52 protein-coding genes, 2 tRNA genes and 2 pseudogenes (1 of these 56 only partly in view) are annotated in these 55,020 nt (G+C 25.7%); 33 read left to right on the top strand and 23 right to left on the bottom strand.

The window, feature by feature from the left end; translation table 11 throughout:
- The 3 genes and pseudogenes from G9C01_RS03120 to G9C01_RS02320 form a co-directional block, all read left to right on the top strand.
- Positions 1–548 (top strand): annotated as a pseudogene (locus tag G9C01_RS03120) (c-type cytochrome); the annotation flags it as partial.
- Between the two features lie 60 nt (positions 549–608).
- A complete protein-coding gene (locus G9C01_RS02325; protein WP_166265929.1) occupies positions 609–1,064 on the top strand; it encodes a FixH family protein in 456 nt (151 codons plus the stop codon).
- Between the two features lie 35 nt (positions 1,065–1,099).
- Entirely contained in the window at positions 1,100–3,373 is a 2,274-nt protein-coding gene (locus tag G9C01_RS02320) for an NADP-dependent malic enzyme (protein WP_166265926.1), read from the top strand.
- On the opposite strand, the gene murI is transcribed toward G9C01_RS02320, so the two are convergent.
- The 3 genes from murI to G9C01_RS02305 form a co-directional block, all read right to left on the bottom strand.
- Positions 3,360–4,172, bottom strand: a complete 813-nt coding sequence (gene murI, locus G9C01_RS02315) for a glutamate racemase (protein ID WP_166265923.1) — start codon at positions 4,170–4,172, stop codon at positions 3,360–3,362. The two genes, G9C01_RS02320 and murI, sit on opposite strands and share 14 nt — an antisense overlap.
- 436 nt (positions 4,173–4,608) lie before the next feature.
- The gene (gene rpsT / locus G9C01_RS02310) at positions 4,609–4,851 is read right to left on the bottom strand and encodes a 30S ribosomal protein S20 (RefSeq protein ID WP_166265920.1); all 243 of its coding nucleotides are present in this window, start codon (positions 4,849–4,851) and stop codon (positions 4,609–4,611) included.
- A gap of 11 nt (positions 4,852–4,862) precedes the next feature.
- Positions 4,863–4,934 (bottom strand) — tRNA-Glu (locus G9C01_RS02305).
- 56 nt (positions 4,935–4,990) lie between these two features.
- Here G9C01_RS02305 and G9C01_RS02300 point away from each other — a divergent pair.
- A complete protein-coding gene (locus tag G9C01_RS02300; protein ID WP_242673928.1) occupies positions 4,991–5,632 on the top strand; it encodes a C40 family peptidase in 642 nt (213 codons plus the stop codon).
- On the opposite strand, the gene G9C01_RS02295 is transcribed toward G9C01_RS02300, so the two are convergent.
- Genes G9C01_RS02295 through G9C01_RS02280 form a run of 4 tightly spaced genes read right to left on the bottom strand, consistent with a single transcriptional unit; the run spans position 5,623 to position 9,053 of the window.
- Positions 5,623–6,879, bottom strand: a complete 1,257-nt coding sequence (locus tag G9C01_RS02295) for a 3-phosphoshikimate 1-carboxyvinyltransferase (protein WP_166265917.1) — start codon at positions 6,877–6,879, stop codon at positions 5,623–5,625. The genes G9C01_RS02300 and G9C01_RS02295 overlap by 10 nt on opposite strands.
- A 3-nt stretch (positions 6,880–6,882) precedes the next feature.
- The gene (locus G9C01_RS02290; RefSeq protein WP_166265914.1) at positions 6,883–7,212 is read right to left on the bottom strand and encodes a nucleotide pyrophosphohydrolase; all 330 of its coding nucleotides are present in this window, start codon (positions 7,210–7,212) and stop codon (positions 6,883–6,885) included.
- A 3-nt stretch (positions 7,213–7,215) separates the two neighbouring features.
- Positions 7,216–8,184: a transketolase family protein gene (locus G9C01_RS02285; RefSeq protein WP_166265911.1), complete on the bottom strand. Its 969-nt coding sequence runs from the start codon at positions 8,182–8,184 to the stop codon at positions 7,216–7,218.
- Positions 8,185–8,195: 11 nt separating this feature from the next.
- Positions 8,196–9,053: a transketolase gene (locus G9C01_RS02280; RefSeq protein WP_166265908.1), complete on the bottom strand. Its 858-nt coding sequence runs from the start codon at positions 9,051–9,053 to the stop codon at positions 8,196–8,198.
- A 69-nt stretch (positions 9,054–9,122) separates the two neighbouring features.
- Here G9C01_RS02280 and smpB point away from each other — a divergent pair, with 69 nt between their 5' ends.
- Together smpB and G9C01_RS02270 are read left to right on the top strand one after the other, a co-directional pair.
- Positions 9,123–9,572, top strand: coding sequence for an SsrA-binding protein SmpB (gene smpB, locus G9C01_RS02275; RefSeq protein ID WP_166265906.1), 450 nt, complete (start codon positions 9,123–9,125; stop codon positions 9,570–9,572).
- Between the two features lie 48 nt (positions 9,573–9,620).
- Entirely contained in the window at positions 9,621–10,814 is a 1,194-nt protein-coding gene (locus tag G9C01_RS02270) for an OmpA family protein (RefSeq protein ID WP_166265903.1), read from the top strand.
- Between the two features lie 33 nt (positions 10,815–10,847).
- On the opposite strand, the gene tatC is transcribed toward G9C01_RS02270, so the two are convergent.
- On the bottom strand, positions 10,848–11,639 hold the full coding sequence (tatC, locus tag G9C01_RS02265; protein ID WP_166265900.1) for a twin-arginine translocase subunit TatC: 792 nt from the start codon (positions 11,637–11,639) through the stop codon (positions 10,848–10,850).
- Between the two features lie 76 nt (positions 11,640–11,715).
- On the opposite strand from tatC, the gene G9C01_RS02260 reads away from it, so the two are divergent.
- Positions 11,716–12,720 carry a redox-regulated ATPase YchF gene (locus G9C01_RS02260; protein ID WP_166265897.1) on the top strand — a complete coding sequence of 335 codons (1,005 nt, stop codon included), beginning with the start codon at positions 11,716–11,718 and terminating at the stop codon, positions 12,718–12,720.
- Here G9C01_RS02260 and G9C01_RS02255 read toward each other — a convergent pair.
- The gene (locus G9C01_RS02255) at positions 12,710–13,792 is read right to left on the bottom strand and encodes a M42 family metallopeptidase (protein WP_166265893.1); all 1,083 of its coding nucleotides are present in this window, start codon (positions 13,790–13,792) and stop codon (positions 12,710–12,712) included. The genes G9C01_RS02260 and G9C01_RS02255 overlap by 11 nt on opposite strands.
- Before the next feature lie 21 nt (positions 13,793–13,813).
- Complete coding sequence (gene dapF, locus G9C01_RS02250) at positions 13,814–14,611, bottom strand: diaminopimelate epimerase (RefSeq protein ID WP_166265890.1); 798 nt, start codon at positions 14,609–14,611, stop codon at positions 13,814–13,816.
- Between the two features lie 85 nt (positions 14,612–14,696).
- Between dapF and G9C01_RS02245 the strand changes: the two genes are divergently transcribed.
- Entirely contained in the window at positions 14,697–16,205 is a 1,509-nt protein-coding gene (locus G9C01_RS02245; protein ID WP_166265887.1) for a Do family serine endopeptidase, read from the top strand.
- Here the strand turns inward: G9C01_RS02245 and G9C01_RS02240 are convergent.
- Positions 16,202–17,287 (bottom strand): LptF/LptG family permease, encoded by a 1,086-nt coding sequence (locus G9C01_RS02240; protein WP_166265884.1) that lies wholly within the window; start codon positions 17,285–17,287, stop codon positions 16,202–16,204. The genes G9C01_RS02245 and G9C01_RS02240 overlap by 4 nt on opposite strands.
- A gap of 7 nt (positions 17,288–17,294) precedes the next feature.
- Positions 17,295–18,419 (bottom strand): tRNA guanosine(34) transglycosylase Tgt, encoded by a 1,125-nt coding sequence (tgt, locus tag G9C01_RS02235; protein WP_166265881.1) that lies wholly within the window; start codon positions 18,417–18,419, stop codon positions 17,295–17,297.
- 71 nt (positions 18,420–18,490) lie between these two features.
- Here tgt and rsmH point away from each other — a divergent pair, with 71 nt between their 5' ends.
- From rsmH to hisS, 13 genes and pseudogenes are all read left to right on the top strand, one after another.
- On the top strand, positions 18,491–19,387 hold the full coding sequence (rsmH, locus tag G9C01_RS02230; protein WP_166265878.1) for a 16S rRNA (cytosine(1402)-N(4))-methyltransferase RsmH: 897 nt from the start codon (positions 18,491–18,493) through the stop codon (positions 19,385–19,387).
- Between the two features lie 15 nt (positions 19,388–19,402).
- A complete protein-coding gene (locus G9C01_RS02225) occupies positions 19,403–19,798 on the top strand; it encodes an FtsL-like putative cell division protein (RefSeq protein ID WP_242673927.1) in 396 nt (131 codons plus the stop codon).
- A complete protein-coding gene (locus G9C01_RS02220) occupies positions 19,798–21,774 on the top strand; it encodes a penicillin-binding protein (protein ID WP_207573357.1) in 1,977 nt (658 codons plus the stop codon). Before G9C01_RS02225 ends, G9C01_RS02220 begins: the two co-directional genes overlap by 1 nt.
- Positions 21,771–23,240, top strand: coding sequence for a UDP-N-acetylmuramoyl-L-alanyl-D-glutamate--2,6-diaminopimelate ligase (locus tag G9C01_RS02215; protein WP_166265875.1), 1,470 nt, complete (start codon positions 21,771–21,773; stop codon positions 23,238–23,240). The genes G9C01_RS02220 and G9C01_RS02215 overlap by 4 nt, the downstream gene beginning before the upstream one ends.
- A gap of 6 nt (positions 23,241–23,246) precedes the next feature.
- Complete coding sequence (mraY, locus tag G9C01_RS02210; RefSeq protein WP_166265872.1) at positions 23,247–24,440, top strand: phospho-N-acetylmuramoyl-pentapeptide-transferase; 1,194 nt, start codon at positions 23,247–23,249, stop codon at positions 24,438–24,440.
- Positions 24,441–24,453: 13 nt separating this feature from the next.
- A pseudogene (gene murD, locus G9C01_RS02205) lies at positions 24,454–25,811 on the top strand (UDP-N-acetylmuramoyl-L-alanine--D-glutamate ligase).
- Positions 25,798–27,000, top strand: a complete 1,203-nt coding sequence (locus tag G9C01_RS02200) for an FtsW/RodA/SpoVE family cell cycle protein (protein ID WP_166265869.1) — start codon at positions 25,798–25,800, stop codon at positions 26,998–27,000. The pseudogene murD and the gene G9C01_RS02200 overlap by 14 nt, the downstream one beginning before the upstream one ends.
- Entirely contained in the window at positions 26,990–28,090 is a 1,101-nt protein-coding gene (murG, locus tag G9C01_RS02195; protein ID WP_166265866.1) for an undecaprenyldiphospho-muramoylpentapeptide beta-N-acetylglucosaminyltransferase, read from the top strand. The genes G9C01_RS02200 and murG overlap by 11 nt, the downstream gene beginning before the upstream one ends.
- Positions 28,091–29,467: a UDP-N-acetylmuramate--L-alanine ligase gene (gene murC, locus G9C01_RS02190; RefSeq protein WP_166265863.1), complete on the top strand. Its 1,377-nt coding sequence runs from the start codon at positions 28,091–28,093 to the stop codon at positions 29,465–29,467.
- A 55-nt stretch (positions 29,468–29,522) separates the two neighbouring features.
- Positions 29,523–30,197 (top strand): cell division protein FtsQ/DivIB, encoded by a 675-nt coding sequence (locus tag G9C01_RS02185; RefSeq protein ID WP_242673926.1) that lies wholly within the window; start codon positions 29,523–29,525, stop codon positions 30,195–30,197.
- Between the two features lie 4 nt (positions 30,198–30,201).
- Complete coding sequence (ftsA, locus tag G9C01_RS02180; RefSeq protein ID WP_166265858.1) at positions 30,202–31,563, top strand: cell division protein FtsA; 1,362 nt, start codon at positions 30,202–30,204, stop codon at positions 31,561–31,563.
- A gap of 11 nt (positions 31,564–31,574) precedes the next feature.
- Positions 31,575–32,930 (top strand): cell division protein FtsZ, encoded by a 1,356-nt coding sequence (ftsZ, locus tag G9C01_RS02175; RefSeq protein ID WP_166265855.1) that lies wholly within the window; start codon positions 31,575–31,577, stop codon positions 32,928–32,930.
- Positions 32,931–32,938: 8 nt separating this feature from the next.
- Positions 32,939–34,336, top strand: a complete 1,398-nt coding sequence (gene hisS / locus G9C01_RS02170) for a histidine--tRNA ligase (protein ID WP_166265852.1) — start codon at positions 32,939–32,941, stop codon at positions 34,334–34,336.
- Here the strand turns inward: hisS and pnuC are convergent.
- Positions 34,331–34,963, bottom strand: coding sequence for a nicotinamide riboside transporter PnuC (gene pnuC, locus G9C01_RS02165; RefSeq protein WP_166265849.1), 633 nt, complete (start codon positions 34,961–34,963; stop codon positions 34,331–34,333). The two genes, hisS and pnuC, sit on opposite strands and share 6 nt — an antisense overlap.
- A 33-nt stretch (positions 34,964–34,996) precedes the next feature.
- Complete coding sequence (locus G9C01_RS02160; RefSeq protein WP_371807685.1) at positions 34,997–35,593, bottom strand: 4'-phosphopantetheinyl transferase family protein; 597 nt, start codon at positions 35,591–35,593, stop codon at positions 34,997–34,999.
- Positions 35,594–35,692: 99 nt separating this feature from the next.
- Between G9C01_RS02160 and G9C01_RS02155 the strand changes: the two genes are divergently transcribed.
- Positions 35,693–36,694 (top strand): Mrp/NBP35 family ATP-binding protein, encoded by a 1,002-nt coding sequence (locus G9C01_RS02155; RefSeq protein ID WP_166265843.1) that lies wholly within the window; start codon positions 35,693–35,695, stop codon positions 36,692–36,694.
- Between the two features lie 8 nt (positions 36,695–36,702).
- Here G9C01_RS02155 and G9C01_RS02150 read toward each other — a convergent pair whose 3' ends face one another.
- Together G9C01_RS02150 and murB are read right to left on the bottom strand one after the other, a co-directional pair.
- Positions 36,703–37,497, bottom strand: a complete 795-nt coding sequence (locus G9C01_RS02150) for a purine-nucleoside phosphorylase (RefSeq protein WP_166265840.1) — start codon at positions 37,495–37,497, stop codon at positions 36,703–36,705.
- Between the two features lie 68 nt (positions 37,498–37,565).
- Positions 37,566–38,588, bottom strand: coding sequence for a UDP-N-acetylmuramate dehydrogenase (gene murB, locus G9C01_RS02145; RefSeq protein WP_166265837.1), 1,023 nt, complete (start codon positions 38,586–38,588; stop codon positions 37,566–37,568).
- Between the two features lie 87 nt (positions 38,589–38,675).
- On the opposite strand from murB, the gene G9C01_RS02140 reads away from it, so the two are divergent.
- Both G9C01_RS02140 and rlmB read left to right on the top strand, forming a co-directional pair.
- Positions 38,676–38,948, top strand: a complete 273-nt coding sequence (locus G9C01_RS02140) for a YtxH domain-containing protein (RefSeq protein WP_166266415.1) — start codon at positions 38,676–38,678, stop codon at positions 38,946–38,948.
- 368 nt (positions 38,949–39,316) lie between these two features.
- Entirely contained in the window at positions 39,317–40,078 is a 762-nt protein-coding gene (gene rlmB / locus G9C01_RS02135) for a 23S rRNA (guanosine(2251)-2'-O)-methyltransferase RlmB (RefSeq protein WP_166265834.1), read from the top strand.
- Here the strand turns inward: rlmB and pheS are convergent.
- Both pheS and G9C01_RS02125 read right to left on the bottom strand, forming a co-directional pair.
- Entirely contained in the window at positions 40,062–41,054 is a 993-nt protein-coding gene (gene pheS, locus G9C01_RS02130; RefSeq protein ID WP_166265831.1) for a phenylalanine--tRNA ligase subunit alpha, read from the bottom strand. The genes rlmB and pheS overlap by 17 nt on opposite strands.
- A 2-nt stretch (positions 41,055–41,056) precedes the next feature.
- Positions 41,057–41,404, bottom strand: a complete 348-nt coding sequence (locus G9C01_RS02125; RefSeq protein ID WP_166265828.1) for a hypothetical protein — start codon at positions 41,402–41,404, stop codon at positions 41,057–41,059.
- Between the two features lie 35 nt (positions 41,405–41,439).
- On the opposite strand from G9C01_RS02125, the gene G9C01_RS02120 reads away from it, so the two are divergent.
- Both G9C01_RS02120 and G9C01_RS02115 read left to right on the top strand, forming a co-directional pair.
- On the top strand, positions 41,440–41,943 hold the full coding sequence (locus G9C01_RS02120) for a CvpA family protein (protein WP_166265825.1): 504 nt from the start codon (positions 41,440–41,442) through the stop codon (positions 41,941–41,943).
- On the top strand, positions 41,933–42,940 hold the full coding sequence (locus G9C01_RS02115) for a LuxE/PaaK family acyltransferase (RefSeq protein ID WP_166265822.1): 1,008 nt from the start codon (positions 41,933–41,935) through the stop codon (positions 42,938–42,940). The genes G9C01_RS02120 and G9C01_RS02115 overlap by 11 nt, the downstream gene beginning before the upstream one ends.
- Here G9C01_RS02115 and G9C01_RS02110 read toward each other — a convergent pair.
- From G9C01_RS02110 to der, 3 genes are all read right to left on the bottom strand, one after another.
- The gene (locus G9C01_RS02110; protein ID WP_166266412.1) at positions 42,929–45,232 is read right to left on the bottom strand and encodes an inorganic phosphate transporter; all 2,304 of its coding nucleotides are present in this window, start codon (positions 45,230–45,232) and stop codon (positions 42,929–42,931) included. The genes G9C01_RS02115 and G9C01_RS02110 overlap by 12 nt on opposite strands.
- A 79-nt stretch (positions 45,233–45,311) precedes the next feature.
- The gene (ruvA, locus tag G9C01_RS02105; RefSeq protein ID WP_166265819.1) at positions 45,312–45,923 is read right to left on the bottom strand and encodes a Holliday junction branch migration protein RuvA; all 612 of its coding nucleotides are present in this window, start codon (positions 45,921–45,923) and stop codon (positions 45,312–45,314) included.
- A 32-nt stretch (positions 45,924–45,955) separates the two neighbouring features.
- Positions 45,956–47,290 carry a ribosome biogenesis GTPase Der gene (gene der / locus G9C01_RS02100; protein WP_166265816.1) on the bottom strand — a complete coding sequence of 445 codons (1,335 nt, stop codon included), beginning with the start codon at positions 47,288–47,290 and terminating at the stop codon, positions 45,956–45,958.
- A gap of 88 nt (positions 47,291–47,378) precedes the next feature.
- Between der and trmD the strand changes: the two genes are divergently transcribed.
- Positions 47,379–48,047, top strand: a complete 669-nt coding sequence (trmD, locus tag G9C01_RS02095) for a tRNA (guanosine(37)-N1)-methyltransferase TrmD (RefSeq protein ID WP_166265813.1) — start codon at positions 47,379–47,381, stop codon at positions 48,045–48,047.
- Here the strand turns inward: trmD and argH are convergent.
- Entirely contained in the window at positions 48,025–49,416 is a 1,392-nt protein-coding gene (gene argH / locus G9C01_RS02090; RefSeq protein ID WP_166265810.1) for an argininosuccinate lyase, read from the bottom strand. The genes trmD and argH overlap by 23 nt on opposite strands.
- 102 nt (positions 49,417–49,518) lie before the next feature.
- On the opposite strand from argH, the gene gyrB reads away from it, so the two are divergent.
- Genes gyrB through truB form a run of 3 tightly spaced genes read left to right on the top strand, consistent with a single transcriptional unit; the run spans position 49,519 to position 52,957 of the window.
- Complete coding sequence (gyrB, locus tag G9C01_RS02085) at positions 49,519–51,429, top strand: DNA topoisomerase (ATP-hydrolyzing) subunit B (RefSeq protein ID WP_166265807.1); 1,911 nt, start codon at positions 49,519–49,521, stop codon at positions 51,427–51,429.
- A gap of 23 nt (positions 51,430–51,452) precedes the next feature.
- A complete protein-coding gene (locus G9C01_RS02080; protein ID WP_166265804.1) occupies positions 51,453–52,244 on the top strand; it encodes an undecaprenyl-diphosphate phosphatase in 792 nt (263 codons plus the stop codon).
- Positions 52,241–52,957: a tRNA pseudouridine(55) synthase TruB gene (truB, locus tag G9C01_RS02075; protein WP_166265801.1), complete on the top strand. Its 717-nt coding sequence runs from the start codon at positions 52,241–52,243 to the stop codon at positions 52,955–52,957. The genes G9C01_RS02080 and truB overlap by 4 nt, the downstream gene beginning before the upstream one ends.
- Here truB and rpsP read toward each other — a convergent pair.
- On the bottom strand, positions 52,954–53,292 hold the full coding sequence (rpsP, locus tag G9C01_RS02070) for a 30S ribosomal protein S16 (RefSeq protein WP_166265798.1): 339 nt from the start codon (positions 53,290–53,292) through the stop codon (positions 52,954–52,956). The genes truB and rpsP overlap by 4 nt on opposite strands.
- Before the next feature lie 121 nt (positions 53,293–53,413).
- Here rpsP and G9C01_RS02065 point away from each other — a divergent pair.
- From G9C01_RS02065 to G9C01_RS02055, 3 genes are all read left to right on the top strand, one after another.
- Positions 53,414–53,484, top strand: a tRNA-Gln gene (locus G9C01_RS02065).
- A 49-nt stretch (positions 53,485–53,533) separates the two neighbouring features.
- The gene (locus tag G9C01_RS02060) at positions 53,534–54,937 is read left to right on the top strand and encodes a dicarboxylate/amino acid:cation symporter (RefSeq protein WP_166265795.1); all 1,404 of its coding nucleotides are present in this window, start codon (positions 53,534–53,536) and stop codon (positions 54,935–54,937) included.
- Positions 54,938–54,944: 7 nt separating this feature from the next.
- Positions 54,945–55,020: the 5' portion of a diphosphomevalonate/mevalonate 3,5-bisphosphate decarboxylase family protein gene (locus G9C01_RS02055; RefSeq protein ID WP_166265792.1), read on the top strand. Its footprint extends 986 nt past the window's final position; 76 of the gene's 1,062 nt are visible here — the first part of the coding sequence; it begins with the start codon at positions 54,945–54,947; the stop codon falls past the right edge of the window.

Raw genomic sequence — 55,020 nt, 5'->3', positions numbered from 1 at the left:
CCACATAGGTAATTTATTATCTAATTCCTATGTGGTGGATTCATCTTTTTTATCTTACAATTGTTTTTTCAGCAATTTATTTTTTTTCTTATTTATTAATAGATTTTTCTAATCCTTATAAGGAATATGATTTATCTTACAAAAATCAATTAAGAGAAATTGAAATTTTTGAAAAAAAAACTCCACAAGTAACTATAGAGAATGCATATTTTAAGGAGAATTTAATCAATAATGGCAAAGTTCTTTTCGAAGAAAATTGTGCTACTTGTCATCAATCTGATGGAAGTGGGAATGTAGGCCCTAATTTAACAGATGATTATTGGATCAATATAAAAGAGAAAGATTTATTTAAAAATATATTTTACGTAATATGGAATGGTAGTACTAATAACCCAACTATGCGTGCTTTTGGTAAATCCGGAGAAATTAAAGGAAATGATATTGAAAAAATATCTAGTTATGTTTATTTTATCAATAAAAAATCAAAAAAACCTTTGACAGGAAAAGTCCCTCAAGGAACGAAGATAAAAGAATGGAGTAAGATATAAATCATTCATTATTATTACATAAGCTTTATTTTTATAAAAAAAAAACTATAAGTTTTAATTATGAAAATCAAATTCAATTGGGATACTGGAATCGTGTTATCTTTGGTTATTTTTATAATCTTTATTATTTACGTTGCTTTCTTTTTTCCACATGTAGGAAGTCAACTTGTATCAAATAGATATTATGAAGAAGAAATGAAATATCAAGAAATTATAAATGAGAAAAAAAATGTGTTACAACTTCCTATAAAAATCAAAGTTTTGATTTTATATTCTGGAATTGAAATAATATTTCCACCTGTTAACAATGATATTCATGGTTTTTTTACTTTATTTAGATCTTCTTCCAAAGATTTAGATTTTACAAAATCCTTTAAAATATTGAAATCTTCCAAAAAAATATTATTGATTCCTAAAAAATTTTTAAAAAAAGGATATTATAAACTTATAATCAGATGGAAAACAGATAAAAAATATTTTTTTGAAAAAGATATTTTTTGGAATCAAAATATATAAATACTGTTTTCAAATTTTTAATATTATTAAACATAATGAGAAAAAATATAAGAAATTTTCGTAAAGAATCTTTAAATTACCATAGTCAGTTTCCCTCTGGAAAAATACAAATTACTCCTACAAAAAAATATAGTAGTCAAAGAGATTTATCTCTTGCTTATTCTCCAGGAGTTGCTGAACCCTGCAAGGAAATAGCTCGTTCTTCTACAGAAGTGTATAAATATACATCTAAAGGGAATCTTGTTGCCGTAATTACTAACGGATCTGCTGTATTGGGTCTTGGAAATATTGGAGCGTTAGCTTCTAAACCGGTTATGGAAGGGAAAGCTCTTTTATTCAAAATATTTTCTGGGATTGATGTTTTTGATATAGAAATAGACGAATCAGATCCTGAAAAATTTATAGAAACTGTAAAAGCTATTGCTCCTACTTTTGGAGGGATTAATCTAGAAGATATAAAAGCTCCAGAAGCTTTTGAAATAGAAAGAAGACTTAAAAAAGAACTTAATATTCCTGTTATGCATGATGATCAACATGGGACAGCTATTATTTCGGCAGCAGCACTACTTAACGCTATCACTTATGTAGGAAAAAAAATTCATGAAATTAAAATGGTAGTTAATGGAGCTGGTGCTGCCGCAATTTCTTGTGCTAGGATATACAAAAAACTTGGAGTTAAACCTGAAAATATTCTTATGTTTGATAGTAAGGGTTTATTGCATCTTTCAAGGAAAGATTTGAATGAAGAAAAAATAGAATTTGCGGTAAATACTTTTCCCATTAAAAAATTAGAACAGGCTATTAAGAACGTAGATGTTTTTATTGGATTATCTATAGGAGGAATATTAACTACTGATATGTTAAAAAACATGGCTAAAAATCCTATTGTATTTGCTATGGCAAATCCTGATCCAGAAATAGATTACAATTTAGCGATTAAAGTACGTTCAGATGTTATTATGGCAACAGGAAGAAGTGATTATCCTAATCAGGTGAATAATGTTTTGGGATTCCCTTACATATTCAGGGGAGCCTTGGATGTTCATGCGAATGTCATTAATGACGAAATGAAACTTGCAGCAGTACATGCCATTGCTTCTTTAGCAAAAGAACCAGTACCAGAACAGGTGAATATTGTTTATAATAAAAAAAATATTTCTTTTGGAAAAGAATATATTATTCCAAAACCTTTTGATAATCGTTTAATTACTCGTGTTGCTCCTGCTGTAGCCAAAGCGGCCATGGATTCTGGAGTCGCAAAGAATCCTATATTAGACTGGAAAATTTATCAAGAAAAATTACTTGATAGAATGGGATATGAAAGTAAAATGCTTAGAATGATTCAAAATAGAGCACGTACAAATCCTAAAAAAGTTGTTTTTTGTAATGGAGAAGAATACGATATTTTAAAATCTGTTCAAATTCTTCATGAAGAAGGAATTATTTTGAATTCTATAGTTTTAGGAAATGAAGATCGTATTCAAAGTTTAATTCATGAAAATAATTTAGATGTTGAATTAGAAATTATAGATCCAGAAAAAGAAGTAAAAAAAGTAGAATACTTTTCCCAAATTCTTTGGAAAAGAAGAAATAGAAAAGGATTAACTTTATATGATTCAAAAATTCGTATGCGTACTAATGATCATTTTGGAGCTATGATGGTAGATCAAGGGAAAGCAGATGCTGTTATTACGGGATATTCTAGAAGTTTTTCATTAAGTTTACGTCCTATGCTGGAAGTAATCGGAAAAGCTGATTGTGTTCACAAAACAGCAGGAATGATGATTTTATTAACAAAACGTGGACCTCTATTTTTAGCAGATACAGCTGTTATTCCAGATCCAACAAGTGAAGAGTTAGCTAGAATAGCTTTAATGGCATCCCATGTCGTTAAAAATTTTGATATTGAACCACATATAGCTATGTTATCTTTTCAAAATTTTTCATCTAATACAAAAACATCTTCTAAAGTTTCTCAAACAGTTGCTTTTTTACATAAAAAATATCCAGATTTGATAGTAGATGGAGAAGTACAACCTGATTTTGCTTTAAATGAATTTTTATTGTCTAATAAATTTCCTTTTTCTAAACTTGTTAAAAAAAAAGCAAACATTTTTATATTTCCAAATTTAGAATCAGGTAATTTGACTTATAAATTTATTAGAGGATTAGGAGATGTTCAAACTATAGGACCTGTTATGTTAGGAATGCGAAAACCTGCACATGTTATGCAAATGCAATCTAGCATAGAAGAAATAGTTAATTTAACCACTTTAGCTGTAATCGATGCACAAATTAGAAAAAATTAAAAATATGTGTTTTAAAAAACACTTTTTTTCCAAAAAGAATTCGCACTTTTTTTTCAAAAAAAAAGGGAATAGAACTAGATGTATAAAAAATAGGAGACCTATTCCAGATTGGATGTAAGCATAATAATTTTTTTTTACTCAGTTTTTTTTTGATTTCTTGCACTACTATTTTCTGTATATCAATCAAATGAACTTTTCCATGATAAAAATTTTCTATTTTTTCTTTTAAAAATAAATAATGAGTACAAGCTAATAATATTGCATCTATTGATTTGAAATGATTTAAATAATTTTCTATGATAGGATTTATTTTTTCTATTTCCCATCCATTTTCTATAATAGGAGCTAATAAAGGAGTGGACATTTGAACGAGATCTATATGACGATAGTATTTTTTTATTTTTTTTTGATAAAAATTTGAATGTATAGTAGCAGGTGTTGCGATTATTCCTATTTTTTTATAAGAAAGAAAAATAGTATTTTTTACTACAGGATCTATAACATTAAATATTAATATTTTTTTATGAAATTTTTTTTGAATCAGATCCAAAGCATTAGATGCGATAGAATTACATGCTATAACTATTGCTTTACATTTTTTTTTGTAAAGGAAAGAAACGATTTTCATAGAATTTTTTCGAATAAATTCTTGGGATTTTTCTCCATAAGGCATATTTTTTGTGTCTCCGAAATAAATAAAATCTTCATTAGGCATTTGAATTTTCATTTCTTTGGCTATAATAAGTCCACCAATTCCAGAATCAAATATTCCTATTGGAGATAATGGATTGATTTTCATATTCAAATTAAATTAAAAAAAAGGAAATCGAAATATAAAAGCTAATACCGATATAAAAAATAAAAATAAAACCGTATGAGTAATTTTTGTATATTGATTTTGATATAATTTTTTACAAAAAAAAAGAAACATAACAAAACTGATAATCATCATAATTGGATGTTCAATGAACTTGAAACGAATTTTTTCTTGTTTGAAAATTTCAATAATTTCAATTCCATTTCTGAATAAATAAAAAAAATGGGAAAGCATTAACAGTAAACCTATAAAAATTTGAAAAAGCATAATGAATACTGTAAAATTCAATACAATTATAAAAAAAAAACTCGATTTGTATTTTGAAATGTTTTTTTATGCCATAAAATATATATCATTTCCATGAAAAAAAGAATCATCAACAAACAAGCTATATAATGATGAATTTTTAGTAAAAATTTCATGGATTTAGGAATAATTTTTTACTTAATTTTTTTTTCAATCGTGCAGCTTTATTTACATGTATAATATTTTTTTTGGACAATTTATCTATCATAGAAATAACAATAGAATATTGTTTTTCATTTTTATCTGTTAACAATTTTTTTATAGCTGTTTTAGTACTTCTATATATATATTTATTACGTAAACGCCTAGTATGATTTTGTCTGATTCTTTTTAAAGAGGATGAATGATTTGCCATAATGATTATTATAGCCCATAGGGGAATCGAACCCCTCTTTCCAGGATGAAAACCTGACGTCCTAACCAATAGACGAATGGGCCTTTGTAAAAAAATTAATGACACAAATTAAATTTTTTTTATATTTAATACAAGTATTTTGTTTACATTTGAGTCTCTCTTTTTTTATCGGTGGTATTTAAAACAAGAAAAAAAGTTTATCATAAATTATAAAATTTTTTTACTTATAATTTTTTATTATTACCTTATTTCTATCTCATTATATGGAAATGTAGAATCCAATAATAAATATGAAAGAATTTCTTTTAAAAAGAAAAAACAAAATATATATAGAGATAATTCTAAAAATTATTTTCAATTTTTGAATCAAAAACTTTTTTTAAAAAAAAAAGAACAGACAGAATCTATTATAGAAAAAGCTATAGATTATATATCTACTCCGTATAAATATGGAGGAAAAAACAAAAATGGAATAGATTGTTCTGCTTTTATAAAAAATATCTTTGCGTATTATAAAATATTCTTACCACGTATTTCTTACAATCAAGCTAAGATTGGTTTTTTTGTTCCAAAAAAACAAATAAAAAAAGGAGATTTATTATTTTTTGCAACAGGAACATCCAAAAAAATTAATCATGTAGGAATGGTAACACATATTAGCAATAATAACATATTTTTTATTCATGCTTCTACATCTAATGGAGTAATTATATCTCAATTATATCAAAAATATTGGAATCATAAATTTATCATGGCAAGAAGAATTCTTTTTTATTCATAATAATCAATTAAAAAACCTAAAGATTTTAAATCTTTCCAAAAATTAGGATATGATTTTTCTACAACATTTGGATTTTCTATTTGTATGAAATTAGAACATAATCCAAATATAGAAAAAGCCATTGCCATTCTATGATCTTGATAAGTTTTAATTCTAACAAATTTATCAATTTTTTTCCTATAATAATCTGTTATTTCTAAACAAGAATCGGTGATTTTTGTTATTACTCCAAATTTTGACAGCTCGTTTTTTAACGCTTGTAATCTATCTGTTTCTTTAATTTTCAATGTTTCTAATCCTTTAAAACTACATTTTATACCAATGGCAGCACAAGTAACTACAATGGTTTGAGCGAGATCTGGAGTTTTATTTAAATTTAATTCAATAAATTTATAGGGAAAAAAATTAAATTTTTTCTTTAATATTATTACGTTTTTATCTTTATCAAAGACGGTAGAAATTCCAAAATATTTTTCATATATATAAGAAATTTCTTTATCTCCCTGCAAACTAGTATTGTTATATGAACGTAAAATGATATGACTTTTCTTTGCAATAGCAGCCATAGAATAATAATAAGAAGCAGAACTCCAATCTGATTCTACATAAAAATATTTTTTTCCCTTATTTTTTACTGGATAAATATGAATAATCCTTTCTTTCCAATCTACTTTTATTCCAGATAGAGTCAGTAAATCAAAAGTCATTTTTATATAAGGAATGGATGTAATATTTCCCTTTAGATAAATTTTCAACCCCATTTGAAATTGACTAGCTATTAACATAAGAGAACTTATATACTGACTACTCACTTTTGCATTCATATCTATTTTTCCTCCTAAAATTTTTTTTCCTAAAATTTGTATTGGGGGAAATCCTTCCTTTTCTAAATAATCAATTTTAGATCCCAGTTTTCGAAGAGCTTCTACGAGTATAAAAATAGGTCTTTCTTTCATTCTATCTGATCCTGTTAATATTATTTTTTTTCCCTCTTGTATAGAAAAATACGAGGTTAAAAATCGCATAGCAGTTCCAGCATGATGAATATCTAATATAGCAGAAGTACTAATTAAACTTTTTTTTAGTATTTCGGTATCTTCACTGTTAGAAAGATTTTCTATGTGAATATCATCTTTATAAATAGCTTTTAAAATTAAAAGACGATTAGATATACTTTTAGATCCTGTTATAGATATAGAACCATATAAAGAATTATTTTTACTATAAATATTAATGTAAGAATACATATTTCATTTTAATTTTTTATTTTCATGATGTCTGATATGATCTCTAATTTCCTTTTCTTTTAATTTTTTATGAAAAGATTTTTCTAAATCAATTCCGGTTTGATTAGCTAAACAAGCTATAATAAATAGTATATCTGATAATTCTTTTCCGAGATCTTCATTTTTTTTGCAATTTCTTTTTTTTGATTGTTCTCCATAATTTCTAGCAATAATTCTAGAAACTTCACCTACTTCTTCAGATAGAAGGATTGTATTTGTCAATATATCAAAATAACGAATTCCATGATTCACTATCCAATCATGAACTAACTTTTGTAAATTATTAATTTCCAATATTTATAGTTTATTTTTTTTACTTAAAACAAATTGAATATGATTTATAATCGAATCACAATCAATATTATATTTTTTTAAAAGTTCCATAGGTTTTCCACTCTCTCCAAAAGTATCGTTTACAGCTACTAAACTTTGAATAAAAGATCTATTATGAGTTGTCAATATTCTGGCGATACTTTCGCCTAATCCTCCCCAATAGTTGTGTTCTTCTGCAGTAACAATACATTTTGTTTTATTAATAGATTTTAAAATGGTGTCATCATCTAATGGTTTAATTGTATGAACGTTAATAACTTCACATTCTATCCCCTTTTTTTCATATAAAATTCTAGCCGCTTCTAAAGATTCCCATACTAAATGCCCTGTACTAACAATAGTTACGTCTTTACCCTCCGTTAATACTATTGCTTTTCCTATCTCAAATGTCTGATTTATATCTGTAAAATTGGATACAGCAGGACGTCCAAAACGTAAATACACTGGTCCTAAGTGATTAGATATAGCTAAAGTAGCTACATAAGTTTGATTATAATCACAAGTATTAATAACGGTCATGCCAGGTAACATTTTCATCATTCCGATATCTTCTAAACTTTGATGTGTTGCTCCATCTTCTCCTAAGGTTAACCCAGAATGAGAAGCGCATATTTTTACATTTTTGTAAGAATAGGCAATAGATTGACGGATTTGATCATAAACACGAGATGTCGCAAAATTAGCAAATGTTCCAGTAAATGGAATATACTTTCCGATACTAAGTCCCGCTGCTATTCCCATCATATTAGCTTCAGCTATTCCTATTTGAAAAAATCTTTCAGGAAATTCTTGGGAAAATTGATCCATAAATAAAGAAGTTTTTAAATCTGCGCATAATGCAACTACTTTTTGATTTGTTCTTCCTAAAAAAGTTAAAGCATTTCCAAAGCCAGCTCTAGTTTCTTTCAGCCCTTGATTTTCATATTTTTTCATAAAATAAAATTTTATAATGAGTAGTCTCCTAAATAAGTTTCAGGAAGTTGAGATAAAGCTTTTTTTAATTCTTCTTCATTAGGAGATTTTCCATGCCATGTATTGTTGCCCATCATAAAATCAACACCATATCCCATTTGGGTATATAATATGATTAAAATAGGTTTTCCTTTTCCTGTTTCATTTTTTGCTTTTTTCAAAATGTTAATCACTTTTTCAATATTATTCCCCTCTAATTCTTCTAGAACTTTCCAATCAAAAGATTCAAATTTTTTTTTTAAATTACCTAAAGGTAAGACTTCATCTGTAGATCCATCTATTTGTTGTCCATTATAATCTATAGTAGCTATATAATTATCTATTTTTCTAGATCCTGCGTATAAAACGGCTTCCCAAATTTGTCCTTCATTTAATTCTCCATCTCCATGTAAACTGTAAACAATCCTATTCAATTCTTTGTTGAGCTTTTTTGATAAAGCTGCACCGATGGAAACAGACATTCCTTGTCCTAATGAACCAGAAGCAATTCGTATTCCGGGGACCCCTCCATGTACAGAAGGATGCCCTTGTAAACGAGAATTTAATTTTCTGAAAGTAGATAATTCCTTAATTGGAAAAAATCCTGAACGAGCTAATACGCTATAATAAACAGGAGATATATGTCCATTAGATAAGAAAAAGAGGTCTTCTTCTTTCCCCTCCATAGAAAATTGACTTGGATTATAATGCATTATTTTTTGATATAAAGCTACAAAATACTCTGTACATCCTAAAGATCCACCAGGATGTCCTGATTTTGCATCATTGACCATGCGTAAAATGTCCCTTCTCACTTGAATACACAAATCTTTTAAATAACGTCCATTCATTTTTTCAATTTTTTTGTTTGTATATTTTTGTAATTTATTTTGACTATTTCACAAAAATAACAATTAATTATGAGTATTCTAAATAGAAAAGCGAGATTTAAATATCATTTCATAGAATATTATATAGCTGGAATACAATTATTTGGAACAGAAGTTAAATCAATAAGACAAAATAAAGTTAATATCATGGAAAGTTTTTGTCAAATGAAACATGGAGAGTTATATTCCATCAATATGTATGTAGCTGAATATAAATTTGGAACCAATTGGAATCATTCAAGCAGAAGAGAAAGAAAATTGTTGTTGAAAAAACAAGAATTAGTGAAAATCAATAAAAAATTAAAAAATACAGGTTTAACTTTAATTCCCATAGAATTGTTTTTTAATGAAAAAGGATATATAAAAATGAAAATAGTTTTAGCTAAAGGAAAAAAAATATATGATAAACGTGAATTTTTACGAAAAAAAGATTTATCTAGAGAAATTAAACAATCTTTCAAATTAAAAAATCGCATTTAATTTATTTTTAAATATATTTGTTTTAGATTTTAAAGAAATTATAGTTTTATGAAAAACGTCAATTTTTTTATTGTTGCTTTATTTACTTTTTTTTCTTCTGTATTTTCCCAAGATTCGAAAGAAAAATGGTTTATTAAAATAGGAGCACATGACATCAATTATTATCCTATAATGTCTCCTTTTAAAGGATTCCTTCTTAAAAAAAATAATAGTTTTAATCCCATTATTTCTAGTATAGAATTGGAACATAATATAAAAAAGCATGTAGGAGTATATTTAGATGCTTCATTAGGAATGGTAAACAATACTAGATGGAGAGTAGGAAATAATTTTTTTGTGAAAATAAGTCATGGGGTTAATTTATATATTTTTCCTTATAAAAAATTTGATCCTTATTTAAAATTAGGAGGAGGATATCACAAATTCAACAATTATATCAATAGAGAGTTAAGAATTTCAGAGACAAAATATTTTAAAACAAATAAAACAAATTTTTTTCTATTAGATGGAGGATTGGGAATAAATTTATGGATAGTTTCTAACTTGGGTATAAACTTTCAAAGTACTTATAATCATGTGTTTGCAAAACAAACAAAAGATTATTTAAATTTTTGGAAACATAATGTAGGATTTGTTTTTCGTTTCGGAAATTTAAAAATTAATCATAATAAAATTGTAGCAGAAGCTAAAGAAGATAATTCTTTTTCTGAAGAAAAAGAAAAAAATGAGGAAAAGAAAATTTTTTGTGATAAAAAGCAAAATGATCAAGAAGACTCAGATAATGATGGAGTTTTAGATCAGAAAGATTTATGTCCAAATCAATTTGGATTAAAAAAATTTAAGGGTTGTCCTGATACGGATTCAGATAATATTCCGGATTACGAAGATAAATGTCCTACAAAATTTGGTAAAAAAGAAAACAAAGGATGTCCTAATATAGTTTTTAGTCCTATTTTTTTTGGATTGGGTAAATCTTCATTATCTCCTCGTTCTTTGACAATTATTAATGAATTTGCTAAAATTATGATAAATAGTATACCTAATTCTAAATTTTACATAAATGGATATACAGATGCTCATGGAAAATCTTATTATAATAAAATTTTATCTTTAAAAAGAGCTCATTCTGTATTTGAAGCTTTGATCTCTAAAGGAGTAGATCCTTCTAGGATAGAAGTTAGAGGATTAGGAGTAGTAAAAAAAAAAGGACGACGTGTTGAAATCATAATACGAAAATCATAAATAAAAAAGCCTCTTGAAAATAAAGAGGCTTTTTTATTTATTTGTATAAAAAGAAATATATATACTCACTTGATAAAGTATCATAAGAGGAATTAAAACTATGATAGTACTTAAAATGTCTCCAGGAGTTATAGCAGAAGCTATAACTAATAGAATTAAAAAAGCATGTTTTCTATATTTTTTTAAAAATGAATAAGAGATTAATTCCATTTTAGTAAAAAAAAATATAAAAAATGGAAATAAAAAAATAATTCCCATAGAAAATACTGAATGCATAATTAAAGAAATATAATCTGATAAATCGAATATATTTTTTGGAATATGACTGATTCTAAAAGAATATCCAAAATGAATTAAAAAAGGACATAATATAAAATAACCAAAAATAATTCCTAATAAAAATAAAAAAGTGACGATAATCAATATCCATATTGAATATTTTTTTTCTTTCTCAGAAAGAGCTGGTTCTATAAATTTCCAAAATTCATAAAAAACATAAGGAAAGGATAAAATAATACCTCCAATAAAACAAGTCCAGACATAAATATTGAATTGTCCAAATATTTGTCTATTCTGTATCTCTAAATTTTTATGTAAAAAAGAAACAGAATTTAAATGGATTCCTAAAAAAGAATTTGCTAATTTATAAAATATACGGTAAGTAATGAAATCTGTTTTTGCCGGGGCAAAAATAATACAATCAAATATAATATTTTTATTGTTCATTAAAATAATCATTAAAATGATTATTGCACAAAAACAATGAATTACATGTTTTCTTAATTCATCAATGTGTTTCCAAAACGGCATTTTATTTTTATTCATTTCATCAAAATTAAATTTTGAATAAAAAATACTTTTTTTAAAGAAAAATTGTAATTTTATGTTAAATTTCATATAAATGAAATGTGGAATTATAGGCCTTCCAAATACAGGAAAATCAACATTTTTTAATCTAATTTCCAATTCTAAAGCAGAATCAAAAAATTTTCCTTTTTGTACCATAGAACCAAACTATGGAATTGCAAAAGTTCCAGATAAAAGACTATACGAATTAAAAAAAATCATTAATCCTACAAAAATAATTCCATCTGAAATAAAAATAGTAGATATAGCTGGATTAATTAAGGGATCGCATAAGGGAGAAGGATTAGGAAATAAATTTTTATCTCATATTCGTGAAACAAATGTTATTATCCATATGATCCGTTTTTTTCACGATATAAGTGTTCTTCATGTAGAAGGATCTGTAAATCCTATTAGAGATAAAGAAATTATTGACATGGAATTACAGTTTAAAGATTTAGAAACAATAGAAAAAAGATTAGAAAAAGTCACAAAAAAAAATCAAATCAATAAATCGACACATATACTAAAAAAAATTTTTTCTTTTTTAAAAAAAGGAAAAAATATTAGAATGTATCCATTTCAAGAAAATGAAAAAGAATATATCAAAGATTTACAATTACTAACTATTAAACCTGTTGTTTATGTATGTAATATAGATAATAAATTTAAAAATAATTTATGTATAGAAAGTCTTAAAAAGATAATAGAAATGGAAAATTCTACTTTGGTAATTTTATCCCTGATAAAAAATTGTATAGGAATTAATCAAGTCCTAAAAGAAACTTATAAGTTGTTAAACTTACAAAGTTTCTTTACAGTAGGTAAAAAAGAAATTCGATCTTGGTCCATTCCGAATCCATGTACAGCTTATGAAGCATCTTCAGTTATTCATACAGATTTTCAAAAAAAATTTATTAAAGCAAAAGTTATTCATTATAGTGATTTTATCAAATGTGGATCCGAAGAAAATGTGAAAAAAGCAGGAAAAATATTATTGGTAGGAAAAAATTATCTCATACAAGATGGAGATATTATTCATTTCAGATTCAATCAATGAAAAATTTATTTTCATTATTAATTACCTGTAAAGTTTCAAAAATTAATAATATAGTTTGTTCTATATCTTTTTTATGAACCATTTCTACTGTGGTATGCATATATTTAAGAGGAATAGAAATTAAAGCAGACAATACCCCTTTATTGGAATAAGCAAAAGCATCTACATCTGTTCCTGTGGATCTAGATGAAACTAAACGTTGAAAACTTATTTTTTTACTATTAGCAGTATTAATAATCAATTCTCTAATATTTTTATGTATCGAAGGAGCATATCCTATGACAGGGCCTAATCCACATTTAATATCTCCTTGTATTTTTTTATCAATCATAGGAATACAAGTGTCATGTGTAACATCTGTTACAATAGAAACATTGGGTTGTATGATTTTAGATATCATTTTAGCTCCTTTCAATCCTACTTCCTCTTGAACTGAATTCACTATATATAATCCAAATTTTAAATCAATATTATTTTCTATTATCATTTTTGCTACTTCTGCAATAATGAATCCCCCTATTTTATTATCTAATGCCCTAGATACAAAATAATTTCGATTCATAATAAAAAATTGATCGGGATAAGTTATCACACAACCCACATGAACACCCATATTAATAGCTTCATTTTTACTGGAAACACCAATATCTATAAATATATTATCTATATTAGGAGACTTCTCTTCGAAAGGTTTTCTCGTATGAATAGCTGGCCATCCAAATACTCCATGTACGAATCCTTTTTCCGTATGAATGATTACTCTTTTAGATGGAGCAATTTGGTGATCTGATCCTCCATTACGAGAAACATATATAATCCCTTCTTCTGTTATATAATTAACGTACCATGATATTTCATCAACATGAGCTTCAATAATTAATTTATATGGAGAATTAGGATTTATAATTCCTACTGATGTACCATATAAGTCTGTTTGTATTTTTTCTACATAAGAACTAATATAGTTTATCCATATTTTTTGTCCCTCGTTTTCATGTCCTGTTGGAGAAAATTCATTTAAATATTTTTCAAGAAATTTAATAGAATCACTATTAATTGAATAATTACTCATTATTTTATTTTTTTTCACATATTAAATATGAATAGAACCTTTAAATATAAATTTAACATTTCCGGTTAAATAAACATTTTTATACTCATTTTTTGTCTTTGTGAATGAAACCCGTAATTCCCCTCCAATTGTTTGAACTAAAATTTCTCCAACATTATCTTTTATTTTATTTGTTTCACATGCAGCAATAACAGAGGCAACGACTCCTGTTCCACAAGATAAAGTTTCGTTTTCTACTCCTCTTTCATAAGTTCGTACTTGTAACGCATTTTTTTCAAAAATTTTTACAAAATTTACATTAACTCCTTTCTCTGAATAAGGATTTTTAAATCGAATATTTTTTCCTTCTTTATATACGTTTTTTTCTTTTATATTTTCCACAAATAGAATATGATGTGGAGATCCTGTATTTAGAAAAACATATTCTGGATAAATTTCTATTGAATTTTTATCTATATTGATTAGATTTATAGAAACCAAATCATTATTTATAAATCCATTATGATATCCATCTATCGCTCGAAAATGAATTTTATTTTTACTGGTAATTCCTAATTGATTTGCAAAAAAAATAGCACATCTTCCCCCATTTCCACACATTGTACTTTCTTTTCCATCGGAATTACAATACTTCATATAAAAATCACTTTTATATTCATCATCATTTTGAATCAGAACAATTCCATCGGCTCCAATTCCAAAATGTCTATCACACAATTTTTTGAATATGAAAGGATTTTTTTCTATTTTTTTTTGTCTAGAATCTAAAAGTATAAAGTCATTTCCCGTTCCTTGATATTTATAAAAATTCAATTCCATGGCAACGAAGTTAATATTATTTTTTTGAACTGTAAAATCTATAAAATTATTAATTTCTATATATTTGTTTTTAAATAAAAAAAATATGAAGAAAATAGTTTTTTATATTGTACTGAGCAGTATTATGAGTTCAATAATAACTATTGCTGCATATAAAAAATACGCTAAAGAAGAACCTATACTTTTTCCATATACATCATCTTTAGCAAAAACAAAACTAACCTCTTCAGATTCTTCTTCATTGGTTAGTTCTGCTGGTTTTCCTGATTTTACAAGAGTCGTATCGAAAACGATACATGCAGTAGTCAATATAAAAAACTATTCAAAAAAATATAACAATCAATTTGATCCATTTGATTTCTTTTTTGGTTTTCCTGAAGATTTTGGACCTCATAGAGGTAAAAAACCTCAAAAAAACGATATTCCTGGGCTTCATGGATCTGGAGTAATCATATCGCCTGATGGATATATTGTAACTAATAATCATGTCATAAGAGATGCGGAAAAAATAGAAATTACTCTTAGCGATCAAAGAACTTATAAAGCGAAATTAATAGGAACAGATCCTAGTACCGATATTTCTTTATTAAAAATTAATGAAAAAAATTTACCTTTCATTTATTTTTCTGATTCCAATAAAGTACAAGTAGGAGAATGGGTTTTAGCTATAGGAAATCCTTTTGATTTAAACTCCACCGTAACTGCAGGTATCATTAGTGCAAAAAATAGAAGTTTAGGAATATTAAGAGGAGAAACACAATCCGCTATTGAATCCTTTTTTCAAACAGATGCAGCTGTGAATCCTGGAAATAGTGGAGGAGCATTAATCAATACAAATGGAGAATTAATTGGAATAAATACAGCCATTTCTTCAGCTTCAGGAAATTTTATAGGATATAGTTTTGCTGCTCCTTCTAATTTAGTTGCAAAAGTCGTTAAAGATATAAAAAAATATGGGACAGTACAACGTGCATATTTAGGAGTGAGAGGAATAGATTTATCTAAAACAGAATATTTAAAGGCTTATAACAAAGAAACACATCAGAATATAAAATCACAACAAGGTTTTTTAATAGGAGAAGTTTTTGAAAAAAGTGGATCTGCAGATGCCGGATTAAAAAAAGGAGATATCATAAAAAGCATAGATGGAAAATCTATACAAAATATTGCTGATTTATCATTTATTGTGGGAACAAAATATCCAGGGGATAAAGTAAAAGTAAATATTATACGAAATAAACAAAAAAAAACTTTTAACATTATTTTAAAAGATTTGCAAGGAAGAACTAAAATAAGAACTAAAGAGGAAATTACTCCATCTGAATTGTTAGGAGCAATATTTGAACCACTTAATCAAGAGTCTAAAAAAGATTTTGGAATTGATTATGGAATCAGAATTGTAGAGATCCGAACAGGTCGTTTAAGTGCTCTTGGGTTAGAGGAAGGAGACATTATTTTATCTATCAATGGAACAAAAATGAAAAAACCTAATGATGTTGATAGAGTTTTAAAAAAATATTCTGGAGATGTGACCATAAAATCTATTAAACAAAATGGACAAATATATATAGCAGGATTTGAAATGAATAATTAATTCATGCTTCTATTCCAATAATAACACAATGTAATTATTCCATAAATCACATTGGGGAACCAAACCGCTAAATAAGAAGAAATATAATCTTTGCCAGAATATATTTTTGTGATTTCTATAAAAAAAATATAAAAAAAAGCTAATACTATTCCTATAATCATATTATAAGCTATTTCTTCTTTTCTTCTGTTCACAGATATGGATAATCCCAAAATGGTAAATATTAAAGTAGAAAAGGGTAAACTTGTTCTTTGATAATATTCATTTAAATGAATATTCATATTGATTTTATTTCCTTTTGTGTGAATAAATTTTTTTAATTCATGAATATTCATTGTTTCTGCTATATATTCTTCTGGTAAAAATTGTTCCGGAGTAAGGGGGAGTTTTTTAACTTTAAAATCTCCTGTGATCAAAAAATCATGATTTTTTTTGATTATAGTTTCTTTGTAATTGAATAGAATATATACTCTATATTTTTTAGACCAAAAAATAGTTTTAGATTTTAGAATATATATTAATTTTTTTCCATTAAATTTTTGATATACGCATTCTTTTCCTATATTTTTTTTTTTTGAAAAATCTCTAATAAAAATATATTCATTTTTTGAAATTTGAGCCCCTATTGTTTTATTTTTTTCATATTTATTTTTATATCTGGGACTTAAAAAGTATTGATAATGAAATTGATTTTTTTTTTTGTTAGCCAAAGGTAAAAAATAATAATTTATCATTAAAGATAGAATTCCTATTATAATAGCTGATATCATATAAGGAAACGTCAATCTTATAAAACTAATTCCGCCTGATAGAATAGCCGTAATTTCTGAGTTACGGTTTAATTTAGATGTAAAAAAAATAACAGATAAAAAAACAGAAACAGGAGAAAAAGTATTAATTAACCATATGGACCAGAAAGGATAATACAAAATTAAAGCTTCTTTAATTGATCCTTGATTATTTTCTAAACGATGCATTCGTTGCGAAATGTCTATGACTACAGATAAAAATTGTAGTGAAATAGTAATAAATATGAAAGTGCCAATGAAATTACGAATAATATAACGATCAAGAATTTTCATGTTATTATTATAAACGTTCTTTTAACAAAGGAATTATAGATTGTTTCCAATAAACAAATTCGTTGTGCATAATATGAATTTTTGCTTCTTGAATAAGATGAAAATAAAAAGAAAGATTATGGATAGAAGCGATTTCCTGTGCTAAATTATTTTTAGATAAAAAAAGATGTCTTACATAAGATTTACTATACAGTTGATCTACATGAGAATTTCCGAATTCGTCTAAACAGGAGTAGTCCTTTTCCCATTTTTTATTTTTTATATTCATGATCCCTTTCCATGTAAATAACATTCCGTGACGGCCATTTCTAGTAGGTATAACACAATCAAACATATCTATTCCAAGAGCAATTCCTTCTAAAATATCTACAGGATTTCCTACTCCCATTAAATACCTGGGTTTTTCTTTGGGTAAAATATCTGTTAATAAATCAGTAATACTATGTGTTTGTTCTTTTTTTTCTCCTAAACTTAATCCTCCTATAGCATACCCTTCTGCTTCTAATAAGGATATCTCTTCTGCAGAATATTTTCTTAGATCTGGATAAATGCTTCCTTGTATAATTGGAAAAAAACTTTGCTTATATTTATATATTTCTGGATTATTTTGTAAATAAGAATAACATTTTTTTAACCAACGATGTGTTTTACTTAAAGATTTTTGGGCTTCTGTATGACTACAAGGAAAAGGAGGACAATCGTCAAAAGACATTATAATATCTCCTCCTATAAAACGTTGAATTTTCATAGATTTTTCAGGATAAAAAAAATGAAGAGATCCATTAATAATGGATTTAAATACAACTCCATCTTCAGTAATTTTATTTAATTTTTTAAGAGAGAAAATCTGAAAACCTCCACTATCTGTCAATATAGATTCCTTCCAATTCATAAAAGAATGAATTCCTCCAGCTTTATGTAATACTTCAATTCCGGGTTGAAAATGTAAATGATAGGTATTTCCAAGAATAATTTTATACATTTTGTTAAGTTCATGTATTGGAACAGATTTAACAGAACCTTTAGAAGCGACTGGCATAAAAATAGGTGTTTCTATTTTACCATGATCTGTTTCTAAAATTCCTATTCTTGCTTTGGAAAAGCGATCTATTTTAATTAAGTTAAATTTCATTTGAAAAAATTTTTAAATTTAAATGATGATATGTAACATCATAGTTATAAAAACATAATTTCGTTATAAAAATGAATTTACAATACAATCATAAACCAGTTCTTATAAAAGAAAGTATAGAAAATTTAATTACAGATCAAAATGGGATTTATGTGGATGCTACATTTGGTGGTGGAGGACATTCTTATGAAATTTTAAAAAAATTAAGTAAAAAAGCAATTTTGATAGCTTTGGATCAGGATAAAGAATCCATAAAAAGAAATTTTATTAAAGATAAACGTTTTCATCTATTTCATAAAAATTTTGTTTATTTACGCGATATTTTGAATCAAAATCATATTGATCAAGTATCAGGAATATTCGTGGATTTAGGAATTTCATCTTTACAAATTGATAATCCCACAAGAGGTTTTTCAAACCGATTCAATTGTATTTTAGATATGAGAATGAACCAGGAGTCTTCTTATTCTGCTCAAAATGTGATCAATGAATGTTCTAAAAAAGAGTTATTTCATATATTTTATGAATATGGAGAATTTAAAAATCCAATACGAATTGCAGATAAAATATTAGAACAACGTTCAAAAAAAAATATTACAACGGCTTTGGATTTAGTTCATATTTTTTTTATAAAAGGATCTTTTAAAAAAAGAAAAAGATTTTTTGCTAGACTTTTTCAGTCTATACGAATAAAAGTAAATAATGAAATAAATATTCTAAAAAATTTTTTATTAGAATCTTCTAAAATTATATTACCAGGAGGCCGTTTCGTTGTGATTTCATATCATTCTATAGAAGACAGAATTATTAAATATTTTTTCAAAAAGGGAGTTATAATAAATAAAATAAGATTTAAAAATCTTCCATTTATAATGATTCATAAAAAAGTAATTAAACCAAGTTTTAAAGAAATCATAAATAATCCACGGTCTAGAAGTGCAAGATTAAGAATTGGAGAAAAAACTTAAAATTTAAAGATAATCATGAAAATGAAAAGAAATATACAAGATATATTGAAAGGAAAATTTTTAGTAAAAAAAGATGCTTATCGTAGTTGGAATTTTATTGTTTTTATTACTGTACTATCTTTAATTAGCATTACCAGTTCACATATGATGGATAGAAAAATTAGGAAAATAACTAAAATTAGTGAAGAAATCAAGGAATTAAAATCAGAATATGCCGATATACATAGTAAATGTATGAAAATGCAATTAGCCTCTTTTATAAAAAAAAAATTGGTTAATGAATTAAACCATTTGGAATCTCCTCCATATGAATTAGTTTTAAAAGATCAAGAAGATTTGGAATCTCCTCTATATGAATTAGTTTTAGAAGATCAAGAAGATTTGGATCAAAAAATGCAAGAAAACGAATAATGAAACAAAAAAGATATATTTTTTTATATAAATCTTATTTAATTGGTTTTTTATTCATATTTATTGCCGCACTAATTATTTTAAATTTATTTTATATTCAAAATTATTCAGAAGGATATAAAAAATATGTAATAGAAAAAACGATTAGAACTAATTTAATAAAGGCCAAACGTGGAAACATTTATGCATCAGACAACAGCATTTTAGCAATGTCTGTTGTAAGATATGATATTCACATTGATTTTAGATCCATATCTGAAAAATTATTTCAAGAAAATATTTATTCTTTGTCTAATTCTTTAGATTTTTTATTTAAAAAACCCAAATTTTTTTTCTACAAAAAATTTCAATACGAAAAAAAAAGGGGAAATAGATATTTTCTATTAGCAAAAAATTTAGATTATCCACATTTTAAAATATTACGAAATTTTCCCATTTTTAATAAGGGACAAATACGAGGTGGTTTTATTGTGGAAAAAAAAATATGTAGAATACACACATTAGAAAATATTGGAAAAAGAACATTAGGATATGATGATCATAGAGGAAAAGTAGGATTAGAAGGGGCCTTCAGCAAATATTTAAAAGGAAAAGATGGCAAAAGATTAGAACAACGTATTAGTTTTAAAATATGGAAACCATTAAAATCAGAAAACGATATTAATCCAGAAGATGGAAAAGATGTTTATTCCACTATAGATATATATTTACAAGACATTGCTTATCATGCATTACTTCAAGAGTTGTCTATTTCTCAAGCAGATCATGGATGTGTGATTTTGATGGATGTCAAAAGCGGAGAAATTCCTGCTATGATCAATCTGGAGAGAACTAAAAAAAATACTTATGAAGATTTAAGAAATTTTTCAGTATGGGAAGGAAGTGAACCTGGATCCACTTTTAAAACGATGGCCATTCTTGCTGCTTTAGAAGATAAAAAAATAGATGTAGATATGATAGTAAATACTAAAGGAGGAATCATGAAATTGAGAGGAAAAAAAATTAGAGATAGTCATTATAATGGATATGTTGAAATGAATCCAAAACAAATTTTAGAATTATCTTCAAACGTGGGAGTAGCAAAAATTATTTATGAAAATTATAAAGATAATCCAGAAAAATTTATCGAACATCTACGTAAATGGAAATTGGATAAAAAAATAGGAATAGATATCCCAGGAGAAAGTATGCCTTTTATACCAAATAGAAATAGTAAACATTGGAGTAGCATTACCTTGCCATGGATGACTTTTGGATATAATATAAAATTAACACCTTTACAAATACTTACTTTTTATAATGCTATTGCAAATCAAGGAAAAATGATTAAACCCCTGTTTATTAAAGAAATAAAATATCATGGAAAAAGTATTAAAAAATATACAAAACCTATCCTAATGAATCCTTCTATAGCTCAAAAATCTTCTCTAATTGAAATTCAAAATATGTTAGCAGGAGTAGTAAAAAATGGAACCGCTAAAAAATATTATAATCCAGAGTGGCCTTATGCGGGAAAAACGGGAACTACACAGTTAAATTATTGGAAAAAGGAAAAATCCTTATCTTATAACAGTTCTTTTGTTGGATATTTTCCGGCTAAAAATCCCAAATATTCTTGTATCGTAGTTATTTCAAAACCAGAAAAAGGATATTACGGAATTGAGGTTGCAGTTCCTGTATTTGATAAAATTGCTAGATCTATTTATCCTAGAATAGGAAGAAAAATACTTTTAAAAAATAAAAAAAACAAAGAAAATTTATTAAATCAAATTATAGAATCAAAAAATTTATATAATAATAATAAATGGATCATGCCTAATGTAATATCTTTTCCTGGAAAAGAAATCATTCCTCTATTAGAAAATAAGGGATTTCACATACAATATGAAGGAATAGGAAAAGTAATTTCTCAATCTATTCTACCCGGAAAAAAATTGAGAAAAAATCAGACTATATTTCTGAAATTAGAAGAATGAAAAAACTATTAAAAAATGTACTAAAAAAAGTGCATGTATTAGAAATAATAGGAAAAAATCCTTTTAAATTTATAGAAGGAATTTCTATAGATTCCAAAATAGTACAACCCAATATGATTTTTGTTTCTATAAAAGGAAAAAAAGCAGATGGACACCAATTCATCATAGATGCTATACAAAAAGGAGCTAATACTATAATTTGTGAGAATAATTCTTTTTTTATTCATAAACATATTACCTATGTCCTTGTTCCAGATTCTGTAAAAGCTTTAGGTATTATATCATCCAATTTTTATGATCATCCTGCAAAAAAAATAAAATTAATAGGAATTACCGGGACAAATGGGAAAACATCTGTAGCTACGATACTTCATCAACTATTTTCTAAAATGGGAGAAAAAAGTATTCTTATTTCTACTATAGAAATCAAAATAATATCTAAAAAATATCCAACAACACATACCACTCCGAATATTATTGAAATTAATAAATATTTAAATATTTCGATACAAAAAGGATGCAAATATGCTTTTATGGAAGTAAGTTCACATGGGATCCATCAAAAAAGAATTGCAGGATTATTATTTCAAGGAGGAGTTTTTACCAATATTACACATGATCATTTAGATTATCATAAATCTTTTGATCATTATTTATATACTAAAAGTCTTTTTTTTGAAAATTTATCTAAAAAAGCTTTTGCATTAATTAATGCTGATGATGAAAATTCACATAAAATAATAAAAAAAACTAGAGCTAAAACCTATTATTATAGTATAAAAAAAAACGCTAATTTTAAATTTCAAATTTTGAAAGAAAATATGAATGGAAGTCAATTACTAATTGATGATCATCAAATTTTTACTCATTTAATAGGAAGATTTAATATTTATAATCTATTAGCTAGTTATGCAACAGCTATTTTATTAGGAAAAAATAAAAATGATATTCTTAAAAAAATAAAATATGTAAAACCCATAAAAGGACGTTTTGAGCAATTTATATCTAATTCAGGTATTCATATTATTGTAGATTATGCTCACAATCCATATGGATTAAAATCTATTTTAAATACTATTAAAATCATAAAAAAAAATAATGAAAAATTAATTTGTGTCATAGGTTGTGGAGGAAACAGAGATATAGAAAAACGTTCTGTAATGGGAAAAATTGTTTATGAAACATGTGATATATCTATTTTTACATCTGATAATCCTAGATATGAAGATGTAAATAAAATATTCAATGATATGAAAAATTTTAAATCATATCTAAAAAAAAAATCTATTTTCACTTTTGTGAAACGAGAAGAAGCTATTCAAACTGCAATTCAAATTGCTCAAAAAAAAGATATTATTCTAATAGCTGGAAAAGGACATGAAACTTTTCAAGAAATCAAAGGAATACATTATTTTTTTAATGATATGAAAATAACTAAAAATTTGTTAAAAATTTGCGATAAGTGAATTGATATGATGAATTATTCAACTTATACTTTTTTGATTAACATAAATCCTATTTTTTACAGAGCTATTATAACTTTTTTTTTATCGTTTTGTATAGCTTTGATATTGTATCAAATAATTATATGTTGGAATAAAAAAAATAGTATTATAGGAGAACAGATACGAGATCTGGGCCTTTTTGGTCAAAAAGAAAAAGAAGGAACACCAACGATGGGAGGTCTTGTCATTATATTTTCCACGTTAATTTCTACAATATTTTTTTCAAATTTAAATAATGTGTATGTTTTAATGTTGATCATGACTACGTTGTATATGGGATGCCTTGGATTTATAGATGATTATATTAAAATAAAACATAGTAAAAAAGGACTTGGTATAATGGGAAAAATATTTAGTCAAGTTATATTAGGAATTTTTATTGGAATCACTATGTATTTTAACACAAGTATTTCTACTATTCAAAAACAAAAAGTAGAATCAAAAAATTTTTTTTCTTTGAAAAAAGAAGAATATGGGTTTAAGACCACTATTCCCATTTTTTCTTACATATATCATAACAATGAATTTAACTATGCTTATCTTTTAAATTGGTATAATAAAAAATGGAAAAAATATACATGGATTATTTTTATTCCTATTGTTGTTGTAATTATTACGTTTATATCCAATGGATCTAATTTAACTGATGGAATAGATGGATTAACAGCAGGAATTTCTTCTATTATTTTTGCTACTTTATCTGTATTATCTATAATTTCCAGTAATAAAATATATTCATCATATTTTCATTTTATATATATTCCTCATTTAGAAGAAATTATTATATTTTCTTTTTCTTTTTTAGGATCTTTAATTAGTTTTCTTTGGTATAATACTTATCCAGCCCAAATTTTCATGGGAGATACTGGAAGTTTAACTATAGGAGGAGTTATTGCTACGTTAGCTATTATCAATAGAAAAGAATTAACATTGCCTATTTTGTGTGGAATTTTTTTTATAGAAAATATTTCTGTTATCATACAAGTATTGTATTTTAGATATTCTAAAAAAAAATATGGTATAGGAAAAAGAATTTTTCTTATGTCTCCTTTACATCATCATTTTCAAAAACTAGGATATCATGAAAATAAAATTTTCAATCGTTTTATTATTATACAAATGATGCTCTCTATGTTAGTATTTATTTTATTAATTATATAAAAATAAAAAAATAATGAAAAAAGAATTTATAATTGTATTAGGAGGAGGAGAAAGTGGAGTAGGAGCCGCTTTATTAGCTAAAAAAAATGGATTAAAAATATTTTTATCGGATTCTGGAATTATTCTTAGTAAATACAAAAAAATTTTAATAAAAAATAAAATTCTTTTTGAAGAAAAAGGACATACAGAGAATATAATTAAAAATGCAATTAAAGTGATAAAAAGTCCTGGAATTGATAGAAATCATTCATTGATCAAAAAAATCAATTTTTTGGGAATTCCTATACAATCCGAATTAGAATTCGGTAAAAATTATGTCAATAACTCTTATATCATTGGAATTACAGGAAGTAACGGAAAAACAACAACCTGTTCCATTATTTATCAAATACTTAAAAAAAAAGGAATAAATGTAGGAATAGCAGGAAATATTGGACATAGTTTTTCTAAAAAAGTCATAAAAAAAAAGATGTTTATATATTAGAAATGAGTAGTTTTCAACTAGATGATTGTTTTAATTTTCGTTCAAATATTGCAGTATTATTAAATATAACAAGAGATCATTTAGATAGATATAATAATATTGAAAATTACATTGATTCTAAATTTAGAATAGCAACTTTTCAAAAAAAAGAAGATATTTTCATTTATAATCATGACGATCCAATTATAAGAGAAGGGTTAAAAAAATATTCCATTATTTCTCATTGTATTCCTTTTTCTATAAAAGAAGAATTACATGTAGGTGCTTATATAAAAGATAACAAAATATTTTTTAGAAATAAAAAAAATCAAGAAATATTTTTTATAAATGTAAAAGATATTTCTTTAATAGGAGATCATAATATTTACAATATTATGGCTTCATTAATTATATCAGAAATATTCAATATAAAAAAAGAATTAATAAGATCCATACTATCAAAATTGAAATCTATAGAACATCGTATAGAAAAAATACAAAATATAAATGGAGTACAATTTATTAATGATTCTAAAGCCACTAATGTCAATGCCGTTTTTTATGCCCTAAAAAGTATCAATGCTCCTATTATATGGATAACAGGAGGAGAAGATAAAGGAAATAATTATATAGAATTAATTCCTTTGGTTAAAAAAAAAGTGAAGGCTATAATTTGTTTGGGTAAAAATAATGAAAAAATTATAAATTTTTTTAAAAATATCATTGACATTGTTTTGGAAACAAAAAATATGAAAACAGCTGTTTATATGGCCTACATATTATCTTCTCATGGAGATAACGTTTTATTATCTCCTGCTTGTTCTAGTTTTGATCTTTTTAAAGATTATAAAGAAAGAGGAAATAAATTTAAACAAGAAGTAAGAAAATTAATTTATGAAAATTTATGAAAAAGTAGATCTGTTTTTAATTTTTAATAAATATATCAAAGGAGATAGATATTTATGGGCTTTCATATCTTTGTTGGCTATATTTTCATTTTTGCCAGTTTATTCTGCTAGTACAAACTTAGTTACTACATATGGAGGAACAAATACTGTATTTGGTTATTTATTAAAACATGCTCTTTTTTTGTTAGTTGGATTTTGTATCCTTTTTTTGACTCAATTTATAGACTATAAATATTTTTACCGTATGTCTATTCTTTCCATGCCTATCGTATTCATTTTATTAATTTTTACGATGACTCAAAGAAAAGAATTAGACGGAGTAAACGCTTCTCGTTGGTTACATATTCCTATTATAAATGTTTCTTTTCAAACTTCCAGTATTGCTGGGTTAGTTCTTTTCATTTATTGTGCCAGATACTTAGCTCAACAAAAGAAAAAACGAATAAACTTTATAAATTCGTTTTTCCCTTTGTTATTTCCAATATTTTTTATCATTGGTATGATTTTTCCTGCTAATGGCTCTACTGCTGCTATTGTTTTTCTATCCGTTTTAATCCTCCTTTTTATAGGAGGATATCCATTCACTAGTATTGTAGGAGTTTTTTTAATGGGTATTTTATTTGCAGGAATATATATTTATTCTGTAATTCAATGGGGAAATCCTATGAATAGAGTTTATACATGGAAAAGTCGTATAGAAAAATTTTTGGATCATGAATCTGAAGAAAGTTATCAAATGAAACAATCTAAAACAGCTATTGTTTTAGGAAATAAATTTGGTCGTGGTCCGGGTAAAAGTGTTTTAAAGGCTTTTTTACCACAATCTTCTTCAGATTTTATTTATGCTATTATAATAGAAGAATATGGATCTATTGGAGGTATAATACTTTTATTTATATATATATTAATTTTAATGAGAATTATGATAATAGCTACAAAAGTACAAAATTATTTTTGTTCTTTGTTGGTATTAGCTGTTGGGTTTCCTATTATCAATCAAGCTCTTATTAATATGGGAATAGCTGTTGGCTTATTTCCAGTTACAGGACAAACTTTGCCGCTGATTAGTGCTGGAGGGACTTCTATGTGGGTGACTTTTTTTAGTTTTGGAATCATATTAAGTGTCAGTAGACTTATTTATGAAAATTCGACAGACACTACTAAAATTATAACAGATCATGAATCATAGACCTAAAATAATTATTGGAAGTGGAGGAACCGGAGGACACATATACCCGGGGATAGCTATTGCTAATGAACTTAAAAAAAAAATTCCAGAAACCAATATTTTGTTTATTGGATCTAAAAATCATATGGAAATGAAAGAAATTCCTAGATTGGGGTATTCTATGGAGAAAATTTATATTTCAGGTGGAATAGATAAATTTTTTTCTATATCAGGTTTCATTGTCTTCATACAACTAATATATAGCTTATTTTTGGCAAATAAAATTATTAAAAGATTCTCTCCAGATATAGTTATTGGAACAGGTGGATTTGTTAGTTTTCCTACTTTATATGCTGCAAAAAAAAATAAAATACCTATTCTAATTCAAGAACAAAATTCTTTGCCTGGATTGACCAATAGAATATTTTCTCGTTACGCAAATAAGATATGCATTGCTTATGAACAAGCGAAAAAATATTTTCCAAAAGAAAAAACAATTATAACTGGAAATCCAGTAAGATCTGAAATATTGAAATTACCTGGTAGAGAAAAAGCTTGTATTCATTTAGGATTAAAAAAAACAAAACCTATTATTTTATCTATAGGAGGGAGTCAAGGGTCCAATAGTATGAATAATGCTTGGATAAAAGGATTAAAAAAGTTAATTGAATTGGATATGCAACTTATTTGGCAAGTCGGAAGATTAGATATTCATAAAATTATGAAAAATGAAATGTCTTATCATTCTAATATTATTTTCATGGAATTTATTGAAGATATCCCAACATGTTATGCTGCTGCAGATATCATTGTTTCTAGAGCTGGGGCATTAACTATATCAGAAATATGTTTAATAGGAAAACCATATATATTGATTCCTTTTCCTGGATCTTCAAATGATCATCAAAATAAAAATGCTAAAATATTAGAGGAAAAACAAGCTGCTTTAATTATAAAAAATGAGGAAATAGATAAAAAATTAGTGAATTATGTTATACAATTAGTGAATGATTTCAACATGAGAAAAAAAATGAGTAGAAATATATTAAAATTAGGAAAACCTAAAGCAACAAACGATATTGTAAATGAGATATTACAAATTATTTCATGAATGAATTTAAACAAAATTGATTATTTTTATTTTATAGGAATAGGAGGAATAGGAATGAGTTCCATCGCCAGATATTTTCATACTATGGGTAAAACTGTTCATGGACATGATCAAAATAAAACTTTTTTAACAAAAGAATTAGAAAAAGAAGGAATATCTATCAATTATCATGATAGTATAGAAATATTACCAAAATGGGTATTATCCAAACAATGTTTGATTGTGTATACTCCAGCTATTCCACGTCAACATAAACAATGGATATATTTGAAAAAATATGGAAAAAATATAAAAAAACGTTCTCAAGTATTGGCTTTAATTACAGAAAATGATATTTGTATAGCTATAGGAGGAACACATGGGAAAACAACCACTTGTACCTTGTTAGGCCACATTTTATATAGTGTTGGAATGAATATTACTGCTTTTTTAGGAGGAATATCTGAAAATTATCAATCGAATTTAATATTGAATAATGTTTTTAGTGAAAAAAAAATTTTCTTGGTAGAAGCTGATGAATTTGATCATTCTTTTTTATATTTATCTCCTAATATAGCATGCATAACGTCTTTAGACCAAGATCATGTAGATACTTATCCCAGAAAAGAATCCTTAAAAGAGGCATATATCGTTTTTTCAAATAGAATAAAAAAACCATATAAAAAAATATTTCTTTGTCAAGAAGAATCTTTTATCTCCAATAATGCTATATATTATTCCGTAATAAAAAAAGGAAATTATTATTCTAATCATCTTTATATAAAAGAAAATAAATGGTATTTTGATTTTCATACTCCTACAGAAACATGGGAATCTTTACCTTTGCCTATTCCAGGTAAACATAATTTAAAAAATATTACTGCAGCATTAGCTATATCTGACTATCTAAAAATTCCTAAAGAAAAAATTATAAAAGCTTTATTTTTATTTAAAGGAATAAAAAGAAGATATTCCATTCATTATCAATCTTCTAAAAAAATATATATAGACGATTATGCTCATCATCCCACGGAAATTAATGCATTTATTGATACTGTAAGAGAATGTTTTCCAAATAAAAAGATATTGGGTATTTTTCAACCTCATTTATTTAGTAGAACTAAATTTTTTGAGAAATCTTTTGCAAAAAGTTTAGAACATCTTGATATTTTAATTTTACTAGATATCTATCCAGCTAGAGAATTTCCTATAAATGGAATTAATTCCAATAATTTGTTAAAAAAAATAAGAATGAGTTATAAAGAAACATCTACTATATCCAAAGTTTTAGAAAAAATTGAAAAAAAACACTTTGATATTATTTTGACAATGGGAGCAGGAGATATAGATACCTTAATTATTCCTATAAAAGAATGGTTGTATAAACGATATGGATAAATAAATGAAAAATAATACAACATTCTTTATCATTATTTTAATATATATAGCTTGTATGATATCGCTTTTTTGTTTTTCTCAAAAAACACATAAAAATAGAACTTTAAAAAAAGTTCATATTGTCATTGATCCTTTGTCTCAAAATCATTTTTTAAATGATGAAATTATTAAAAATATTCTATTTTCTAAAACAGAAAAAATTGACAAAAAAATCGATCAATTATGTATATTGAGAATGGAAAAAAAATTAAATAATTACCCTTTTATAAAAAAATCTGAAGTGTTTCTTAGTGTTAATGGGATTCTTAATATTAAAATTTGGCAAAAAGAGCCCATATTAAGAATAAAAAATGGAAACAAAGAATATTATCTTACTAAAGATGCAGAAAATTTAGAACTTTCTTCTTTTTATTCATCAAAAGTTATTTTAGCAAAAGGACCTTTTTCAATAAAAGAAAAAAAATATTTAACGAATTTAGTACAATACATAAACTCGGATGAGTTATTAAAAAATCAAATTATTAGTATCAAAAAGAATAAAAAAAATTCATTTGTTTTAATTCCAAAAATAGGGAATCATCATATTATATTAGGGAATATAAAGGATTTTAAAAATAAATTGAATAAATTAAAAGCATTTTATAAGCAGTACCTAAATAAAATAGATATCAATCAGTACAGAAGTATTGATTTACAATATAAAGACCAAGTAGTCGCAAAAAAAAGATAAGTCTATGGAATATCAAGATATAGCTATAGGTCTTGATGTGGGAACCACGAAGATTGTAGCTATGGTAGGAAGGAGAAATGAATATAATAAAATTGAGATCTTAGGCATAGGTAGATCTAAAAGTGTGGGTGTACATAGAGGAGTTGTAAATAATATAACTCAAACAATTGAAGCTATTCGTGAAGCAGTATCCGAAGCAGAACATAGTTCTGGTTTAAAAATAAAAGAAGTTATTGTTGGAATAGCAGGACAACATATTAGAAGTCTACAACATAATGATTATATTACTAGATTAGATTTTGAAAATGTCATCAGTCAAAAAGATATACAAAAATTAATAGATCAAGTTCATAAACTGGTCATGCAACCAGGAGAAGAAATTATTCATGTTCTTCCACAAGAATATAAAGTTGATAGTCAAGTAGAAATAGTAGAACCTATAGGAATGTATGGAAGTCGTTTAGAAGCAAATTTTCATGTAGTAGTAGGACAAATTTCTTCAATTCGAAATATTGGAAGATGTGTAAAAGCTGCAGGATTGAATTTATCTGGAATGACCTTAGAACCTTTAGCTTCTGCTGAAGCTGTATTAAGTACCGAAGAGAGAGAAGCTGGTGTTGCTTTAGTGGATATAGGAGGAGGAACAACGGATATTGCTATATTTAAAGATAACATAATTCGTCATACTGCTGTGATTCCTTTTGGAGGAAATGTTATAACTGAAAATATAAAAACAGATTGTTTAATTATTGAACGGCAAGCAGAATTACTAAAAATAAAATTTGGATCTGCATGGCCAGGAGAAAATAAGGAGACAGAAATTGTTTGCATTCCCGGATTAAGAGGTCGTGACCCTAAAGAAATTTCTTTAAAACATCTTTCACAAATTATTCATATACGAGTATGTGAAATATTAGAACAAGTGAATGTAGAAATCAAAAATTATGGAAATGAAGAACATAAAAAAAGACTTATTGCAGGACTAGTGATGACAGGTGGAGGATCTCAACTGAAACATATTCGTCCATTGACAGAATATATTACTGGAATGGACGTTCGTATAGGTTATTCTAATGAACACATTGCTGGAGGAGAAAACGGTATTATAAGTAATCCAGAATATGCTACATCCATAGGATTAGTAATTAAAGGATTAGATGATAAAAAAAAATATTGTTGTACAACAACTGCAGGTATGGTACATGGACAGGATGAAAATTCTGAGTTGATTTCTACAAAATTTTATAATAAAAGTCGTAGATTAAATTATGAAGAGGATAAAAAGAAAAAAAATAAAACAAAATCAAAATCTTTTCTTGAAATTTGGGCAGATAAGTTCCGGCAAATATTGAATGATACAGAATAATAAATCATGAAATGAAAAAAAAAGATTTTATATCAAAAAAAGAAAACCCTCAATTGGAATTAACGAAAAAAAATCGTTCAGCTTCCATAAAAGTAATTGGAGTAGGAGGAGGAGGAAGTAATGCTTTAAGTCATATGTTTGAACAAGGAATTAATGGAGTAGATTTTATAGCGTGTAATACAGATGCACAAGCATTAAATAATAATCCAGTTCCTATAAAAATTCAATTAGGAGCATCTATAACAGAAGGACTTGGTGCTGGAGCCGATCCTGAAGTAGGAGAAAAAGCGGCATTAGAAAGTTTGGATGAAATAAAAAGTATTTTAGATTCTAATACGAAAATGACTTTTATTACAGCAGGAATGGGTGGAGGAACAGGAACTGGAGCCGCTCCAATTATTGCAGGAATTTCTAAAGAAAAAGGCATTCTTACTGTAGGGATTGTTACAATTCCATTTCATTTTGAAGGAAAAATGAGATTACAACAAGCTCAAAAAGGAATAGAAGCATTAAGAAAAAATGTGGATTCTCTTATTGTCATTAACAATGATAAATTGAGAGAATTATATGGAAATCTAGGATTTAAAGCAGGTTTTGCCAAAGCGGATGAAGTTTTAACTACTGCAGCTAAAGGCATTGCAGAAGTTATTACTCATCATTATAAACAAAATATAGATTTAAGAGATACAAGAACAGTTCTAAAAGAAAGTGGAACGGCTGTTATGGGATCTGCTATTGCTGTTGGAGAAAATAGAGCAAAAGAAGCGGTTGTTCAAGCTTTAGATTCTCCATTATTGAATGATAATAAAATTACGGGAGCTAAAAATGTGCTTCTTCTTATTGTTTCAGGAAAAATAGAAATTACTATAGATGAAATAGGAATTATCAGTGATTATATACAAACTGAAGCAGGAAATAATGCTAACATTATTATGGGGTTAGGTGAGGACGAAAATTTTGAAGAAAGTATTTCAGTCACTATAGTAGCTACGGGGTTTCCTACGGAAATACAGCGAGCTATTAATCACGAAGAAAAAAAAATATTTCATAGGTTAGAAGAACCTTATGAACAAAAATTAAATAAAATAGAAGAAATCCATTCTTATTCTAAACGGATTGATCCTTATTTTTCAAGAAATTATTCAAAATCAAATCAAAAATCTTTTTATAAAAATAAAAAAGAGGATTTTTCATCAAAACAAAAACAAAATATTTTTGATAAATCTATAAATCCAAATTTTTTTATAGAAAAAAAACATAGAAAATATATGCTAGAAGATAGTTTTGATCTTCCTATTTCATATAATGAAAATGAAGAAATATTAAAAAATCGTATTCGTAAAAAAGAAAACAATACAAATCAATAGTTCCATTAATGTTTCCTAATATCCCCAAAGGAACCAGAGATTTCTCCTCCATTGAGATGAGTCAACGAAATTATTTAATTCAAACAATTCGAAAACAATTTGAACTTTTTGGTTTTAATTCTATAGAAACTCCTTCTATTGAAAATATTTCTACTCTTGTTGGAAAATATGGAGAAGAAGGAGATTTATTAATGTTCAAATTATTCCATTCAGGTAATTTTTTAGAAAAAATTTTAGATTTTTTAAAAAAAATTGATAATGATAAAAAAACGGTTAATGTAAAATATTTTACTGAATATATGTCTAATAAAGCTCTGAGATATGATTTAACGGTTCCTTTTGTTCGTTATGTAGCAATGCATAAAAATGAAATCGTTTTTCCTTTTAAAAGATATCAAATACAACCTGTATGGCGTGCAGATAATCCTCAAAAAGGAAGATTTAGAGAATTTTATCAATGTGATGCAGATATAATGTCTTTATCTTTTTCTTTATGGGAAGAAATAGAATTAATTCAACTTTGTGATGAAATTTTCACTAAATTAAATTTTCCAATTGTTATATATATTAATCATAGAGATATACTAGAGGGACTTTTTGAAATGTCTGGAATAGAAAATAATTTATGGAAAGATTTTACGACATCTTTAGATAAATGGAATAAAATTGGACGAGATTTAGTGAAAAAAGAAATGCTCAATAAAGGAATTTCATCCCAATCATTTGATAAAGTAGCATATTTTTTTGATATGGAAGAAAATTTTTCTAAAAAAGAACAATATTTAACTGTAGCTTTACAAAATTCTGAAAAAGGAACAAAAGGTATACGAGATTTAAGTTTTATTTATCATAATATAAAAAATATTTCTTTACAAAAAACAAAATTGGAATGGAGTCTTTCTTTAGCCAGAGGAATGAATTATTATACAGGAACAATATTAGAAATAGTTCCATTCAACAATAGAAGTTTCATTTCTATTGGAGGAGGAGGGAGATATAATCAATTATCTAATTTATTTGGAATGAACAATACTTATGGAATAGGAATTTCTTTAGGATTGGACCGAATTTATTTGGCAATGGAACAAGAAAATTTGTTACATCCAATTTCTAGTTATCCTTCAAAAGTTTTATTTATTAACTTTGGAAATGAAGAAGTTTTATATGCATACAAAATAATCAAATTATTTAGGAAAAAAGGAATTTCTACTCAATTATATCCTAATACGGATAAAATAGGAAAACAATTTAAATATGCTAGCAAAAACAATATTCCATTTGTTATTAGTATAGGAAAAAATGAAATTAATAAAAATAAAATCAGAATGAAAAATCTTCGAAAAAACACAGAAAAAGAATACAATGACATTAATGATATTGTAAATCAATTAATGAAAAAATTATGATAAAATTTGATTGAGTGCTTTTTTATGCCAAATAAAAAATCCAATTATAGCCAATAAGACAAGAATAATAAATAAAAATCCTGTCAATACAAACCCCTTAAAAAAATAAAGAGGAATAGAAATTCCATTTCCTACCATCCAAAATATCCAATTTTCTACTTTTTTCATAGACATCTGATACATGCCAGAAAAATATATCCCCGTTGTCAGTATATCTATCCAATCATAATGAGATTGAAGTTTTCCATAAAAAAAATAAATCATCATACTGAAAATACAAGTAAGTAGAAATAAAATCAAGGTATAAAAATAATCTTTTTTATTACAAAAAGTAATAGGTATTTTTCGATTCTTTTTGTCCTTTTTATACATCCATGTATACCATCCATAAAAACTCATTAACGTGTAATACAAGTTAATAATAAAATCTCCATAAAGAGAAATTTCAAAAGTTAAATAACTATATATAATAGTACTAACTATTCCTATTGGATATACCCATACATTATTTTTTTGAGCACAAAAAACACTAAATATTGTAAATGTTACAGCTGTTAATTCTAAAATTACATGAAAATAATTATTATAATAATAGGGATATAAAAGGATATCTATTATCCATATCATATTTATTGATTTATTTATCTATCTATATATCTACTATATATCTATAACATAAACTAAGTAATATTCTTCTATCTTTCTATAGAAAGCAGAAAACCGTTTGCTATAAGAATTTTTTATGATCCAGCATGATATACAAGAATCCTTTTTAAGGCAAAAAGGAGAAACTTTATAATGATCTAAAAAACTATAAAAAATTCCTCCTTCTAGTTTATATAAACTTTCTTTAATTCCCCATATAATATGTAAGTAATCTTCTTCATAATTCGGAGGAATAAAAATAGATTCATCATCTCTAATAAATTTTTTTTTTATTTTCACTATTTTTTTATCTTTTCGTAATTTTTCTATATCTATTCCTATATGATAAGAACTTATAGCTATAGCTATTTTTTCAAAAGAATGACTTAAAGAAATATGTTTTCCTTCAGGAAGAAGAAAGGGTTTTCTTTTTTCATTATAAAAAATATTCATTTTTATACCTATATATTTCAAAGCATAACGAATTCCTAAAAATTCTCTTTTTCGTTTTTCTGATAATGATAAAAAAAACACTTTTTCTTCATATGACAGAAAAAGTTTTTTTAAAAACATAGTTTCTAAAAAATGTTTCCATTTGAAAACGATGATCATCGTATGAAATTTATAGGGATCGAAATTCATTCTATTTTAGAATTTTTTTAAATCTAGCCATTTTTTTTGTACTATTGTGAATATTATATGTTGTGATATATGTATGAAAAAAAAATAGAAAAAGCGTTAGAAAATGTTATTATTGACAATAAAAATATTATTGAATCTGGTTGGATAAAAAAAATAGATTTTTCTAAAAATAAAATCAAAATCTATTTGTGTTTATCTAATCCTGCTATGCATATAAAAAATAAACTCATAAAAGAGATTACTCATTCTATAAAAAATCAAAATATTTTAGATACAATATGTATAAAAATAGAAATAAAATCAGATAGAAAAATAAAACCTGTTAAAAATATAATAGCTATAGCTTCTGGAAAAGGAGGAGTAGGAAAATCCACAATAGCAACAAATATAGCGGTTACTTTAGTTCAAATGGGTTTTCATGTTGGATTATTAGATGCGGATATTTATGGGCCTTCTATTCCATTAATGTTTAATATTAAAGAGGAATCTATAAAACTACAACATAAAAATGGAATAATGAATCCTATTACTAGTTATGGAGTTAAAATTCTGTCTATAGGTTTTTTTTCAAAATATGGACAAGCGATTGTTTGGAGAGGGCCCATGGTAACTAAAGTTTTGAGACAGTTTTTGCATGAAACTAATTGGGGAGAATTAGATTTTTTAATTGTAGATTTACCTCCAGGAACAGGCGATATTCATTTATCTCTTTTACAAGAAATACCATTAAAAGGAATTGTTATGGTAAGTACATCTCAAAAAATAGCCTTATCGGATGTGAATCGGTCTGTAGGAATGTTTCGGATTAAATCTATTTGTGTTCCTATACTTGGAATTATAGAAAATATGTCTTATGTTTTTTCAAAAAAAACTCAAGAAAAATGTTTTTTTTTTGGAAAAAATGGAGTTAAAAATTTTTCAAAAGAAATGAATCTTTTTTTTATGGGAGAAATCCCCATGTTACAAACAATACGAGAATATTCAGATTTAGGAATTCCTGTTGTTTTAAAAAACGAGTATATTAGAAATATATTTCTAGAAATTACAAAAAATATGATCAATCAATTGTAAATATTATTTTATAAACAAAGTTTTATAAATTCTTTTATTATTAATATTAGTAGAGATATGTTTTTTTTTGTTTCTTTATTAGAATCGGAATAATGTACATTATTAGATGGTTTATATAATCCCATTCCCATAATAATGGATATAGCGAACACTCGTAAATTAATACATCTAGCTGTTATTACATCTGTTACTATATTCATTCCTACACTATCTCCACCCATAGATCGTATCATAGCATATTCTGCTGAGGTCTTATAATTAGGATAAGGATAAGCAACATATACTCCTTTTTGAATAATGATATTATGATTCATCGCAATATTTTCTGCAATTTCTATCATTTTTTTATCATATGGTTCTGTAATTTCGAAGAATCTATTTTTAATAAATTCTTTTATATTAGGACTTTCCGGATAAAAATTAATATGATCCTTAATTAACATTACATCTCCCATTTTGTAGTTTGGATTTACTCCACCAGAAATATTAATCAATATTAATTTGTCTATTCCTATATTTTTACACAAAATAATAGGAAAATTATGGGTTCTTTTTTCTTCATAAAAAGGTTCTATTAAAAAAACCACGTTTTTATCTTCTATTTTGCCAAATAAAAATTTTCCATATAAATTTTTTTTTGAAAAAAGGGGGATTTCTTCATAAAAAATACATGTAGGATTTTTAATCTCCTCTATCAGTTTATCGAATTGACTTCCTAATAATAAAATTCCAAAATCAGGTTTTTCTTTAATTTTATTTTGTATGTATTGTTTCGATTTTTCTAAAGTCATAGTCATTGACATAAATTCAAGTTTTTCTTAAAAAGGTAAATTGTTTCATGATTTATTTTTATCATTTTATTCATTTTGATTTATTGTATGACATTAACTTCTCTTGATAAAGAAATCCCAAACTTTTTTTTTATGTTTTTCTTTATTTGTTCTGAAAAAGAATATATTTCCATTCCAGTAGCTTTTCCATAGTTTACTAAAATGATAGGTTTTCTTTTATATATTCCCACATTTCCAATTTTTTTTCCTTTCCATCCTATATTTTCTATTAATGAATTAGTAGATAATTTTATTTCGTGATTAGAAATACTATAACCTGTAATATCGGGATATTTATGTTTTAGTTTTTTAAAGTATAAGATTTCTACTATAGGATTTATAAAAAAACTACCAGCATTTCCAATTTTTTTGGGATTTGGAAGTTTTTTTTGTCTAATATTAAAAATTGCCTGACTTAAATCGTTAAGAGTAGGTATTTTTATTTTCATGTTTTCTAATTCTTTTTGAATTTCCACATAAGATGTATTTAATTGTTTATATTTCTTATTTAAAAGAAAATAAACAGATAAAATAATAAATTTGTTTCTATAATGAGGAAGCTTAAAAAGAGAATAACGATATGTCAATTGACATTCTTCACGTGTAAATTCTATGATTTTTCTATGATTTATTTCATATACTTGTACTTTTATCAAAGTATCTTTTACTTCTGCTCCATATGCTCCAATATTTTGAATGGGAGCTGCTCCAACTGTACCTGGAATCGATGATAAGTTTTCTAATCCACTAAATCCTTTTTTTATCGTCCAATTTACAAATTCATTCCAATTTTCTCCAGCATATGCTTGAACAATGACTTTAGAATCATTTTCTTTGATTATTTTCTTTCCTTTTATTCCTATTTTCATCACTAATCCCGGATAATAGTTTTTTAAAAAAAGAATATTACTTCCATTTCCTAAAAAAAGTTTCGAAATGTATGGATATATGTCAAAAATTTTTATAATTTCTTCTATATTTTTCACTTCTACAAAATAACGAGCATAAACATTTATTCCAAATGTATTAAATTTTTTTAGAGAAAAATTTTTTTTAATGAACATGTGAAAAATATTTCATAAATACATAAATACAATTTTGTACGTAAATATTGTATGATTAAATTTATCTATAGTAAAAAAATATTATTTATGAAAAAAGGAGGAAATTTTTTTTGGGGAGTCTTTTTCGGAACTATGGCAGGATTAATATTGGGAATGATATTAACTCCAAAAAAAGAGGAAAAAATAAAAAATATATTAGAAAAAAAAACAGAAAAACTAAGAGATAACTTACAGGAAATTGGTAAAAAAATTGGGGAAAAAGTTCATAAAATTAAATCAAATTTTGAATCTAAATGGAAAAAAAATAAGATAGATAAAATGGATCAAGTAGAACAAGTAGAAGATGAATTAGGAACTTAAAACTTAATAAGTTTTTTTTTGAAAGTTTTCAAATGTTCATTTTCATTAAAAATTTTATCCATAAGAAATGGTGTATTTTTAAAAATGAGGTCATTCAAATGTTAATTTCTATTATAACAGAGATTTTTTTGATTTTTTTATTATTGATATTTTGCATTGTTATTTTATTTTTAATAAGTCTTTCTTTGTGTTTTTTTCTTTCTTTTTATTTTGGAAATTATGTTATAGGATTTGGAATTATTACTATTTTGTATTTTTTAATTTTTTTTATCATATTTTATTTTGGTAAATATATGACACGATTTTTAATAAAAAATTTATTAAATAAATATTTTATTAAAATTTTTGATGGCAAAAAATAGTTTTGTATGAAAAAATTAGAAATTGTTTATGGAATACATCCATTGATAGAAGCGATTATAGCTAAAAGAACTATTAGAACACTTTTTTTTCAAAAAGGATTGAGACAAGTATCGAATGCTTACAAAAAATTAATACATCTTTCCAATAAAGAACATATTCCAATTCAAACCGTTTCGAAACAAAAATTTTATCAATTAAGAAATAAAAATCATCAAGGAGTTTTTGCAATTATTTATCCTATAGAAACTTATCATATAGAAGATTTGCTTCCCATATTTTATGAAAAAGGAAAAAATCCACTATTAATCATTTTAGATCGAATAACAGATGTCAGAAATTTTGGATCTATAATACGTACGTCTGCATGTGCAGGAGTAGACGCTATCATTATTCCAAAAAAAGATACAGCTATGATTGGATCTGATTCAATAAAAACTTCTTCAGGTGCTTTATTTAAAGTTCCTATATGTCAAGAAAAAAATATATTGAATACGATAGAATTTTTGAAAAATTCTGGATTAAAAATCGTTTCTGCGACAGAAAAATCCAATATATATTGGTACAATATTGATTTTTCAGGTCCAGTTGCTTTAATCCTAGGAAATGAAGAAAAAGGAGTTTCTTCAAAATATTTAACAATTTCCTACGAAAAAGTAGGAATTCCAGTAATTAAAGGAATTTCATCTTTAAATGTTTCTGTAGCTTGTGGCATTATTTTATATGAAATTTACAGACAAAGAAAATATCAATCTAAAATTCACTTTTGAATTGTTTTAAAAAACGAATATCATTATCAAAATAAATTCTAATATCTTTCATTTTGTAAATGATTAAAGCTAAACGTTCAATTCCCAATCCAAAAGCAAATCCAGAATAAATTTCTGCATCAATATTTACATTTTTAAAAACTTGGGGGTCTACCATTCCACAACCCATAATTTCTATCCATTCATTATTACAATAAATATCTACTTCCGCACTAGGCTCTGTGAATGGAAAATAAGAAGGACGAAATCTAATTTTCGCTTTTCCAAAAAGAGAAGTGATTAAATAATGAATCGTTTGTTTTAAATTGGAAAAAGAAACTTTTTTGTCAATATAAAACCCTTCCGCTTGATGAAACATGAAATTGGAACGTGATGAAATTGTTTCATTTCTATATACTTTTCCGATAGATAATATACGAAAAGGGGGTTTATGTTTTTTCATATACCGTATTTGCACAGAAGAAGTATGTGTACGCAACAAAATATCTGGATTTTTGCACAAAAAAAATGTATCTTGCATATCTCTAGATGGATGAAATATAGGAATGTTTAAAGCTGTAAAATTATGCCAATCGTCTTCTATTTCAGGTCCATCTACATAAGTAAATCCAATTTTCATAAAAAGATCTATGATTCTATTATTTAGAATAGACAGGGGATGTCTAGATCCAATTTCTACCGATTTTCCAGGTATAGTAGGATCAAATTTAGCGTCTTTATCATTTTTATGATCATCATTTTTGTATTTGTAATGAAAAATATTTATTTTATTTTGAGTTTCTTTTTTTAATTCATTAATAATTTTTCCGAAAATTTTTCTTTTATGTATATGAATTTTACTTAATTCTTTAAATAATATTGTAATAATTCCTTTTTTTTTACCTAAAAATTTAATTCTAAATGTTTCTAAATCATCATATGTTTTAATGTGAAAACATTTTATTTCTTTTTTAATTTTTTCTATTTTTTTATCCATATTTATTCAATAATATTTTCGTCATTCATATAACGAATAATAGCTTTTTGAATTAAAAATAATTGTTCTTTATGATTAAAAGGAATCTTATTTTTCAATATATAATGAGGCCATCCTTCCTTATCTCTTCCAATAAATAAATAATAACCAAATGGCTCTAATATTCTACATATTGCAATATGTAGAATATTGATTTTATCTTCTTTATTGAAAATTTGATTTTTTCCTTTTCCTAATTCTTGAATTCCTATTAGGTAAATAATTCCAATTATATCAATTTTTCCTTCTATAGAAAAATTATTTTGTATATATGATATGACTTTATTCCAATTGATATAAAATTGTTGCATAAATTTTTTTCCATTTTATTTAAAAATAAACAATTATGTTAGATATAATCATTATAATTATAGTTTTATATGGTGGATATCATGGATATAAAAAAGGATTAATTTCTCAATTATTCATGTTTATGATATTTCTTATGTTTATTTTCAAAGGTTTTTATGTTTTTTATTTCGTAAAAGGAATATTAAAAGAAATCAATATAGTAAGCAAAAAATTATTGATAATGTATTCTATAATAATTTCGCTTTTTTCTATTATTTTTATAGCTTTTATAATTAAAAAAATCATAGAATTCATCATGATCATCACATGGATAAAACCTATAGATAGATTAGGTGGTGGGATATTAGGTATGATTAAATATTTTTTTTATTTTTCAATATGTATTTTTTTACTAAAAGAAGCAAATAACAAAATAGATCTCTTTCCTTATGATTTTTTTCAAAATTCCTTTGAAAAAAAATTTCAATTTTTTTTCCCTAAAAAAGAATCTTTATTAAACAAATTGAAAGAATTATATTTTAAATTTTATGAATTTTAAAGAAAAAATTTTTTCCATATTATCAAATAAAGAATTTGATAATTTAACATGGAATATATTTCATGATCAAATAAAAAATAACATAACTTATAAAAATTATCTTCAATTTTTAGAAATAAATCCATTTGAAATAAAAAATATTTCTGAAATTCCTTTTTTGCCTATTTCCTTTTTTAAAACACATCGTATTTTTAGTAGTAGAACAACAGATGATTACGATATCATTTTTACTAGCAGTGGAACTACTGGAATAAAAAGTAAACATTATGTAAAAAATTTGAATATTTATATTGATAGTATTCGAAATAGTTTTGAATTTTTCTATGGTCCCATAGAAAAATTTAAGTTTTTAGGATTTATTCCTACAAATCGAAAAGATTCTTCTTTAATTTATATGATAAAATATTTGATACAACAAACCCATAAAAATGGAAGTCATTTTATTCCTTATCATAATTATAAAGATATCTTTTCGAATCAAAATGATAAAAATATTTTCATTTTTGGACTTAGTTTTTTTCTATTGGATTTTATAGAAAAAAATAATCATTTGCAACAAAATATGCAAAAAAATGAATCTAAAAACAAGGTGATAATTATGGAAACAGGAGGAATGAAAGGGAAAAGGAAAGAAATTATTAGAGAAGAATTACACGATATTTTAAAAAAATTTTTTTGTGTAAAGGAAATCCATTCTGAATATGGAATGACAGAATTGCTTTCTCAAGCATATGCAAAAAAAAACGGAAAATTTCAATGTCCTCCTTGGATGAAAGTATATATCAGAGATCCTGAAGATCCTTTTATACATATCAATAACAATAAAATAGGAGGAATTGATATTATTGATTTATCAAATTATTTATCTTGCCCTTTTATTTCTACAGAAGATTTAGGAAAAAAAATTAATGATAATGAATTTGAAGTATTAGGAAGAATGGATTTTTCAGATATACGAGGATGTAATCTCATGACTCCACATTTTTTAGAATGCTAAAAAAGACGCGTCTTTTTTGGATGAAATATGAGATAACGCATTGTTATATAATACAATGAGATCTTTTATACTTCCCGTAATTTTTTTTGATTCTAAAAGAATATCCAACATTAAAAATGTATTTTTTGTTCCATATTTTTGACGTATAATACCCATCACTTGTTGATTCATTTGCTCCTCAATTTTTTTTAAAATTTGATTTTGTATAGTACAAGGAAATTTAATTTTTTTATAACTTTTATCCCTTATTATTTTTTGGATGATATTAAAATGTTCAATCATAAGATACTCAAGTATTCGTAAATTTTTCTTCTGTTGGTATTGTAAAGGTTTATGACTATTGATGACATGAAATAATGTATGATTCGTAATAATATCTGAAGATTCAATGATTTCTCTAGTTTTATTATATATATGTATATAAAGAATTCCAGCAATTGGTTCACAATTTTTAGTTTTTCTAATCACTTTAACTAAAGAATTATGTACATTTGTAAAATTTTCTTTTACTTTGAAGAAATTATTTCTACTTTCTTGAAGAGTTTTTAAATCTTCTTTAGTAATTCCTTCTATGCTACTTTTGTAAATATTTTCAATGTATTCAAGTATAGGGAGTAGAATGTCTAAGGTTTTGCTTAAAGTACTCTCAAAAGTAAGATTTACTACCCCAAAAAACGGTTTTTCTTCTATTTTTTTATTTTGCATTTTATTATAGTTTTTGTAGCTTCTATAAAAAACAAATAAAATAAAAAAAATAAGAAAAGATAAAGCCCATATTTTAAAAAAGTATAAAAAAATAGCCGTCATTCCTGCCATGGTAAAGGCTATTAAACCTGTTAAAAACCATCCTCTTATAACTTTTAAGACTCCTGAAACTCTATAAACAGCACTTTCTCTATCCCATGCTCTGTCTGCAAGAGAAGTCCCCATAGATACCATAAAAGTAACAAAAGTAGTAGATAATGGAAGTTTTTGAACTGTGGCTATAGATATCAATATACTGGATATAGTTAAATTCGCAGAAGCTCTAACTAGGTCAAAAGCTCCGTTTTCTTCTTTTTGTATTTTTTTTTGCTTAAAGTTTTTTTCTATTTTAACCAAAAGTCTTTTAGGAAACAATTCAAAAAATTGATTCCCAATATATAAAAAAAATCTAACTATTATTCTAGAAAAAGAATTGGATAAAAATTTTTCTGGGCCTTCATTTTGTCTACTTAAATTAATTTCTGTACTTGTTATGTTTTTTGTTTTTTTGGAAAACCAAAGAGTGAATATCATGATCATACCTGCAATAATTAAAACAGAGGAAGGGACCTGTACATTTCCAGACAAACTTTTCATATTGAATTTTTCAGCAGGAGGACTACCCGATTCTTTCCATATGTTATATGATTGTATACTAGCTATAGGAATTCCAATAAAATTTACTAAATCATTCCCTGCAAAAGCCATAGCTAAAGAAAAAGTACCATATAATACGACAAATTTTAAAATATTATATCCTAAAGAAACAAATATTTTTGCTATAATAGTCCACGTTGAAAATAATATAAGCAAAAAAATAAAAAAATTATGATGAGTCCATTTTATGAAATGTTGAATAAATGAGGAAAATCCTACTAAATTTTCATCAATCAAACCCTGTAAAGTACTATGAAGACCTCTTACAATAAGAAAATAAGTCATGCTGCTCAGTGAAATAGCACTCCATATTACCCCTATATATTTTAATCTACTTTCATATTCAAAACTAAATAAAGAACGAATAAAATAGTGAATAAAAGCCCCGAAAGTAAAAGAAATAATAATAGATAAAAAAATACCTATACTAATGGTGAATGTTTTTTCGGTTTTAATGTATAAAGTTAAATGATGAAAAGGTTCATCATTCAATGGAGAAGTCATTTTTATCATGGCAATACTGAAAGCAGCCCCTAACAAGCAAAAAACCATAGATACAGTAGTAGAAGTGGGTAATCCTAATGTATTGAAAATATCCAATAAAATAATATCGGATATCATTACCGCTAAAAAAATAAAAATAATATCTGAAAAATAAAAATAAGAAGGATCAAAAACCCCTTTTCTCGCTACTTCCATCATTCCACTAGACAAAAAAGCTCCTAATAAAATACCTAAACTGGCAAAAATCATGATAGTTCTACGAGAAGCAACTTGAGATCCAATAGCAGAATTTAGAAAATTAACGGCATCATTAATTAAACCAACAATAAGATCAAATATAGATAAGAAAAAAATAACCACTATAATTGAGGGATAAAAAAGTTTCATAATAATAAGTATTGTTGAATTCACAAAAAAAACAAAAGTATATTATTAAGGTTGTTTTTTGATAAATGGTGAATAATTTTTATGATTTGACAATTTTTTTTAAAGATTCTTTAATAAGATTTTCTACAGAAAATTCTGGATTTCCATCTAAAATATCATCCAAAACTTTTTTAGACTCTTGAATAGAAAATCCAAGTACACTTAAAGCATTTAAAGCTTCTTTTTTTATTAAATAAGGTGTTTTTTCCAATAATTTTACGTTTTTTCCTTTTTTATAAATAGTTTCTTTAATAATTTTATCTTTTAGTTCAATAATAATTCTTTGAGCCGTTTTTGTTCCAATTCCTTTAACTGTTTTAAACACTTTTATATCTTCTTTAGATATAGATTTTTCTATTTCATATGGAGTAAGAGAAGATAATAGCATGAGAGCAGAACTGGGGCCTATTCCATTCACGGATATCAAATAAGAAAATATTTTTCTTTCTTTTTTATCAAAAAAACCATACAAAACATGTTGATTTTCTTTAATAAAAAGATAAGTATGTATGTAAACATCTTTACCTTCTTTTTCTCCCAAAGAAGAATATGTATATGAGGATATATGAATATGATATCCAATTCCATGACAATCTATGATTAAATAAGATTGATTTTTTTCTATTAACTTTCCTCTTAAGTGTGTTATCACGATATTATCAGTAGATAATAAATCCTAAAAAGTTATTTTTTTCTAAAAAAAATTTGTATAGGTACTCCTATAAAATTAAAGTGAGAACGAATTTTATTTTCAACAAATCTTTTGTAAGATTCTTTTATATATTGAGGAAAATTAGAAAAAAAAATAAATTTGGGCGTGCATGAAGGTAATTGAGTACAATATTTTATAGTTATGAATTTATTTTTTTTATTAGGAATTGGAGGATTTTTTTTCAAAATTGGTAACATTATTTTATTTAAAATATTTGTTTTTAATCTGTTTTTTCTCGATTTCAAAACCTGATAAGCCATGGGAATAATATTATGTATTCCATTTTTATTTTTAGCGGATATAAAAAGAATGGGAACATTATCAAATGGATAAATTTTTTTTCTTATAAAAAATTCATAATTTTTTTGTGTGTCAAAATTATTTTTATGAAATAAATCCCATTTGTTAATAAGAATTATAATTCCTTTATGATTTTTTTCCACTAATTTAAAAATATTCATGTCTTGTCTTTCCCATCCTATTCCCGCATCTATCATTAAAAAACAAACATCCGCATATTCTATTGTTTTAAACGTTCTCATCGTAGAATAAAATTCAATGGGATCTCTTATTTTTGATTTTTTTCTGACTCCAGGAGTATCTACTAAAATACACTTATATTCCAATTTTTTGTAAAAAACATCAAGACTATCTCTAGTTGTACCAGAAATATTTGTCACAATATGATGATTTTTATTTAGAAAAGAGTTAATCAAAGTAGATTTTCCTACATTGGGCCGTCCTACTATTGAAAAACGAGGAATAAATTTATTTTCCAATATTTTTTCTTTATTTTTAAATAATTTGAATTTATATTGTAATATTTCTATTAATTTATCCAGTAATTCTCCAGTACCACTACCATCTATAGCTGATATGTAGTGATATTTTACAAATCCTAAACGGAAAAAATCTGTATCAGAATATACAGATTTTCCGTGATCTACTTTATTCACGACTAATAAAACTATTTTTTTACATTCTCTTAAAATTTGGGCAAATTCTATATCTGCATCTAATATTCCCACTTTTATATCTACTAAAAATAAAATAACATCAGATTCTTGAATAGCTATAAAAATTTGATTTTTTATTTCTTTTTCAAGTATATCATTTTTTGAAATATAAAAACCACCAGTATCTACTACATCAAATTTAACTCCATTCCATTCTGAATTTCCATAAATACGATCTCTTGTTACTCCACTTGTTACATGAACTATAGCTTTTCTTCTTCCTACAAGACGATTAAACAAAGTTGATTTTCCTACATTAGGACGTCCTACTATGGATACGATATAATTCATTTTTTATTCACAAAGGTAAAAATTTTTTTATTAGTTTCATTATTAGATTATTAGTAAAAGTGTTGTATATTATATATTAAAAAATAATGTGTTACGTATAGATATTGTTAGTATAGTTCCTGAAATTTTTCATAGTCCTTTTTCTAATTCTATTATTAAAAAAGCTATGAATAAAGGTTTAATTGAAATTCATGTTCATGATTTACGTAAATATGGATTAGGAAAAAGAAAGAATGTAGATGATTATCCTTATGGAGGTGGATCAGGAATGGTAATTAGAATAGAACCTGTATATCAATGTTTTTCCAAGCTATTGTCAGAGAGAAATTATGATGAAAAAATTTTTATGACTCCTGATGGAAAATTATTTTCACAAAAATATGCTCAATATTTCATTGATAAAAAAAATATTATTATTCTTTGTGGACGTTATAAAGGAATTGATCAAAGAATTAGAGATCACTTAATTTCCAAAGAAATATCCATTGGTAATTATATTTTATCTGGAGGAGAATTAGCTGCGGCTGTTATTGTCGAATCCATAGTTAGATTATTACCTGGAGTAATCCAAAATCAAGATTCAATTCTTACAGATTCTTTTCAAAAAAAAGCTTTCATAGCTCCTCCCATTTACACTCGTCCAATCACTTATAAAGGATGGTCTGTCCCAAAAATACTTTTGTCTGGACATCATAAAAAAATAAAAGATTGGTTAGATAAAAAATCCATACAATTCAAACGAAAATTGGATCCTTAGAGGATCCATCAAAATAGATTTTTCTATAAATTAATCGTTGTATGACTTCATTTATTTTATCAAAATTAAATTCTTTAATTACATCTTGCATCAAATTTCTAATTTGTTTGTTACACAAATTTCCTATACTTCCTTCATGAGAATAAGAACCCTTAATAGTAAAGGATTTAAAACGTCCATTTTGGATATCTAATCCTACTTGTTCATAAGCTTCCCTAAAAGAATACCCTTTTTCAACCACTAGATGATTCACTCGTTCTACACTAAATAAATACTGATATTTATCATCTTTAAGAAGATCCTTATTAACTATAATATGATTTAACATAAATTTAAACATAGAAAAACATTTTTTCATTTCTTCAAAAATCGGAATAAATCTTTCTTTAATGATTTGAAAATCTCTATGATATCCGGAACATAAATTAGAAGAAATTAAAGAAATTTCATTAGGTAATGATGTAATTCTATTACATTTTGCTCGTATTATCTCAAAAACATCTGGATTTTTCTTATGAGGCATAATACTTGATCCAGTAGTAAGATGATCAGGAAAACTAATGAAATTAAAATTTTGACTTAGATATAAACAAATATCTTGAGCCATTTTACTTAAAGTTCTTGCCAAAGAAGAAATAGATTCTGAAACAATTTTTTCCATTTTTCCCCGTCCCATTTGAGCATACACTACATTATAATTTAAATTTTCAAAACCCAATAAATAGGTTGTCATTTTTCGGTTTAAAGGTAAAGAAGATCCATATCCTGCAGCTGAACCTAAAGGATTTTTATTGACAATACGATATGCAGCCTGCATTAATAGCAAGTCATCAATCAAACTTTCTGCATATGCGGCAAACCAAAGACCAAAAGAAGAGGGCATTGCTATTTGATAATGAGTATAGCCAGGCATTAATATATTTTTATGTTGCTCACTTAATTTTAATAATAAATCAAAAAAAGAATAAGTCATATATACAATATTTTTGATTTCTGTACGAACAAAAAGTTTCAAATCTACCAAAATTTGATCATTTCTGGATCTTCCACTATGTATTTTCTTTCCTACTTCTCCTAAACGATGAGTTAATAAAAACTCTATCTGAGAATGAATATCTTCTATTCCTTCATCAATCTTAAAATTATTTTTTAAAATTTCTTGAACATAAATATTACGCAATTCATGAATTAAAATTGTTAAATCTTTTTGATTTAATAATCCTATACTTTTCAACATGATAACATGAGCTATAGTTCCTATAACATCATGTGGAGCCAAAAGTAAATCTATTTTTGAATCCTTACTTGAAGTAAAACTTATTATTTTTTTACTAAAACTAAAATTTGTTTTTTTTTTCCAAATTTTCACGGAACAATATTTTTTCTATCTTTGATTCTAAGATAAAACTATAAATTTTATGTAAAATAATGAAATAAAATTAAATGAATCAAAAACATAATATGACTACTTATGACGACTATAAAAGATTATACAGCAGATAGTATTCAATCTCTTGAAGGAATCGAACATATTAGATTAAGACCTTCTATGTATATTGGAGATATAGGAATTAGAGGATTACATCATTTAGTTTACGAAGTAATAGATAACTCTGTCGATGAAGCTTTAGCAGGCTTTTGCAATAAAATATGGGTAACCATTCATAAAAATGGATTTATTACAGTACTTGACAATGGTCGTGGAATTCCAATAGATATTCATAAAAAAGAAGGTAAATCTGCTCTAGAAGTCGTTATGACTAAGATTGGAGCGGGTGGTAAATTTGATAAAAATTCTTATAAAGTTTCTGGAGGATTACATGGCGTAGGAATATCTTGTGTCAATGCTTTATCTAAGAAACTTATAGTTACAATTTATCGAAATGGGAAAATTTATCAACAAGAATATTTTAAAGGAAAAGCCCTTTATTCTGTAAAATATTTAGGAAAAACTAATATGCAAGGAACAAAAATTTATTATCTTGCTGATCATTCCATTTTTAATTCCATTATATATAATTATGATATTTTAGCTAATCGATTAAAAGAATTATCTTTTTTAAATAAAGGTTTATCCTTATTTTTAAAAGACGAGAGGAAAAATATAAAAGAACATTTTTTTTCTAAAAATGGATTAAAAGAATACCTTACTATTTTAGATAAAAATCAGGAATCTTTAACTAAAGATATTCTTTTTATTGAAGGAGAAAAAGATAATACTATTGTAGAAATAGCAATGCAATACAACACTTCTTTTAAAGAAAAAATTTATTCTTATGTGAATAACATTAATACTTATGAAGGAGGAACTCATCTTTCTGGGTTCCGAAGAGCATTAACAAGAACATTTAAAAAATATATAGATGGATATGGCATTTTATCTAGTAAAATAGAATTAACTGGAGATGATTTTAGAGAAGGAATTACGGCCATTATATCTATTCGAGTAATGGATCCTCAATTTGAAGGACAAACTAAAACAAAATTAAGTAATCATGAAATAGGAGGTATTGTAGATAAAATAGTAGGGGAAGCGTTATATAGTTATTTGGAAGAACATCCCAGTGATAGAAAAAAAATTATTGATAAAATAATATTATCAGCTAAAGCACGTCAAGCAGCTAGGAAGGCACGTGAGTTGATACAGAAAAAAACAGCTATAAGCAGTATTTTACCTGGAAAATTAGCGGATTGTTCTTTCAATAATCCAGAAAATTGTGAAATTTATTTAGTAGAGGGAGACTCTGCTGGAGGTACAGCTAAACAAGGTAGAGATAGAAATTTTCAAGCCATTTTGCCTTTACGAGGAAAAATACTAAACGTTGAAAAAGCTATGCAGTATAAAATATTTGAAAATGAGGAAATAAAAAATATATTCACTTCTTTAGGTGTTTCTATTGGGACAGAAGAAAATCAAAAAATTTTAAATATAAAAAAACTTAGATATAATAAAATTATTATTATGACAGATGCAGACATAGATGGAAGTCATATCTCTACTTTAATTTTAACATTATTTTTTCGTTATATGAAACCCTTAATAGAAGAAGGACACATTTATATTGCTACACCTCCACTTTATTTAATTCGAAAAGGAAATCATTATCAATATGCTTGGAATGATCAAGAGAGAGAAAATATTATTCATCAATTAGGAGGAAGAAAATATATCAACATACAACGATACAAAGGATTAGGGGAAATGAATGCAGAACAACTTTGGGAAACAACAATGAATCCTAAAAAAAGAACTTTACGTAAAGTAAATATAGAGGATTATTCGGAAGCAGACAAAATTTTTTCCATTCTGATGGGAGATGAAGTTCCACCAAGAAGAAATTTTATAGAACAAAACGCGATACATGCAAAAATTGATGTTTAATTAAGTGAGTCAAATTGATCGTTATGAATTATATTCAATCAATCCTATTAGGGATTATTGAAGGAATTACAGAATTTTTTCCTATTTCTTCTACAGGACACATGATTCTTGCGGCATCCATAATGGGAATATTAGAAAATAAAATAACAAATTTATTTCTTATTTCTGTTCAGTTTGGAACCATTTTATCTGTAATTTTTTTGTATAGAAATAAGTTTTTTTTTCAAAAATTGGATTTCTACCTAAAGATTTTTGTAGCCAGTTTTCCTGTAGGAATTTTGGGTTTTTTTTTGAATAAAATCACTAATTTTTTTTTAAATAAACCATTTATAGTTGCTTTGTCTCTTTTGATAGGAGGATTTGTTATTGTAACAGTAGAAATTTTTTATGAAAAAAATTTATATAATAGAAAAAATAGTATTACTTATTTGAAAGCTTTTATTATTGGATTATTTCAATGTATGGCTTTAATTCCAGGAGTGTCTAGAAGTGCAACAACCATTGTTGCTTGTATGCTACAAAATGTGAATAGAATCAAAGCTATTGAATTTTCTTTTTTTTTATCTGTACCTGTTATTGGAATTGCTACATGTAAAAAATTATTTGACTATTATTTTCAATTAAATTATTTTACTCATAAAGATATAGAAATATTATTATTAGGAAATATAGTATCTTTTGTAACTGGAATGATAGTTATCAAATGTTTTATAACATATTTAAAAAATTTTAAATTATTCGGATACTATAGAATTATTTTAGGAATTTTTTTTCTTATTATACATTATTTAATACAACCAATTGAGAAATTTTGAATCCTAATTTATCAGAATTTAAGAATGGAAAAATATTATTAGTAGATAAACCATGGGGGTGGACTTCTTTTGACATTGTTAAAAAAATAAAAAATTCTATTATCACTGCTGCTTCTACTATAAAAAAAGAAAATTTAAAAATTGGACATGCAGGAACTTTAGATCCTTTTGCTACGGGTTTATTAATTGTACTCACAGGAAAATATACTAAAAAAGTAAATGAAATTCAAAATTATAAAAAAGTTTATACAGGCATTATAAAATTAGGCTGTGAAACCTTATCTTTTGATTCAGAAACAGAAGAACATAATTTTTCTTCTGTTTCCCATATTACTCCTAAATTGATAAAAAAAATAGCCCAAAAATTTTTGGGAGATATTGATCAATATCCTCCATATTTTTCTGCTTTAAAAACAAAAGGAAAAAGATTCTACGAATATGCCAGAAAAGGGATAAAAATAATTATAAAATCTAGACGTGTAAAAATTTACAATTTTCATATCCTAAAAATAGGAATTCCCTACATAAAATTTTTTATAGAATGTGGAAAAGGAACTTATATTCGATCTCTTGCCCAAGATTTTGGAAAATCGCTTCAAAGTGGAGCTTATATCCTTTCTTTAAGAAGAGAAGGAATAGGAAATTTTTCTATGAATTCTTCTTCTGTTAAATTAAATCTTTTCAAAGAATTTCCATGTTATCTTCTAGATTAAATTTTATATTTTTTATACCATGTATTAAATTTTTTTTGGGAATCTTCGTCAGTTAATGCTCCTTTTTTTACTCCTTCTAATAGATGTTTTTTCAATAATACTCCAGTTTTAGAAAAAATGGATTTAACCGTATTGGTAGGTTGTGCTCCTTTCATTAACCACGATACAGCATTTTGTATTTTTAATACAGTTGAAGGAGGATCCGTATGAGGATTATAAGTTCCTAGTTTTTCAATAAATTTTCCATCTCTAGGAGCACGAGAATCAGCTACAACTATATGATAAATAGGTCTATGTTTTTTTCCAATTCTTTTTAAACGAATTTTTACGGACATAATTTGATTTATTTATATATGAACCCTTTCAAGTCAAGGTTTTTTTATAGTAAAGTAGCCCAAATTTAGATATAATTATCATGTTTTTGAAAAAAAATGGTATATATTTACATTTTTACATAGACCCGTTGTGTAACGGTAGCACAGCAGATTTTGGTTCTGTTAGTTGGGGTTCGAGTCCCTACGGGTCTGTTAACTTACTTACCCCAATGGGTATTGATTGGATTCTTAATAGAATTAAATGAGTATTGGAATGAAAATAAAAAAAGAAAAAGTTTTATTAGTAGCTTTTTTAGGTGTTTTAGCATATGTATTGATTCATTTATCCAAATCTTTACTAGGATTGGATCAATTTTCTATGAGCATATTAAGATGTATCGTGATATCTATTTTCATATTATATTCTTTTATGAAAAAAGACTTAACTACTTGGATCTTATTATCCATTATCATAGGAATAGAAATAGGATTAGATATGCCTAAAATTGCTGTGGAATTAAGATTTTTATCTCAAATATTTTTAAGATTGATAAAAACTATCATCGCTCCAATATTGTTCTCCACTTTGGTGGTAGGAATAGCAAGTCATTCTAATATCAAACAATTAGGGAGTATGGGATGGAAATCTTTGCTATATTTTGAAGTGGTGACAACTTTGGCTTTGTTTATTGGTCTTCTTGCAATTAATGTCTCTCAGGCCGGAGTTGGAATTGTGATGCCTTCAGGAATCACGGAACAACAATTACCCAAAGTAGAAAGTAGAACCTGGCAAGACACAATTTTACATGTATTTCCGGAAAATTTTATAAAATCTGTCTATCATGGAGATGTATTGCCAATCGTCGTATTTTCAGTTATATTTGGCATATCCATGGTTTTCTTAGAAGATAAAAAAAGAAGTTCTATCCTGCTGTTTGCAGAAAGTCTTTCAGAAATCATGTTTAAATTTACTAAAATTATTATGTATTTTGCTCCTATAGGAGTAGGATCCGCTATTGCTTATACAGTAGGACATATGGGATTGGATATTTTATACAATTTACTTCAGTTATTATTAACTCTTTACATTGCTTTATTGATCTTTTTGATAGTTGTTTTACTTCCTATTCTTTTGTGGATAAAAGTTCCTTTAAAAGGTTTTGTCAAAGCATTAACTGAACCTGTGTCACTTGCATTTGCTACTACAAGTTCCGAATCTGCTTTGCCTTTACTTATGGAAAATCTCGAAAAATTAGGAGTTCCTAGAAAAATTATAGCTTTTGTAATTCCTACAGGTTATAGTTTTAACTTAGATGGGACTACTCTTTATTTATCTTTAGCAACTGTTTTTGTTGCACAAGCATCTGGTATTCCTTTGAGTTTTAGTCAACAAATATTTATAGGACTTACGTTAATTCTAACTAGTAAAGGAGTTGCTGGTGTTCCTAGAGCATCTTTAGTAATTCTTTTAGCTACTGTCGCTTCTTTTGGATTACCGACTTGGCCTATATTAGCTATTATAGGAATAGATGAATTAATGGATATGGCTAGGACAACCGTAAATGTTATAGGAAATGGATTAGCTAGTTGTGTTATAGCTCGTTCTGAAGGAGAATTAGATGATAAAAAAATGTTAGATTATATCAAAAGTGAAAATGATTTGTAATTGAATTTTGAAAAAAAATTATTTTTTTTATAGTAACAAAAAATGTTTTATCGACCATAATGGAATCGTATCAAGCAAAAGTC

Origin of the sequence: Blattabacterium sp. DPU, from assembly GCF_011290385.1 — a bacterium.
GTDB lineage: Bacteria > Bacteroidota > Bacteroidia > Flavobacteriales > Blattabacteriaceae > Blattabacterium.
This window is presented reverse-complemented; position numbering and strand designations above follow the sequence as displayed.

Coding starts and splice junctions, on each gene's coding strand:
- G9C01_RS02325 (WP_166265929.1), top strand. CDS start 609: ATGAAAATCAAATTCAATTGGGATACTGGAATCGTGTTATCTTTGGTT.
- G9C01_RS02320 (WP_166265926.1), top strand. CDS start 1,100: ATGAGAAAAAATATAAGAAATTTTCGTAAAGAATCTTTAAATTACCAT.
- murI (WP_166265923.1), bottom strand. CDS start 4,172: ATGAAAATCAATCCATTATCTCCAATAGGAATATTTGATTCTGGAATT.
- rpsT (WP_166265920.1), bottom strand. CDS start 4,851: ATGGCAAATCATTCATCCTCTTTAAAAAGAATCAGACAAAATCATACT.
- G9C01_RS02295 (WP_166265917.1), bottom strand. CDS start 6,879: ATGTATTCTTACATTAATATTTATAGTAAAAATAATTCTTTATATGGT.
- G9C01_RS02285 (WP_166265911.1), bottom strand. CDS start 8,184: ATGAAAAAATATGAAAATCAAGGGCTGAAAGAAACTAGAGCTGGCTTT.
- G9C01_RS02280 (WP_166265908.1), bottom strand. CDS start 9,053: ATGAATGGACGTTATTTAAAAGATTTGTGTATTCAAGTGAGAAGGGAC.
- smpB (WP_166265906.1), top strand. CDS start 9,123: ATGAGTATTCTAAATAGAAAAGCGAGATTTAAATATCATTTCATAGAA.
- G9C01_RS02270 (WP_166265903.1), top strand. CDS start 9,621: ATGAAAAACGTCAATTTTTTTATTGTTGCTTTATTTACTTTTTTTTCT.
- tatC (WP_166265900.1), bottom strand. CDS start 11,639: ATGAATAAAAATAAAATGCCGTTTTGGAAACACATTGATGAATTAAGA.
- G9C01_RS02260 (WP_166265897.1), top strand. CDS start 11,716: ATGAAATGTGGAATTATAGGCCTTCCAAATACAGGAAAATCAACATTT.
- G9C01_RS02255 (WP_166265893.1), bottom strand. CDS start 13,792: ATGAGTAATTATTCAATTAATAGTGATTCTATTAAATTTCTTGAAAAA.
- dapF (WP_166265890.1), bottom strand. CDS start 14,611: ATGGAATTGAATTTTTATAAATATCAAGGAACGGGAAATGACTTTATA.
- G9C01_RS02245 (WP_166265887.1), top strand. CDS start 14,697: ATGAAGAAAATAGTTTTTTATATTGTACTGAGCAGTATTATGAGTTCA.
- G9C01_RS02240 (WP_166265884.1), bottom strand. CDS start 17,287: ATGAAAATTCTTGATCGTTATATTATTCGTAATTTCATTGGCACTTTC.
- tgt (WP_166265881.1), bottom strand. CDS start 18,419: ATGAAATTTAACTTAATTAAAATAGATCGCTTTTCCAAAGCAAGAATA.
- rsmH (WP_166265878.1), top strand. CDS start 18,491: ATGAATTTACAATACAATCATAAACCAGTTCTTATAAAAGAAAGTATA.
- G9C01_RS02225 (WP_242673927.1), top strand. CDS start 19,403: ATGAAAATGAAAAGAAATATACAAGATATATTGAAAGGAAAATTTTTA.
- G9C01_RS02220 (WP_207573357.1), top strand. CDS start 19,798: ATGAAACAAAAAAGATATATTTTTTTATATAAATCTTATTTAATTGGT.
- G9C01_RS02215 (WP_166265875.1), top strand. CDS start 21,771: ATGAAAAAACTATTAAAAAATGTACTAAAAAAAGTGCATGTATTAGAA.
- mraY (WP_166265872.1), top strand. CDS start 23,247: ATGATGAATTATTCAACTTATACTTTTTTGATTAACATAAATCCTATT.
- G9C01_RS02200 (WP_166265869.1), top strand. CDS start 25,798: ATGAAAATTTATGAAAAAGTAGATCTGTTTTTAATTTTTAATAAATAT.
- murG (WP_166265866.1), top strand. CDS start 26,990: ATGAATCATAGACCTAAAATAATTATTGGAAGTGGAGGAACCGGAGGA.
- murC (WP_166265863.1), top strand. CDS start 28,091: ATGAATTTAAACAAAATTGATTATTTTTATTTTATAGGAATAGGAGGA.
- G9C01_RS02185 (WP_242673926.1), top strand. CDS start 29,523: ATGATATCGCTTTTTTGTTTTTCTCAAAAAACACATAAAAATAGAACT.
- ftsA (WP_166265858.1), top strand. CDS start 30,202: ATGGAATATCAAGATATAGCTATAGGTCTTGATGTGGGAACCACGAAG.
- ftsZ (WP_166265855.1), top strand. CDS start 31,575: ATGAAAAAAAAAGATTTTATATCAAAAAAAGAAAACCCTCAATTGGAA.
- hisS (WP_166265852.1), top strand. CDS start 32,939: ATGTTTCCTAATATCCCCAAAGGAACCAGAGATTTCTCCTCCATTGAG.
- pnuC (WP_166265849.1), bottom strand. CDS start 34,963: ATGATATGGATAATAGATATCCTTTTATATCCCTATTATTATAATAAT.
- G9C01_RS02160 (WP_371807685.1), bottom strand. CDS start 35,593: ATGATCATCGTTTTCAAATGGAAACATTTTTTAGAAACTATGTTTTTA.
- G9C01_RS02155 (WP_166265843.1), top strand. CDS start 35,693: ATGTATGAAAAAAAAATAGAAAAAGCGTTAGAAAATGTTATTATTGAC.
- G9C01_RS02150 (WP_166265840.1), bottom strand. CDS start 37,497: ATGTCAATGACTATGACTTTAGAAAAATCGAAACAATACATACAAAAT.
- murB (WP_166265837.1), bottom strand. CDS start 38,588: ATGTTCATTAAAAAAAATTTTTCTCTAAAAAAATTTAATACATTTGGA.
- G9C01_RS02140 (WP_166266415.1), top strand. CDS start 38,676: ATGAAAAAAGGAGGAAATTTTTTTTGGGGAGTCTTTTTCGGAACTATG.
- rlmB (WP_166265834.1), top strand. CDS start 39,317: ATGAAAAAATTAGAAATTGTTTATGGAATACATCCATTGATAGAAGCG.
- pheS (WP_166265831.1), bottom strand. CDS start 41,054: ATGGATAAAAAAATAGAAAAAATTAAAAAAGAAATAAAATGTTTTCAC.
- G9C01_RS02125 (WP_166265828.1), bottom strand. CDS start 41,404: ATGCAACAATTTTATATCAATTGGAATAAAGTCATATCATATATACAA.
- G9C01_RS02120 (WP_166265825.1), top strand. CDS start 41,440: ATGTTAGATATAATCATTATAATTATAGTTTTATATGGTGGATATCAT.
- G9C01_RS02115 (WP_166265822.1), top strand. CDS start 41,933: ATGAATTTTAAAGAAAAAATTTTTTCCATATTATCAAATAAAGAATTT.
- G9C01_RS02110 (WP_166266412.1), bottom strand. CDS start 45,232: ATGAAACTTTTTTATCCCTCAATTATAGTGGTTATTTTTTTCTTATCT.
- der (WP_166265816.1), bottom strand. CDS start 47,290: ATGAATTATATCGTATCCATAGTAGGACGTCCTAATGTAGGAAAATCA.
- gyrB (WP_166265807.1), top strand. CDS start 49,519: ATGACGACTATAAAAGATTATACAGCAGATAGTATTCAATCTCTTGAA.
- G9C01_RS02080 (WP_166265804.1), top strand. CDS start 51,453: ATGAATTATATTCAATCAATCCTATTAGGGATTATTGAAGGAATTACA.
- rpsP (WP_166265798.1), bottom strand. CDS start 53,292: ATGTCCGTAAAAATTCGTTTAAAAAGAATTGGAAAAAAACATAGACCT.
- G9C01_RS02060 (WP_166265795.1), top strand. CDS start 53,534: ATGAGTATTGGAATGAAAATAAAAAAAGAAAAAGTTTTATTAGTAGCT.